The following is a 47,789-nucleotide window of genomic DNA, read 5'->3' as shown; positions in this document are numbered from 1 at the left end:
TTTGTTATTATCTTTTGTTAAAAATGATATTTCGTTTGATAGACGTAATGAGTTCATGATATTTTGATAGATTATATAGATTGCAATGTTTGCTAAGCGTATCGTCAATCAGAGATAGAGAGGATTCATCCATCAACTCTTGCCAATGTTCGGTTAACAAGTGATGGAAAATCTCTAAGTCAGAACCCTCAATGCGCAAATCATTTTTTTGATTCAAAGATTGCAATTCATCGAAGGTCAATTTCATTAAGGTTGCTTTAATGTTATCATACATCATGCGTCCCCCCTTAAGTATAAATGATGTAAGCTTTCATTTATACTATGCAGTTTATTGCAAAAGGTTCTAAAAAATGACGTTTTTTTTTTGAGATAACGGTTACGTCATTGATGAAAGGGTTTTAAATAGAGAAATTATATATTAATAGAGAGACGCTTTGGATATAATGAATTTAATATAAATGGCTTTAGGGGGAGGAGTTAAATGTTTACACGAATCAATAGGGAATGACATCAATTACAAGAACAAGTCGCGACTTATCAACGAAATGAAGATTGTTTAAAATGATTAAAGCAGCGTCAACGGAAATTAGAAGGTCAAATGCGTGAGTTAGAATCAAAATTAAGAGCTGAGCAATTAGACGTTGAAAATTTGACACATCACAAGGTTATCAAGACGTTTTATCAATTGCTTGGAAATTATCAAGCAAAAATTAAAAAAGAAGAAAATGAGGTTTTAGAAGCAAAATTAAAATATGCTCAGGCAAAGCGTCAGTTAGAAGAGTGCTAAGAGTTTTGGTGTATTTGACATGGTTGGCGGCGGGGTGGTTGCTGATATTGCCAAACATTCATCTCTTCATCAAGCGCGAGATAATGCTAGCAAAACTCAGTCCTTAATGAATCGATTCAAAAGAGAGCTCACAGAGGTTAAATTGAAGACGAATTTTCAAATTGAGATGGACGGCTTTACGAAGGTTGCTGATTTCTTTTTTAATGGATTCTTGATGGGCTTTTTAGTTCAATCCAAAATTAATGCTTCCTATGATGACATTTCTTCAGTTAAAAGACAGGTGAGCCAAGTTTTATCGCAACTATCATCGATGAAGAATAAGGTTGAATCTGATATCATTAGTAAACAAGTTGAACTTGAAACGTTCATTCATCAAGCCTAATAAAAAAACGCTGAAATAATCTGCGTGTTGATATGGGGAGGTAAGCAAAAAAGCGAAACGTTTCTTTTTTAGCAAGGCAGGAGAGCGTATCTTTCTTGTTGTCCAATTCTCCCATTAATAAAAAGGTGATATCAAGAGATATCACCTTTCATTTTTAAGCTAAGCTTTCGCGTTCTTTAATTAAAATTTGAATTTCTTCAACTAAGGTATCAAACATTTCAGCTTCCGGAACTTTACGAACGATTTCTCCATTTTTGATAAGAAGTCCTTCACCGCGTCCACCTGCAATTCCAATATCAGCATTTTTAGCTTCACCAGGCCCGTTTACCGCGCATCCCATGACAGCAACTTTGATATCATGAGGAACCGTTGTTAAATAATCTTCAACGCGTTGTGCAAGGGGAATTAAATTATATTGGATACGACCACATGTTGGGCAAGAAATTAAGGTTGCCATATTTTTAATTAAGCCGAAATTCTTTAAAATTTCGCGTGCGACTTTAATTTCTTCCACCGGATCTGCACTTAATGACACACGCATCGTATTTCCAATCCCTTGATTTAATAAAATTCCAAGTCCAATAGCACTTTTAATGGTTCCAGAGAAGACCGTTCCGGCTTCTGTGATTCCTAAATGCAATGGATATGGGAATGTTTTAGCGGCTAACTCATAAGCTTCAATCGCTAAGTCAGTATCTGAGGCTTTAAGTGAAATAATAATATCTTCAAACCCTAGTTTTTCTAAAATTTCAACGTGGAATTTGGCACTTTCAACCATTCCTTCCGCCGTTGGTTTCCCATATTTTTTTAAGATTTCTTTTTCTAATGAACCGGCATTCACACCGATACGAATCGCAACTTTTTTCGCTTTAGCTGCTTCAACAATTTGGCGCACACGGTCTTCATTTCCAATATTACCTGGATTGATGCGAATTTTATCAACGCCACCTTCAATTGCGATTAACGCCAAGCGATAGTCAAAATGAATATCAACAACTAAAGGAATGCTAATACGTTCTTTAATCGCTTTGACTGCTTTTGCATCTTCTTCATCTAAACAAGCGACGCGGACGAGTTGACATCCTGCGGCAGCTAATCGGTTGATTTGTTCAACCGTTGCTTCAATATCGTGCGTTTTAGTGGTGGTCATACTTTGAATAATGACTTCATTTGCACCACCGATAAAGAGATTACCTACTTGAACTTTTTTTGTATTTTGACGATGTGTTATTAAAGACATCGGGCTCACCCCACATTTTATCTCTTTTTTGGATAAATTATCGAAAAACTAACGCTATCCATCAATCATTATATAATAATTCTGAAGTCTTTCAAACCATAATACTTAAATTTAGGGGAGTTGATTTTTGATGGCTGATTTTATGTTACCACCATTGCCTTATTCTTATAATGCACTAGAACCTTATTTAGATGCACAAACGATGGAAATTCATTACACGAAACATCATCAAACGTATACGAATAATTTAAATGCCTTAGTTAAAGGACATGAAGAATTTTTTGATGGAAAAACAATTGAAGAAATTCTAAGTGATGTTGAGGCAATTCCAGCTGATATTCGTCAAGGCGTGATTAATCAAGGTGGCGGATACGCAAATCATAACATGTATTGGAGCGTTCTTTCACCAAATGGTGGGGGTGAACCATTTGGAAAATTAGCTAAACACGTAAAACAGACGTTTGGTAGTTGCGATAAGATGAAAAAATTAATTTCACAGGCAGCTATCAGTCAATTTGGATCAGGATGGGGATGGCTTGTTTTAACTGAAAACAAAGAGTTAGAGGTGATGAATACATTAAATCAAAACTCACCTTTGAGTATCGGAAAAACGCCTCTTTTACTGATTGATGTATGGGAACATGCGTATTATTTAAAATATCAAAATCGCCGAGCTGAATTTGTGGAAGCCATATGGAACGTTATTAACTGGGATGAAGTGGAAAGACGCTATGAAGAAGCATTGAAAAAGTAAGGAAAATTAGGAAACTGCCACACTTAGAGGCAGTTTTTTATTATACGCAGATAAAGTCAAAATTAGTTTTATTTTTACATAAAAAATGCAAATGGCTTTTTGTGAGTGTGATATAATAATGAGGAAGTTTAGATTTGGAGTTTAGAAAGGTGCGTCATATGGTAGATAAGATTTTAAAGCTAATCAAGTCATTAGTTTTTCGAATACATATTTTAAAGATTGTCAGTATTGTTTTGTTTTTAGTGATTTGTTTTCGACTATATTCAATTCAAGTTACGTATTCACCGGATTACACGAATTATATTGAACGCTCGACGACGGTTGAGCTCCAAAAAAATGTCCCACGTGGGGTTATTTATGATCGTAACTTTGATGTTTTAGTGGATAATGAGGCCGTTAATACCATTACGTATCAACTTTACTCAGATGTTTCTAAGTCACAAATGAAAGACATTGCGAGTCAATTAGCGAATTTAATCGAGGTTGATTTCTCAAAACTAACCTCTCGTGATTTAAAAGACTTATATCTTGAGGTTTTCAAAGAGGAAGCGAATGAATTAGTGACTGCTAAAGAAATCAAAGAGTTAGATGATAATGAAATTTATCAACTACAATTAAGTCGTATTACAGATGAGATGCTTGAAAAGTTAAGTGATCATGATAAAGAGACGCAAGCCATTTATATTAATATGAATAAGGGGACGAATTTAACGTCTAATATCATTAAAAAAGGAGCCACTCAAGATGAAATTGCCATTGTAAGTGAGCATCTAGAATCACTACCAGGTGTGAATACAGATGTCGATTGGGATCGCACTTATCCAAGTGTCGCGGGAATAAGTCCAATTTATGGACGTGTTTCATCGTATGAGCAAGGGTTACCAGCCAATTTGTCAGGCTATTATAAAGCGCATGATTATCAATCAAATGACCGCGTTGGGCTCTCACAATTAGAGCTTTATTACGAAGCTTTATTACGTGGAAGCAAATCTCAATATGTACTCAAAAATGAGAATGAGGTTTCAAACTATCAAGAAATTTATGAGGGACAACGTGGTTATGAGCTAGTTTTATCACTTGATGCCGAGCTTCAAGCAGCGCTCAATAAAATTGTTGAAGATGAGTTGATAGCGGCTAAAACGAATCGCCCGGTTGCCACACAGTATTTACGTGAAGCATATGTGGTCATGTTAAATCCAAATACAGGTGAAGTTTTATCGATGACGGGAAAAGTCATTGAATATAACGAAGAAACAAAACAATATGAGATATATGATAATTCTCTTGGAACTATTCAAAATGCCTTTACAATGGGATCAGTTGTCAAAGGGGCAAGTTTATTAGCAGGTTATCATTACGGAGTAACGGATATCAATCAATATATTACAGACGGTCCATTATCATTTAAAGGTGGATTGATTAAAAAGTCATGGAAAACACTCGGCTATATTAATGATTCAGACGCCTTAAAGTTCTCAAGTAACGTTTATTTCATGTTACAAACAATTCGTCTTGGAGGTGGAACTTACGTCCCAGGAGGACCATTAGTGTTAGACGTTAGTGCTTTTGATCAGTATCGCGAGTTCTTTAATCAATTTGGTCTTGGAGTCAGTACAGGAATTGATTTGCCAAATGAATCAATTGGGTTAATTGAAACGAATAAGACATCAGGGAAATTGCTTGACTTTTCAATTGGACAGGCGGATATTTATACGACGATGCAATTAGCACAATATGTCTCAACTATTGCGACAAGTGGCCGTCGTTATGCACCTCAAATTGTCAAAGATGTGTATTTACCTTCAAATGAGGAAGTAGATGGAAAGCAATTGGTGAAGTCGTTTGAACCGAAACTATTAAATATCGTTCAAATGGATCAAAAATATTACGATCGTGTTCATGAAGGATTTAAACGCGCCTTACAAGAATCAGGCGGGACAGGTTACTCGGTCTTTTATAAAGCAGACTTTAATCCAGCCGGAAAAACCGGGACAGCTCAGGAATATCTTCGCGATACTGAAACAGGGCGTTATGTAAAAGATGAAAATGGCGATTTTATTGAGGTCTACAATCGTACCTTAATTGCCTATGCACCTGCTGACAATCCGGAAGTAGCGATTGCAGTGGTCATTCCACAGGCAGAATTACCGACTCAATCGGATGCAGCGTCACTTAACATTGGATATGAAGCATTAAAGGCTTATTTTGACTTAAATAAGCAACGGATTCAAACAACTCCGACACCGCAAAATCAAGACTCAATTCCAGTTGGAGAAACAGAAGGAGGAGCTGAAACTGATCAAGTAGAGGAAACACCAACGCAAGATCAGCCTAGCACACCAAATATTTCAGAAGATTGAATATCAGAACTAGAAAATACCGTTTTAGATGAATAAATCATGAAAAATGGTTAAAAATGAAAAGAGAGCATAGATGCTCTTTTTTTATTTTGGAATTAAGATGCATTTTAGTAAAAATTACAGAAAAATAATGCTTGAGTCATCTACAAGCATTTGTTATAATTTTTACACACGAGTAAAAAAAACATAATTCGCCTTATAGTGTGAAAAAACTAAAAAATACTTTGTGTTTTTTCGTGGTGCATGCTATAATGTAGAAGTTGTTATTAGATTGGAGGGATTTTAGTGCGAGTAAATCTTACATTAAAATGTACAGTTTGCGGTGAAGAAAACTACATTTCTAAAAAAAATAAACGTAATAACCCAGAACGTCTTGAGATGAATAAATATTGCCCACGTTGTAAAAAAGCAACTGCTCATCGCGAGAAAAAATAAGGAGCTATTCCTTTTTCAAAATCCTGTTTATACAGGATTTTTTTTTTTTTTGTCTCATTTTTTAGAAAAAGGCTTTATTTGAGATGAACGAGAATGTTATGGAGAAAATTGAAGCATAATAAAAAGAGAATGATTCAATAGAGAGGTTAAACTTCTTCGTATGAGATTCATTCTAAAACAGAAGGCTTAATAAGATATCGATATAAAATGAGCAGTATGCTGAATTTCGTTCCATGTAAAAGAAAATGGTTTCAAATTTAAAAGGTTATAATCTTTAAGAAGTCGATGAATCACTTTTAAACGAAATATGTTTTAGAAGAAAATGAAAAATGTCAAAATGTCAAAAAACGTATCGAAATAAGACGAAAACGTTTTAATGAAAAAAAGAGGTCATAATGTTTGTGAATAAATGAATTATAGGATATAATGGAATTAAATGAGGCATCGGTTACATCTTGAATTTTCAAATAAGGTGATTTCAAGTCATAAAAATAAATGATGCACTCAAATAACATAAATAGAGGTGACAGCCATGAAAACTGGAGTAAGACGTGTTGTCTTAGTAGGAACAGGATTTGTAGGAATGAGCTTTGCTTATTCAATGTTAAACCAAGGTGGATTAGAAGAATTCGTCTTAATCGATGTAAACAAAGACAAAGCTGAAGGGGAAGCAATGGACTTAAGCCACGGGTTACCTTTCGCACCACATAAAATGGATATTTGGGCAGGAACATATGAAGATTGCCGTACAGCTGATATCGTTGTAATCACAGCGGGAGCTGCACAGCAACCAGGTGAAACACGTTTAGATTTAGTTGAGAAAAATGCACGTATTATGCGTGGAATTGTTCGTGACATCATGAAATCAGGATTCAACGGAATCTTAGTCATTGCAAGTAACCCAGTTGACGTTTTAACTTATGTAGCTTGGCAAGAATCAGGATTACCACGCCACCGTGTAATCGGATCAGGAACAACTTTAGATACAGCTCGTTTACGTTATGAAATCGGTAAATACTTAAATGTTGACCCACGTAACGTTCACGGATATATCGTTGGAGAACACGGAGATACTGAGTTCCCATTATGGTCTCATACAACAGTTGGGGTAATGCCATTATTAGATATCATCAATGATAACCCACAATATAAATTTGAAGATTTAGAACAAATCTACGTTAATGTACGTGACGCAGCTTACCACATCATCGATCGTAAAAAAGCAACTTACTACGGAATCGGTATGGCATTAACTCGTATTGTTAAAGCTATTTTAAGTGATGAAAACAGTTCATTATCAGTATCTGTTTACTTAAATGGACAATATGGACAAAATGATGTATTCGTAGGGGTTCCTGCTATCATTAACCGTAACGGAGTACGTGAAGTATTTGAATTAAATATCACAGGATCTGAACGCGATAAATTAGCTAAATCAGTGGCTGTTTTAAAAGAAACGTTAGACTCTGTACGTTAATTTAACGTTACCTTAAACACACTACTTTTATGAAGTAGTGTGTTTTTTTTAATGATATGTAACGGGTTAGCTTTTGAGGATGGAAGGGTTTCATCTTTATATTTGAGAAGAGTTATGTTAAAATATTATTCGAAAATATTAAATCTCGATTCGACAGATATTGAATCATATTCATAAATGAACGTAAGATCATTCAAACTTAGAAGGAGGACAAAAGAGATGAAAAAATACGTATTCGGAATTGATGTTGGTGGGACAACAGTCAAGTGTGGATTATTCTCTTCTAAAGGTGAATTATTAGAAGCATGGGAAATTGTAACGAACAAAGATAATAATGGTGAAAATATTCTTTCAGATATTGCTAAAACAATTGACGCTAAATGCGCTGAAAAAGGAATTAACAAAGATGAAGTTGAAGGAGTAGGGGTGGGAGTACCTGGTCCTGTTAATAATGAAGGAATTGTAGTAGTCGCTGTTAACTTAGGTTGGTCGACAAAAAATGTTAAAGAAGAGTTAGAATCGTTAGTTAACTTACCGGTGGCTGTTGGAAATGATGCAAACGTTGCGGCTTTAGGAGAATTATGGTTAGGAGCAGCAGCAGGTGCTAAAGATGCTATCATGTTCACATTAGGAACAGGAGTGGGTGGTGGTGTCATCATCGACGGTAAAGTGATTGCAGGTGTTCACGGTGCTGGTGGAGAAATTGGACATATCGCAGTTGTTTTAGAAGATGGAAATCAATGTAACTGTGGAAAAAAAGGATGTTTAGAAACGGTTGCTTCAGCAACTGGAATTGTTCGTGAAACAGAAAAATATTTAGCAGCAACTGAAGAGGCATCAACGTTACGCGATTTAGAAAAAATCGAGGCAAAAGACGTTTTCGATGCAGCTAAAGCAGGAGATGTAGTTGGAATCAAAATGGTAGATCAATTAGGACGCTACATTGGATTAACAGCGGCTAACTTAGCAGCAACAACGGATCCTGAAAAAATCATTATTGGTGGTGGAGTTTCAAAAGCAGGAGATATCTTAATTGAAACGATTAAAAAACATTACCAAGCCTTCGCATTCAGTGCGGTTCGTGAAACAGAATTTGTATTAGCTGAACTTGGAAATGACGCTGGAATCGTCGGATCAGCTTATTTAGCAAAAACATTATAATCACTTCGGATTAAGCACCCTATTTATTAGGGTGCTTCCGTCGTCAATGAGGTGTTAAAAATGAAAGTTTTCCCACTTATTTTAGGGCCTGTTCAAACAGCCTGTTACCTTGTCTCAAATGGCAATAAAGCCGTCGTCATTGATCCGGCTGCGAATGCGCAAACGATTATTAGACACCTAAAAACGAAAGGATTAGAACTTGAAGCTATTTTACTGACACATGGTCATTTTGATCATATTGGAGCAGTCAATGAATTAGCAACTCATTACCAAGTTCCCATTTATGCGCATAAAAAAGAAAAAGAATATTTTGAAAATCCAGATGTTAATTTATCACCTATGATTTATGAACGTCTTGTGTTAAATCCTAATTTTGATTATCAATTTTTAGCAGATGGAGCCAAATTTGATTGCATCGATACAAACATTCAAGCTTTCCATGTGCCAGGACATACAACAGGAAGTTTGTGTTTTTATTTTAAAGAAGGTGACATGCTCTTTACAGGGGATACCTTATTCAAAGGATCCATTGGTCGCACCGACTTTATTTATGGAAATCATGATCAGTTAGTAACTGGTATTAAGAAAAAGCTGCTAACATTACCCAAAAATACCCTTGTTTATCCAGGGCATGGTGATTGTACAACGATTGAAGAAGAAACAAATCATAATCCATTTTTAAAATAAAAAGTCGCTCATATAGCGACTTTTTTTTAGTCTTCTAAATCTTTTGGAACGTCGATCAAGGGTTCTTTTAAATCATTTTCAATGAGATTGATTTGATTTCCTTGTAAAATATTATGGCTTTGTAAGTTATGATAGCCATTCATTAAGATTCCAATACTATTGTAATGAACCACAACGTTTTGAGAGATTTTATTGTGACTACCATTAAGATTTATACCTGTTTGATGGCCGCTTTGAATGGTATTTCCTGTAATCTCACTGTAGTCAGTATATAAATCAAGTCCGGTTTCATTCGCTTTTAAGGTATTTTGACAGATGGTGGCTTGATTGTGACCGATTAAAATCCCGCAAGCATGACAGTGGCTAATATTGTTTTTAACGAGCTGCGAACTTCCGTTTTGAACTAAAATTCCATATTTCGAATCATCAATTGTATTTTTGTAAAAAATATGATGTTTTGATCCATTTGAGACAATCCCAAGAGCATACGTTTCGATATGAGTTAAAAGATTTTTGATGAAATAATTATGGCAAGAAGGACCTAAGGCGACCACTCCACGAGAACAGTTTTGAACTCGATTCGCCTTGAAAATATTATGGTTTCCCGAAAATGAAATGGCGCTACTTTTATTATCCATGAGGTGACAGTGCAGAAGTTGGTTATGGTGTCCTATAAACGAAATACCACTTTGTTGATGATTAGCACACGTGATTTGGTAAAAGGTATTATAATTTCCAATTGAGACAATACCTGCTATAAAGTTAATGATTTGCACTCCTTGGATTTGGATGTGATGTGAGTCGATTTCAATGCCAATATTAGCTTGATTTTCTCCGTCAAGGATGACGCTTCCAGGGTGGGCCAGCAGATAGAGATGTTCTTTTTTTATGATTTGAAGTGATTCATGATAGATACCAGGTTTAATCCTAATGGTATCGCCACTATGAGCAGCGTTAATAGCGGCTTGTATGGTTTTGTAATGATGTGGGACGTTTAAAGTACTCATATTTTCACTCCCTGATTTAAGCTTGGTTATAGTATTAATTTATTCTAAGTGGGAGGTTTTGTGCCTAAATAAAAAGCAATGAACCGTCTGGACATTGCTTTTTTGGAGGTTAATAAAGTTTTAACGCAGATTTAATATAATCAACAGTTTCTAAAATTCCTAGTTCATCAATTTCAATCGTTAAATGAGCGCAAGACTCATACCATTGATGTCGTTTTTTATATAGGGTTTCAAGTTTTGTTTGAATGTCTTCATCTTGAAGCAGTGGACGATTTGTTGGATTAATGCGATGAATTAAGGTTTTAATTTCTGCTTTTAAATAGATGACGGTTGCCTCATTTTGAATCAGGTGACGATTAGCCTCAGTTACAATGATTCCACCACCCGTTGAAATGATATCAACATGTGATAGAAGCTCTGAAAGGGCATGAGTTTCACAATCTCTAAAGTAAGATTCACCGTGATGTTCAAATAAGTAAGAAATGCTTTGTTGTTCTTTTTCTTCAATGTATTGATCGGTATCGACCCAGGATTTAGATAAGTCAGCCGCTAATGCTTGACCAATTGTTGTCTTGCCACTGCCCATCATCCCAATTAAAATGATTGATTTCATGAATAATCACCCGTGTACTAGTGTATAGGTTTTACTTTTTTTATCGTAAGATACTTTTGCTTTACCTAAATACTCATTATAGTAGACCTGATAAGTGACATCAAGGCTTTGGGTATAATTTGAATATTTTAGCATCGCACTTGCCCCATTACTTAGGGTAATCGTTTTAGAAGATTCATATTTAGGAATTGTTTGCAAAGGATCTGTGATTTCATCAAGCACGAATTTCAGACATTCCTTTTCAAGTAAGGTCAACGTGAGATACTCTCTTCTTTTTTCAAACAGTAAGGTCTGGCTTTGAAGCTGTTGCGATAAGGTTAGCAAGAGGGTGGCCATAATCAAGGCAAGGGTAAGCGTAAGACAAAGAATGCTTCCCTTTTCATTATTAATCATCAGACATCAACTCCTCATTAATCATTTCATCTTCAACGATTAGATCATCATCTCTTTCTTCAAAGAACTCCTCATTTGGAAAGGGGACATCGAGACTGTCTTCAGAGAACCCTTTGTCTAGTAATGAATGATTATTATTTTCTTCTAGAGGGAATGAGAGATCATCTAGCTCTTCTAAAAGCTCCTCATCTTCAAGTAATTCAATAGTAGGAAGCGGAAGATTAAAGGTGTTTAAATATACAGTCATACTTTGAGAAGAGGTTTTTAAATGAATGGTGGCATAATTAGCTTGATGATCCTTTACATTTAAGGTTTTACAATGATACAAGGCAATCTCGCCGCCTTTTCCATTGACCTGACGCATCAATCGCTCATCGGAGATAAAGTAAGAAATAGTGTCTCCATTTGATTGGTGAAGATTAAGGATTTGATGATTAGGAGAAGAAAAATAAAGGGAAAGTCGAGCTTCAATTTGGATTTGTGTGGCGAGAGCTTCTAGTTCATTTAATAAAACAGCATCAGTATTCGAGGCATATAATTTTGTGACTTGAATAAGGCTAAGTAAGGTAATAAGTAATAGTGAGGTGATGATGAGTGCAATTAAATGTTCAAGCAATAGAAATCCTTTTGAATTAAGCTTACAAACAAAGTGTTTTTTCATAAGTTGCTCCTAAGGGATAATGGGCACAAACTTGATGGGGTGAAAAGGTTATTTTATAAGGAAGCGGGGAGTCAAAATATAGGGTGTCTGGAAATGTTTTTTGTTGATATAAAAGTTCATCTTTAAGTTGATAGATTTGATTGAAAATAAGTTGTTCTTGAGTGAGTTGATGACGGGCCATTAAAAGATTCGGAAGCATTTGAAGCAAGGTGCTCAACACGACACCCAAAATAATCAAACTGATTAAGCACTCATATAAAATAAATCCTGATTCACGCTTAAGTTTCATCTAATATCTACACCTCCTGCGCCGATTGAAAAGACAATCGATTTTTTGAAATGACGACTATTGACGACAATGGTTTGACCTTTATCAATATGACCAAAAATATTGAATGATAAGGTGATAATGGATTCAGAAGCATTAAGGCTGACACCTGGAGGCAAATAGCGACGAAAATAGAGCGTTTTCTCATCGGTGGAAGAAACATCATAGTAACCTTGTTGTCGATAAATTTTTAGTTGGATGAGCTGTGATGATTTTGGCATCATGTTCGCTTGACGAATATAAGCGAGATCCGCTTGGATGGTAGCTAACGTTTGATTCAGATTAATGTAATCATAGAGTTTCATGAAAGAGGTTGAAGTCGCTAAAATAAGGGCACTCGTAATAGAAAGCGCGATGAGTGCTTCAATTAAGGTGAAACCTTTTTGATTTTTGAGCATGGGTATTTATTTTACTTCTCCAGTAGCTTTATCATAAGAAAAATTAGTTGTACCACAAATTTTTGTCAGATTATTAGTAGCACTACTATCGATAGAATCTACTGTTTCGGGATACGCTCCATTTGTAAGTTTAATTGCCACAGCCTGTGATGTGAGTGAGTTTTTATAAGCTACACATCCATCTTCGTTAGCTTTAGTAATATAGTTAGCTGCATTTGGAATAATGAGTAGGGTTAGAATACTTACCACTATTAAAACAATCATCATTTCAATTAGGGTAAATCCTTTTTGGTTTAATTTTTTCATTGTTTGTTCCTCCTAGAGTTTTTTAGATGATGTCAATCATTTGAAAGACGGGTTGTAAGATACTTAAGTAGATCAAGATGATGATAATGCCAATGAGCATTAACAGACTGAATTGAAGAATTTTGAAGCTTTGACTTAGCAAAGCAGATAACTGTTTGAATTCTGAGTGAGAGTAGTAAGCAAGTTCAGCTTGAATACTTCCAAGGGTTAGGGCATGAGCCATCGTGAGCCTGAAGTAGGGGGTAAAATACGGAGATTGATGGAAGGCAAGTTCTAGTGGTGTTCCAGCTTCAAGGGTTTGATTGAATTCTTTGATGATGAGTTTGATAAAGGGGATGGTTTCAAATTTTAGCATCATCTCAAGACTTTCTTTTAAGGATAAGCCACAGGTTAAGAAGATAAGCCATTGACTGCTAAAATAGTAGCTAAAGATTTTTTGCATGAGCGAACGTAATAAGGGGAGTTTAAATAACCATTGTTTGACGTGGGCTTGAAAGGGGATAGACTGCCATTTCAAAATGAGGGTCATGAGGATGGTTAGTAAAGCGATGACTCCGATCAAGCATCCAATGATGATAAAGATCGTTTGCAAGAAGTCAGTATCGCCGGATAAATTGAAACTATCGTAAAAGCTTTGAATTTTTGGCATGAAGAGAATAAACACGGCGATTAAAATGAGACTCATGAGGCCAAATAAGGTGAGGGGATAGCGAATTTTTTTAGAGAGGTCTGACCGATTTTTAAGATGAAAGTCGCTATAATCAGCGGCCTTTTGTAAGCCTTGTAGTAAGGCTCCTGCTTGCTCACTACTACGAATCATGTAAATAATCCGATGTTCGAAGTGGCACTCTTCTAAGGTATCGGCAAAGTTTTGACCTTGTAAGCAGGCAATAATCATAGGATCAACGGCGTGTTTTTTAAATAGAGTTTTCATGATAGCAAGGGCATCGGCAATCGAGAAGCCATTTTCTAACAGTTGACTAAACCGGGATAAAAATTTTTGTTGCATGCTTAAGCTCCAATATGATTTTAGGCTCTTTGTTGTTGGCATTGTGAAAACTCCTCATCTAGTGTGAGATACGATGGTTGAACTGGACTTCCTTCATTTAAATGATGGAATAAGACGTCAAGATGATCATCAAAACAAAGTTCAAAAAGAGCCTTTTGTTCATCATCAAATTTAATGAGACGCTGATTCGCTACACCAATGACTCCTTGTTCTAGTTCTTGAAGAGTAATGCCTAAATCAAGTAGACGGTTAATCGTTCCGAGCACATTTTTAGCATGCACCGTGGAAATCACCAAATGACCCGTAAAAGCGGCACGTAGAGCCTGTCTCGCTGTTTGACTGTCTCGAATTTCACCAATGATAATAACATCGGGATCATGACGTAAAATCTCTTTAATCCCAACATCATACGTCATGCCCATTGTTTCATTCACTTGCATCTGAATGATGTCTGGCTGCTGATATTCGACTGGATCCTCAATGGTTACAATACTTTTTCCAAGCTCTTGCTTCAAATAATCAATTAGCGCATAAGTCGTTGTTGTTTTGCCAGAACCAGTCGGACCACTAATTAGCAAAAGTCCTGCTTGTTTCGTCGCCATCTGCTGAAGCGCGGCTACATTTCGATAAAAATACGGAATCTCATGAAGTTGCTTTTGGTGTGTGTGATTAATCAGCCGCAACACAAGGCTTTGATAGTGTTGAGTGGGAAGAATGGAGACCCGACAATAATAGGTAAGTTCTTGATTTTGAAGCCTCAAGAGACCTGATTGAGGTTGTTTGGGGTGCATGAGTGAGAGTGAGGCTTGGAATTTAATATAGGCTAATAGACTTTCATATTGAGTGATTAAAAGTTCTTCATATGGGACCATAAACGCTCCGACTCGAAATTCGATGCACATCTTTTCATTCTTCATGACAAAGTGAATGTCACTCGCTTTTAATTCGTGAGCACGTTCTAAGATAGCTAAAAGTTTGGATTGAATTGGCATTGATCTTCACCTCCTGACATATATTACGCTTGAAACTTTAGGTTTCTTTTTTTTGTTTGAAAAAGATGAACGGGGTAGATACCGTTTCACGCCAACGAAATGTGATTATACTATAGTAACGAAATTTTATTAAAATAGGTGAACAGATATGAACAATAAAATAACAGAAGATAAAATGTTACAGGTTTTAGATACTTGTTATGAAAAAGCTATTCAAGGGCTACCAGGTTTTGAAACTGCTCAAGAACTTGGAGATAAATATTTAGAAAAATATCAAGATGTTGAGAAAGCCATTGATAAATTTATCGCTTTTCAAGAAGCGAAATGTATGACAAGTGGATTTATAACTGGATTGGGAGGAGTGTTAACTTTGCCGGTTGCTATCCCTGCCAATGTAGCATCGGTTTTATATGTTCAAATTCGAATGATTGCTGCTATTGCCCATATGAGAGGATATGATGTGTTAGATGACCAAGTTAAAACATTTATTTATGTGGCGTTAACTGGGAATTCTGCAGGAGAAATTTTAAAACAAAGTGGCATTCAAATTGGTGTCAAAATGGGGACATCTTTAGTAAAAAAAATCCCAGGTAAAGTGTTAACTAAAATTAATCAAAAAGTCGGATTTCGATTATTGACCAAAATGGGGAAAACAGGTGCAATTAATTTAATTAAATTAGTTCCGATTACAGGTGGAATTGTGGGAGGAGGTTTTGATTTGATTAGTACAGCTACAATTGCTAAAACAGCTAAAAAAATTTTTGTCTAAAACTTCATCCGAACTTCATGGAAAAATATTGCATAATTGATTAGAAGTCAGTAGAATAGGATTATAATTGATGAAAGTGATGTGAGAGAATGTTTTGGACAATTCCCTTTTTTATAACTGGCGGTGTTCCGTTTATTTTAGTTTTAATTGCCTTATTTCAAAAGATAGAGTGGCGTGGTGAAATTAAACGACATGCACGTGCTCAATTTCAAAATAATTCATGGGCTAAATTTGCACTAATTTATGCTGGAATTTGGATTGTGATGGCGATTGTGTCTAATCTGATTTCCTTTATCCCGCTTTTAAATGTGTTACTGAATATGGCAGTGACTGGATTGGTTGGGTATGGGTCTGTTGATGTCCTAAGAAAAATTCGTCGTGGTGAAGATTTTACGATTCGTGACTTTTTCCCGACTGATGAGTTAGGGTCGGTGATGGCCTTAACGTTTGTAAAGGATATTTACCTCTTTTTATGGTCATTATTATTTGTCATTCCAGGCATCATTAAGGGCTATTCGTATTCACAAGTTTATTATATTGCGAATGAAAATCCAGGGATGTCAGTGGATGATATCATTACTGAAAGCCGTGAAATGATGGATGGACATAAATGGGAGTTATTTATTTTACAAGTTAGTTTTATTGGTTGGGGAATTTTAGCTGCCTTAACGTTAGGGTTAGTAGGACTTTACATTTTGCCACTATACTCAATGTCTCTTTATCTATTCCACGAGTATGTCAAAAAGGGCTATCTTCAATCAAACACTCATAAAAATGTGTACACAATTTATTAAGAAGGGACTGAAAAGTCCCTTTTTTATGACGTGAAATCTGATGAGAAGAGAGGGAGATGATGAATGAGATTGAGATAAAATGGGATAATCTTTAAACCTAAAAACATTAGAATTTAGACTAAAATAAGGATTGTTTTTATGTCAAATGGGTTTTTCTTTAATAAATGAATTCAAAGTAGAAATATTGATTTATTAAAGAAAGGTAAAACATGTTAAGAATTGACTGTTTTTGTTTTTTCATTAATATAATTGAAATTTGAGAGGATAATTTTGAGTATCTTAAAGGAGGAATCGATGATGTTATATCTTGTTTATATTTTCGCAGGAATAGGGGCAGGTGTTGTAACAGGACTTGCAGGTCTTTCGGCGGCAGTCATCATTACACCTTTACTAGTCAGTATTTGTGGATGGAAGAGTTATGATGCTGTAACAGTTGCGCTTGCAGCAGATGTTTTGGCTAGTTTATTGACGGCATATACTTACTATAAAAACAAAAATATTGATTTAAAGCATGGGATGCTAGTAGCAATGACTGCTTTTGTCGGAACGATTGTTGGGAGTTACAGTGGATTTCTTTTTTCTCAGTCGCAACCAGATGGACTTGGCTATATTTCAATGTTAACAACTATTTTTCTCGGGATCAAGTTTTTAGTCAAACCCATTGAGGAAGGGCATGATGCAGAAGCTGGACTAGAACAGATTAGTAAGAAAAAAATGATACAGGCCATGATTTTTGGATGTGGAATCGGTTGGATTTGTGGTTTTACTGGAAGTGGCGGAGGAATTTTAATGCTGACAGTGTTCACTTTACATCTGGGTTATAATTTAAAAGTAGCGGTCGGAACAAGTACGATGATTATGACACTAGTGGCTTTAATTGGAACGATTAGTCATTTTTCTATGGGGGCAAGCATACAGGTTATTCCGATGTTAGTCGTGATTATCTGTTGTGTAGTAGCGGCTTATGTGAGTGCTAAATTTGCGAACAAGTGTGAGATTAAAACGTTAAATAAAGTAGTAGGAATGTGCCTTGGTATTCTTGGAATCATCACGATTTTAATCAAATTAATATAATTGAGGTTGATCAGTTACCATTTAAAATAATGGCGATAACAAAAAGGATGTCTTGCTGACATCCTTTTTGTTAGTTCTATTAAGATAGCGTATTGATTAGAGCGGAAGAATAGATCTTGTAATATGATAATTGAGCTTATAATCTCCGAGTGCGTCTTCAACGGATAAGATAATGGCATAGTTTCCTGTTTTTTTGATTTTTAGATGGTTGTAATAAGAGGTCGAATCGGTTATTTCAAACTCATCGATAACGCCGGTTTCATTGATTAGATAGTAATGATAAACGCCACTAGAGGTTGGGATAACTTCAAATTCTAGAGTTAGCTTGCTACCACGTGTTAAATTTCCTTCGTGAACGAGATAAAGACTCGTTTGAGGTTCAACAATAGCTCCACCTATTGTATAATTCACTGGAATAAACGGTTTTTGTTTGGGATAAGAGAAACGAGTCTCTGTCTTTAAGTCACTTAATTCATAGGTTACACCTGTTTCAGTGGATGTAATTTGCTCAGCGATATGATCTAAGACGGCATCACAAACCGTTGAAGTGGTGATGGTTGAAAAGGCAAAAGGACCTAATAACAGTGCTCCACTCAATGTGATAAAAATTCCTGTTATGATGATGACGAGTAAATATTTTTTGATAATAGACATGCTACCCTCTCCCCCCTTAAAGTAACCGCTTACTAATAGTGTATCACATGTCTGTTTATGACGAAAGCCTTAATAGAAAAAGTTTTTTTATGGCTTAAGAAAAATAATTTCAAAAGGCATGAGAATCTCTGAAGCATTCATCTTTAGTGGCAATACTCTCTTACTTTACCGTTTACTAGATTAACTAGGGGACGGAATAGGCTCTGTGTTTTATTTGAATGATCATGTTACCTACTCTTTAAAACGTCTTATTTTAAGGGAGTTTTATCAGTGCGGAAACGTTAAATGAAATTTTTAAGTCGATTTGTGCTATAATAGGTTAGTTAAGAAAGTGAGTGATGATATGATCCGAGTATCGCAGATTAAAATTTCAATTGAGGATCCGATTGAAAAAGTAAAAGAATTAGTGTTAGCACAATTAAAGCTTCGTGAAGAAGATTTACTGGAATATAGAATTTATAAACAGTCAATTGATGCGCGTCGTCGCGGAAAAATGGAGTTCGTTTATACCGTCGATATTGCCCTTAAAAATGAAGACCAAATTTTGAAGTTAAATCGACCAAATATCGTTAAAACACCTGAATTAAATTATGCGTATCCCTCTATGGGAGAAAAACAGATGTCTCACCGTCCAGTAGTCGTTGGCTTTGGACCTGCTGGGATGTTTTCAGCATTAATTTTAGCGGAAATGGGGTATAAACCAATCGTTCTTGAGCGTGGTGGAAGTGTGGATGACCGTGTGAAATCGATTGAGGAATTTTGGAGCGAAGGAAAGTTAGATCCAAATTCAAATGTTCAATTTGGTGAAGGTGGAGCCGGAACGTTCTCAGATGGGAAGTTAACGACTCGTGTTAAAGATTTACGTGGACGTAAGGTGTTAGAAGCGTTAGTTGAAGCGGGAGCACCAGAAGATATTTTATATATGGCACATCCTCATGTTGGGACGGATTTATTACGTGGTGTCGTTAAAAATATTCGTGAAAAAATTATTTCGCTTGGTGGAGAAGTTCGCTTCAATACACAAGTGACAGATTTTATCGTTGAAAATAATCAAATCACAGGAGTTAAAGTAAAAGGTGGAGACGTCATTGAATCTAATCATGTGATTGTGGCAATTGGACATAGTGCACGTGATACGTTCTATCACATGTATGATCGTGGGGTTCAATTTACAGCTAAACCATTTGCAGTAGGAGTTCGTGTTGAACATCCTCAAACGCTAATTGATCAAGCTCAGTATAAAGAATTTGCAGGTCATGAGAAATTAGGAGCAGCAGAATATCGTTTAACACATACGGCATCAAATGGTCGAGGCGTTTATACGTTCTGTATGTGCCCAGGTGGTTTAGTCGTTCCATCAAGTTCTGAAAAAGGGCGTCTCGTAACGAATGGAATGAGTGAACATGCGCGTGATCAAGAAAATGCGAATAGTGCCTTATTAGTGCAAGTATTTCCAGAAGACTTTGGATCAGATCATCCATTAGCAGGGGTGGAGTTCCAACGTCGTTTAGAAGAAAAAGCTTTTGGTATGGGTGGAAGTAATTACACAGCCCCAGCTCAACTTGTTGGGGACTTCTTAAAAGGACAAGCGTCTAAAAAACTTGGAAGTGTGACCCCTTCTTATGCATTAGGTGTTAAATTAACGAATTTGAATAAATTATTACCAGATTATATTACAGATGCCATGCGTGAAGGCTTAATTGCATTTGATCGTAAACTAAAAGGATTTGGGATGCATGACGCTGTGATGACGGGAGTCGAGTCTCGTTCATCTTCTCCAGTACGTATTGATCGTGATAGCGAAAGTTTACAATCATTAACGGTTAAAGGGATTTATCCATCAGGTGAAGGAGCTGGATTTGCAGGTGGAATCGTCTCAGCGGGTATCGATGGAATTAAATGTGCTGAGGCATTGGTTCGTGAATTTCACAAAATGTAATTAAAATTAAATAATTAGATAAAACGCGTTATAAATTCATCGTATTTCATCATATTATGATAGGGATTAAAGAGCATTAAAATTATATTACGAGGTGAATTTATGGCGCGTCTTTTATATATAAAGGCTAATCCGAAAGCTAATGATCAGTCGTTAACCTTTACATTATCTGATTTTTTTATTAAACAATATCAATTATCACATCCAAATGACACGGTCGAAGTGTTAGATTTGTATCAAACGATTATGCCGATTATGGATTGTGAGCGATTAGCATTGTATAATCAAGGAAAAGAAACAGAAATTCGGCATTTAGCAGAGCAATTTAAATCTTTTGATAAGTGTGTGATTGCGGCCCCCGTTTGGAATCATAGTTTTCCAGCGATGCTAAAAATTTATTTAGATAATATCGTGTATCGTCATGTGACATTTGGTTATCAAGACGGAAAAGTAGCTGGTCTTTGTTCGGATATGAAAGTGATGTATATTTCAACATCCGGACAACCTTATAGCGGCAATCGTTCTTTTTTAAATCATCATGTTTCGCAAGTTGAAGCTGTGCTGAGTCTCGTTGGAATTACTGACGTGGATTCAATTACCCTTTGGGGACGTAACAGTTTTAACGAGGATCAACTCAAACAACAAATTTGTTTACTACAAAATCAAATGGTTCAAAAAGCCAAACAGTTTTAAAAAAAAGGTCACAAAGCCAAATGCTTCGTGACCTTTTTTTAAGGTTTCAATTTAATTACTTGACCAGGTGCTAATTGTAAATCTTCATTTAACATCAATAATTCTTCAGGTGTTAATTTAAACCGAATGAGTAGATCTTGAATCGTTTCATCTGATTTAACGACGTGTTGATTGAGATGTGGAAGTAGGGGAACTTTAATTTGACGGTTAGCTTTAATAATGAGGGGTTGATTTCCATTCAGTTGGATCAATACTTTTGGAGTAGTTTGAAACAGATTGGCAATCGTTTGAATTGAATCAGTCGATTTAATCATATAATTTGCTACTTCAATACGTTCATTTTCCATACGACTCACTTCCTTCCTTTTCTTCACGTCATGATGTAAGAAATCGCTTTATCTACTATAACGTATGCAAAGAGATTGGGCAATTGACCTATTTTAACTCATTATTTTAGTCATCAAATAAACACAATTTTGACTTTCACTCATACCATACAGTAAAAGAGTGAAAGGAGGAGTACAGATGAGTAATATTTTAATTGCTTGGGTAACCTATACGATTGTCTTACATCTTGAAATGAACAGTTCATTGCACGAAGAATTAGAAGCAGACATCAATCAGCTTATTATTTTAGGTTCATTACTTCATAGTAATGAAGTAAGTACGACTCTTCGTTCTCGACTTGAAAAAGGGGCTTTGCTTCTTCATGAAAATCCTCAGCTACGTGTCATTGTGACGGGAGGAAATGGAACAGATTTGAAACTTCCAGAGGCCCATATCATGAAAAACGTATTGATAGAAGAATTTGGGATTTCAGAAGATCGTATTATCGTTGAAGATTTAGCCAGAAATACATTTGAAAATTTATTGTTTTGTAAACCTTTAATTAAAGAAGAACGCGTTGCGATTGTAACCAGTGAATTTCACAGCATTAGAACGAGATTACTTGCTCACCGATTACATCTTAACTGTCAGCTTATTGGAGCGAAAACTGATTCAAGAAAACGATATAAGTGGGAATTAAGGGAACAGTTAGCACTTGTGAAATCTTTATTTTTAGATCGAGAAAAACGGTAAAATTTAATCATATTTGTTAGGAATTGATGTTTTTACAAGAAAGTATTGAACTTTCTATTCTGAAGGACTATAATCAACTCATCAGTCGAAACTATAAGTCCCGATAAGTTTTCTAGAGTTTTTGAAAACTTTAACAAGACTATAGTTTCTATTCGTACTAAAGTATTTGAATAATGATGACTGAAATCAGATCGTGACAGGATTAATCAGTCAGTATATAGAGGTGAGTTCGTGGAAGCATGTTGTGTTGATTCAATTCATAATGATGTCATTAAAAAAGTAAAAGATGTCATGCCAAGTGATGAAGAATTACTGAAATTATCAGATTTATATAAAGCGATGGGAGACTTGACTCGTATTCGAATCATCTCAGCCCTTGTTAACTCGGAAATGTGTGTGTGTGATTTAGCCTCCTTACTAGATATGACACACTCAGCGATTTCACATCAGTTACGTGTTTTAAGACAGGCTCATTTAGTCTCGTTTCGTAAAGAGGGAAAAGTCGTTTACTATTCTTTAGATGATAATCATATTAAAATGTTATATGAACAAGGATTAGTCCATGTTTTACATCAACATTAAAAAAGAAATCAGTGCGTACCGCTGATTTCTTTTTTGCTTTTTGCACACTAAATGAGAGAGAGGAAGATATTCATTAGAGAAAGGGGGATAAAAAATGATGAGAATATTAATGATTGTCGTCTTATTAGTCATTGTTGATTTTTTTACTGGCTATGTGAAGGCCTATTTGAAGTGTCAGTTAAATAGTTCAGTGGGATTAGATGGATTGATTCGTAAGGCCATGATTTTATTTTCGATGCTTGTGTTTAAATTACTCGATGAGATGCTTGGCTTTAATTTACTCAATTTATTACCAAGTGAGGGGATGTTATTTTTTTGTGAAATGGGAGTGGAGAACGTCGGATTAATGGAGATTTTAGGAGGTGGTGTAGTGTTGCAAGAGGGGACCTCGATTTTAGAAAATCTTCATGAACTCGGAGTACCTATTCCTACGGTTTTAGCGCGACGTATTGAACGAATTAAAGAGGTGTTTTTGGATGAAAGGGGAGATAAATACGAATCAACCGACGGATGATGGGATGATTGCAGCAAGGGTTAGGGCTTAAATTAAATTGGGATGAGAAATGAATGATGAGCTTTTCTTTTTAACGAATATATGAGACGACGGTTAAAGAGATATCACGAAATAGTTTTTTTGTCATAGGATGTAGTATAAACAGTGAGATAAATGAATAAATTGATACAAATGAGGGTTTGTATCCTGAAAAAGAGTAGCGTGTAACTACTCTTTTTTTGTACCAGGGGGAGTGAGAACATGATTGTGAATGAAGAAGGAATTTTAGAGTTTTTAAGTCAAACGAAAGACGCATTAGACTCTTATATCAATTTACGAAATACAAATATCTTAAGTGTTGCCTTTACAAAGGATGAATATGATGATTTTTTAAGTTTACTCTTTCATTTACAAATGTATGAACGCGAGTTAAACGAACTCATTGAAACGGAAGACTTAAAAGATGAACTTGTTCTGTGCTTAGCTGAGTTACTTATTTTCGATATTATTGAAGTTTGCCGTGAATTGCATGATGATTACGGCGAAGAAGCTCAATTAAAAGTTAGATATGGAGAACTTGATGAAGCTAAAATTGCGGTCATTCGATTGCTAAAAGGATTTCACCGGCCTTTAGTGGCAGATTGGCAGACACTTGATGAGGTCGCGACTGATGCTAAATTATTTATTACGATTGAAACTAAAGGAGACTATGCCTATTTTAAATCACATGAAACACAAAAAGACGCGTATTTGTATGCTATTAGTCATGGGATTGCAAAAGATCAGGTGTTTAATCGATTATTAATATGACCTCTTAGGAGGTCTTTTTTTGATAGGGATAACTGAAGATTCAACAAAGAAAAGGCTTTTGTCGCTATCTTTTATTAGAGGGGAATGTCAGGAAATATCTTCAATTAGCGTAATAAAATGAGGGGCGAGAAGCGTATAGTTTAATATAAAGTAAGGGGGGATCAGGGTGGGAATCAATCGCTTTAAACGATGGGTTTGGCAAGGTCGTTATCTTATTTTTTGTATCGTTACAATGATAATGGTTGTTTGTTTTTTACGTACTAAAGGAACAAATTCACAAGAAAGTGGGATAGCTCCGTATCAAGAAGAAAGTGTCCAAGTTTTGAAAAAATTAGAGGAAGTGAGTGTGAGTGAAGTACTAGACATGATTGCAAATAAACAAGCTAAAGAGCCCGATAGATTAGAAATAAATCAAGAAGAATGTGATTTTAAACAATACTTTGCGTCTTCTGTTTTTATGGGAGACTCGATTGTTGAGGCCTTTACCGCGTATGATTATTTAGATCCTTCTTCTGTTGTAGCGAAAGTTGGACTTCGACTTGCAACAGCAGAGGAAGAAGTTCAAAAAGTCATTCGTTTAAGTCCTGATGAAGTCTTTTTACTTTTCGGTGCGAATGATTTACTCGTCTATAAAACGGCGGATCAATACATTGAACGATATGAGGCCTTAATTCAAGAAATGAAACAGGCATTACCTCATTTAAAGGTTTATATTGTGTCTATTTTTCCGATTCGAGAAGATATCGCCAAAAATATACCTGAGTTAAGTTTAGAACGTGTCACAGTTTTTAATGAGGCATTAAAGACATTATGTGAGGTGTCAGATTATCGTTTTTTAGATGTGGCTTCTTATGTGAGGGAAGACATGTATGAACCGGATGGAATTCATGTAAAATCGACGTTTTATCCGATTTGGATGCAAGTGATTAAAGCGTATAAGGAGGCAGAGCCAAAGTGATGAAAAAGTTAAGCATCTTGGTTTTAGGAAGCTTTATTTTAATCAGTATGTTAACAGGATGCGAGAAAGCAACCAATGTCTCACTAGAGCAGATTAAAGAGGCGCTACTCGTCGATGAAACGCGGGTTAAAGAGGTGGGGAGTAAGGAGTTAAGACGGTTCATTGGAGTTAATCCAAATGAGATTTTGGGTTATGTTTATTACGTGTCGATTTCATCGATGGAAGTTGAAGAGATATTGGTTGTCGAGGTTAAAGATCGTTCGCAACTTGAGGACATCGAGTCAATGGTTGAGGCTCGCGTTGAAAGTCAAATCAATCGTTTTAGCGGCTATAAGCCAGAAAATTGTAGCTTACTAGATAACTATGAGCTAAAAGTTCGAGGGAGTTATTTGTTTTTTGCGGTATCAAACGAAGTCGACACATACTGTGATGCCTTTTTGAATGCATTTAGGAAGTAGGGTGAGAATCAATGGTTTTTAGTAGCTTGTTTTTCATGTTTGTCTTTTTTCCTATCGTGTTTCTGGCTTATTTTTTGATGCCAAGACGGGGACGAAATCTCGTTTTATTAATCGCAAGTTTAGTATTTTATGCGTGGGGAGAGCCAAAATATATCGTCTTGATGCTTTTATCCATTGTTGTTAATTACGTGTTGGTTCTTTTGATGGAAAAAAATCCGAATCAAAAAAAAATCTTATTTATGGTGGCACTTCTTTTTAATTTAGGGTTACTTGGATTTTTTAAATACTATGATTTTTTCATTGAAAATGTTAATTACCTCTTTCATTTAAGCTTAGAGGGTCAACATATCCCGCTTCCGATTGGAATTTCATTTTACACGTTTCAAATTTTATCGTATGTTATTGATGCATATACTGGAAAAACTAAAGCGCAACAAAATATTATTTCATTCGCCTTGTATGTCACGATGTTTCCACAACTTGTAGCGGGACCGATTGTCAAATACACTGACATCCAAATTCAATTAAGCGAACGTCAGGAGAGTTTTGAAAAGATTGGATTAGGTGCGGAGCGCTTTATCGCAGGTCTTGCTAAAAAGGTGTTGCTTGCGAATACTATTGGGTATTTATTTACAACGATTCAAGAGATGGAATTTGGTAGTTTGTCAGTCCTAACGGCATGGCTTGGTATGATTGCTTTTACATTACAAATTTACTTTGATTTTAGTGGATATTCAGATATGGCGATCGGTCTTGGAAAAATGTTTGGCTTCGATTTTTTAGAAAATTTTAATGATCCGTATATTTCAAAAAGTGTCACGGAGTTTTGGCGACGTTGGCACATGTCACTGGGAGGGTGGTTTCGAGAATATGTTTATATTCCACTTGGAGGAAATCGATTAGGAATAAAAAAACAAATCAGGAATTTACTGATTGTATGGTTATTAACTGGACTTTGGCATGGAGCGAGTTGGAATTTTGTGATATGGGGCGTTTATTATGGCGTCTTGCTTTTTATTGAAAAAATCATCTTAAAGCAATGGCTTGAAAAATGGCCTTCATGGTTAAGACATGCGTATACATTAATCCTTGTGATCATAGGTTGGACGTTTTTTAGTATTGAAAATCTAGGGGACGCCTTTTCTTATTTAAAGGTGATGTTTGGATTTTCAGGACACGCGTTGTATGATAAAACGTCGATGTATTATTTGATGAGTTATGGCCTCTTATTGATTCTAGGAGTTATTTGTTCGACGCCACTTTTAAAACAGATTCAAATGACCTTAAAAAGCACCAAGTGGGGTGGATTACTGCTAGTGGTGCAAGTCACGCTCCTTCTTTTAAGTACGGCTTATTTGGTGACAACGACGTATAATCCATTTCTATATTTCAGATTTTAGGAGATGAGCTCATGAGGAAAGGGATGTATTGGAGTAGTTTAGCGTGTGTGTGGGTGATTTTTATTTTTGTGTTTTTTACGTTGAATTTATTAAGTGATAATGTAGCATTTTCAGAAATGGAGAACCGGAGCTTAGCACAAAAACCAACGTTTAAATGGGATCGGGTGCTAGAAGGTCGTTATAGCAGTAAATATGAAAAATATGTAAACGATCAGTTTTTTGGGCGAGATGCTTGGGTCCAAATGAAGTCTCAAACCGATTTGTTACTTGGACAAAAGGAGAATAATGGTGTCTACTTTGGATCTGATGATTATTTAATAGAGGCTTTTCATCCCGCTTCAGAGGAGATTCTTAATCAAAATCTGATAGCGATTAATGATTTTTCTAAGGAGTTAAAAACGTCTTTTTTAATGGTTCCCAATGCGGTCTATGTGTTAAGTGACAAACTTCCAAGAGAGGCACCGGTTATCGATCAACAGGCGTCTATTTTAAATTTTGCGAGTCAGTTAAGAGAGGATATCTTATTTGTAAATGCTACTGAAGCATTGAAATCGCATAAAGAAGAAGCGATTTACTATAAGAATGATCACCACTGGTCAACTCTTGGTGCCTACTATACATTTTTACAGTTGGCAAAGAGTTTGGATTTAGAAGTGGATTTGGACTATCATGTTTTGACGGTCACGGAGTCATTTGATGGAACGTTGAGTGCGAAAAGTGGATTTGAAGCGAGAAGTTTAGATACGATTGAGGTGTATTTACCACAAACGGATGTTTTGTATGTCGTAACGTATGTAGAAGAACAGCAAAAAAGCACTACGGTTTATCAAACAGAGGCGTTAGAGGGAAGAGATAAATACACTGTTTTTTTAGGTGGCAATCATTCGCTAGTTAAAATTCAAACGACCTCTTCAAGTGAGAATCGGTTGCTAGTCCTTAAAGATTCTTATGCCAATGCCTTGATTCCTTTTTTGATTCCGTATTATGATGAGATTTTAGTGATGGATCCGCGTTATTATTTTGATGATTTAGAGGCACTCATTGAAAAGGAAAAGATTAATGAATTGTTATATGTCTATAATGCGAATACTTTTTTTAGCGATAATTCTTTGAATTTAGTCTTAAATAATGACTAAAAAAAGCAGAGCAAAAAAGAGACATTGGCAAAACGCCCATTCCTCTATTGTGCTTTTCGCATATATAAATAGTGGGCACTTATTAAAATAGAGGAGTGATAGAATGCCTTATATTGTAGTGGATGCAGGACATGGTGGACATGATAAAGGAGCTCATTATCATGGGTATAATGAAAAAGATATTACCTTAACAGTGGCAACCAAAGTAACAGCTCGCTTAAGAGAGCTTGGATTTAAGGTGACACAGTTACGAACAGATGATACATATGTTGGAAATGCCTCAGCCAGAGGACGCGTAATTGCTGAATTACAACCTAATTTAGCGATTAGTATTCATGTTAATAGCGCAGGTGGTGGAGGGGAATCAAGTGGAGCGGAGATCTATACCCCACTTAAAGAAGATAGTGCACGTTTTGAATATTATTTAAAACAAGAATTAAGTCGTTTAAATAATTTCCGTGCGATTTATTCAAAAGCCTATACAGGTGAGCTTTATGAACGATTTATTGATCCTGAAACCTTAAGATATACACAAACGTATAATTATACGGATTATTATGGAATTATCCGTGAATCTTGGCGTGGAGGTGTTTCAACGGATATTATTGAAATGTTTTATTTAGATAATGAAGCGGATTTATATACGTTCTTAAATCAAGAAGATACTTATGTTGAAGCAATTGTTGTCTCATTATGTAAAGCGTTTAATGTAGATTATGAACGTGGAGGACTACGAACAGAAGAATCAGACTTAGTGAAAGAAACGAAAAAAGAAACCTATTATCGTGTGATTTGTGGTTCTTATTCAAGCTTAAATGATGCGAAACAAGTTCAACAAAATTTAGTGAATCAAAATTATTCAGGGGTATGGATTCAACCGGTTGAAATGAAACGTTAACGAAATGAAAAGGTAAGATTCTCTTACCTTTTTTTTTATGTTATCATAAATTTAACGAGGTGAATCAGGAGCGTTTTACATGTGTTAAATGGAAGGATGCAGTTTAATGAATTTAAGTGAGCGAATCGGATGAAACCAGGAGAGGGATATGTTTTATTTAATCAAGCAATGTATGTGAAAGGGAAAAGCTATTATCTTTTCTGAATCATCTAGTTAAACTCGAATTAAAGCGTGAAAAATCACCTCAAAAGAATATTAAGCTATTGTCCTACAGTTGTTCATTCCATTAGTGATAAATTTATTTAGTCAAATCAGATTTTATTTTAAACACGATCTGTTTGGTCAACTGAATCAGTTGAGATTAATTGCTCTTTTAGAATAGATTAACTTTCAAGGAATGATTTCTCTAAAAGCTCAAGGCTAAAGGAAACGGGCGCTTTAATTTACTATCGTCAGTTCGTTTGTCAAAGGAAATGAAAAGTCTTTTTATCAAAAAGAAGCGGTGATTCAATGTTTGAGTTACGTTGAAGAAGGATAAAAAATTAAGACTTACATCAAGTTAAACCCCAATAAGAGCAAAGAGGACTTGATCTTGTCCTTGGTGAAACAAGGTGAAGCTGATGGACTGCGTTAATTGATGAAGGTCGAAAAAAAATAAAGAAAAGGTTAGCAAGGATGGGGAAGCAACATGAAATTACAATTCGAGACGTTTGAAGTTTTACTTGAACGTAAAAATATTAAAAATATGTACTTAAAAATTAGACCAAGTGGTGAAATTGTCGTGACGGCGAATTCGAAGATGGAACTTTCGTTTATTAAAGACTTTATTTTATCTAAAGAAACTTGGATCCATCAAAAGCTGCAGCAGATAGCGAATACTTCAACGGTTCTGTCAAAAGATGAGATTCGTTATTTGGGGAAGACATTAAAAAAGCGTCGATTGGCTTCTAATCACACGTGTTTTTCAATTGAGGCAGATAGTTTACGACAAGAAATGCCGCCAAGTGTCAGCGAAGAGAGGGCTGAACGGTTATGTGAGGCGTGGCTTCAAAAGCAGTTAGAAGCGTTAATTCATCAATATATGAGAAAGTATTGGCGATATTTTGAGCAGTCAGGAATTCGGCCTGTTGAAGTGAAATATCGTCAAATGACATCAACATGGGGTGTTTGCCGTCCTGTTAGAGGGAGTATTACGTTTAATAAGCGTTTGATCCATGAGAAAGAGACGTTTATTGAATATGTGGTGGTTCACGAATTATGCCATTTGATTCATCCTAATCATAGTACGAAGTTTTATGAGTTAGTCGCTTGTTTATTACCTCAGTGGAAAGTATATGCTAAAAAATAATTTTTCAAAAAAAACAGTAAACTTTTCCATAAAATGGTAATATAATGAGGTATAGACAAAGAGGTCTTAGATAAAAGATAAAAGGTGGACAAAGGCGTTCTCAAAAGAGGACGCCTTTTTGATTTTCTTCTGACGTCAAAGAACAATCGTAACTCACCCCATTTCGTTAAAGAAAACAGTTTTTTAAAAATTGAGGAGGGAATGAATATGACGATTGATTTAAGTGTAGTGATTGATACGCTATGGATGGTCATAGCATCCATTTTAGTGTTTTCGATGCAAGCTGGTTTTGCTTTAGTAGAAAGTGGATTTACACGGTCTAAAAATGCCGCCAACATTATGATGAAAAACTTTATGGATTATTCCATTGGAACGATTATTTTCTTTATTGTTGGGTTTTCACTTATGTTCCATGGTAGTGTTGCCGGTTTATTTGGTATTCCGGATCTATGTGTAAGTGGTGATTATACCTCTTTAGGATTGATAGTTCCGCTACTTGCTTTCGTCTTTTTCCAAAGTGTGTTTTGCTCAACTTCAGTGACGATTGTTTCAGGAGCCGTAGCTGAACGAATGAAATTTTCAAGCTATCTGATTTTTAGTTCCTTGATGACGGCTATTATTTATCCGATTAGTGGTCACTGGGTTTGGGGTGGCGGTTGGTTAGCACAACTTGGATTTCATGATTTCGCTGGTTCATCAGTTGTCCATGCGCTAGGTGGATTTGCCGCTCTTGCTGGTATTATATTGCTTGGAGCTCGGCGTGGAAAATTTAATCAAGATGGGAGTTCAAATACTATTCATGGTCATAGCCTAACAATGGCTGCTCTTGGTGTTTTTATTTTATGGATTGGATGGTTTGGATTTAATGCAGGTTCAACATTAACTGCGAGCGATCCATGGGCCATTGCTCATGTTGTCATGACCACCAATTTAGCACCAGCAGCGGCGGCTGTTACAACGTTGATGATGTCATGGTTCAAAGGCAAACCAAGTGTGGGAGCGGCATTAAATGGTTCATTGGCTGGATTAGTCGCTATCACGGCAGGTTGTGATTTAGTTTCACCACTAGGAGCGATTGCGATTGGGGTCATTGCCGGAATGGTTATGATGTTTGGAAATGATTTATTAGAGCGAAAATTTAAACTTGATGATGCAGTAGGGGCAATTCCTGTTCACGGTTTTTGTGGGGTTGTCGGAACAATTTTGACTGGACTATTTAGTACAAGCAACGGCTTGTTTTATACCGGAAGCTTTAGCTTTTTAGGAATTCAAATAATAGGTGCCTTCGTGATTGCTTTGTGGGGATTTGTCATGGGATATCTTCTACTAGCTCTTTTGAAAAAAATCAGTGGAATACGGGTAAGTGCAACAGAGGAAGAGAATGGATTGGATTTATCTGAACATGCTGAATCTGCTTACGGTGAATTTTTACTCAAAGAAGATGTCAAAACATCTGAAAACTAAAAAAACACCCTAGCTCTGAATTGAACTAGGGTGTTTAACTATCAAAAAGGAGGCCAATAGGCCTCATGAAAAGTAAATAAATTTGGGGTAAATTTATTGGTTCTCTGGAAAAGAGAGTAAACTAGATTGGTTCATCTAATTTTCAAAATATAGAAAAGAACAGCCATTCAAGTGGCTTGTTTCAATAATAACATATTTTTCCTTAAAACGAAAGTGTTTTTGGATAAAAATGTAATAAAAAGCCAATAAATGTAATAAAATGTTATCTAAAAGAGGTGCAATTCTTTCTAAACTCTAAAATAGAGGATTTAATTGAAAGGGGAGTGAAATTGTAAAGAAAGGAAGCAAGTGAAGATGAGATCAATGCGTTTAAATAGTGTTAGCTATCTTATTTTAGTTGGAACTCGTTTAGTTGTTTAATGAAAAAACTAAACGACCTAGCGTAAATAAATAATATGACTATTTATGAAACCTTGTTAAAGGATTAGAAAAAAGAAGTGTTCTCTCGGACACTTCTTTTTTTCGGAGTTTTAATGATATATTTTTTCACAATCCGAACAAAAGTTTAATTTTTATTGACAAAAAAGGTAAATCTTATGCTATACTATAACAAACAAATGTTCGAAAGAAGTGGTAAGAATGGAAACGAAAACTAGGTTTCGTTCTATTTTGTGTATTGATTTGAAAAGTTTTTATGCTAGTTGCGAGTGTGTCGCTAGAGGGTATGATCCCTTTCAGGTTTCCCTTGCCGTTGTTGGAAGAATGGGGGAATCAGGGAGCATCGTTCTCGCAGTTTCCCCCGCTTTAAAAAGACAAGGAGCCAAATCAAGGTGTCGAGTTTATGAGTTAGAAGGTTATCAAAATGTATGGTTTGTCCCATGTAGAATGAATCACTATTTGAAAGTATCACAAGATATTTTGAAAATATATTTGAGGTATGTTTCTTATGAGGACCTTCATATTTATTCAATTGATGAGGTATTCATCGACATCACGTCATATTTGCGTTTATACAAATGTGATGCATACACGTTAGCTAAGCAGATGATGTGCGATATTTTAAAAGAGACGGGAATTCCCTCAACTTGTGGAATTGGTCCGAATTTATTACTTGCTAAAGTTGCCCTTGATATAGAAGCAAAGAAGGCCGTTAATGGCATTGCACAGTGGAGTTATACAGATGTTAAGACAAAATTATGGCCATTGACCCCGTTATCTAAGATGTGGGGAATCGGTATTCAGCTTGAAAAACGTTTAAACCGGATGGGGATGTATTGTGTTGGAGATATTGCACAATATCCACTTGACTTTTTAAAACGTGAATTTGGTGTTTTAGGTGAACAATTATATCAGCATAGTCATGGAATTGACGAGAGTGATTTACATGACGTTTATCAAAGTAGGTATCCAACAATCGGAGGAGGTCAGGTTTTAATGCGAGATTATTATGCTTATGATATTAAAACAATCTTACTAGAGCAGGTTGAGGAAGTGATGTTCCGCTTACGAAAGAAAAATCTTTATTGTGAAGTGGTGCATCTGGCAATCGGCTATAGTAAATCCGTTAGAGGTGGATTTTCTAGACAAACAAAACTTTCTCAGGCAACTGATTTGACAGAATCCGTATTTGAAGCCTGCTTGAGACTATTCGAGGCCAATTACACAGGACAACCGATTCGAAAAGTGTCCATTTCACTTGGTGGATTAGTTGAGCGTGGGCAAACTCAACTTAGCTTATTTGAAGACGTGACGAAAAAACAGCAGTTGAGTTATGCGATGGATGAAATTAGAATAAAGCATGGTAAAAATGCCTTGTTACGAGCTATTTCTTATGAAAAGGGAGCAACAGGACGTTATCGTAATACGTTAATGGGTGGTCATCAGGCAGAATAAAGAGGAGGTGATAACGATGAAAGATCGAGGGATGATGAAATGGAAAGCCTTTGTCTCGATAGTAGAACAACAACAAGCTATTGAGGAGGTTCTAAACGAATTGTCAAAGATAGAAAAACCACTACTAGATGAGTGGCAACATGAGCAAAACTCTAATTTAGTTGTTGAAGGCTTTTTAAATCAAACAACCATTACGCTTGTTTACTTTGAGCGAGGACAGTTACTTAGGGTAAAGGGAAACGTTGAAAAAATCAATGAGGCCTATCGTTATTTTATCCTATCGGATGGTCACCAAAGAAAGAAGATTTCATTTAGTAGTGTCGTCGAAGTAAAAGGATAGAAAAGGTCATCTTTATATTTTTATGGTATAATGGGGAGAAGTTATGAATTAGGAGAGATTAGTTTGGAGCAGTTTTTAGTTGAGATTGATTATGTCCTTGAATTGTTAAATCAAGCCCATTGGACTGATTATTTAGTGATTACCCTTATGTATCTAATTTTAATTTTAATGATGATAGGAAAGTGGAAAAAAAGTAAGCGACAAATTTGGTATAACTATTTGTGGCTGATGTTATGTCCACCTGTTGGAATTTATTTAGTTAGCCAGAACCGTAAAATTAAAAAGAAAGAAAAAAAACAAGTCATTACCATTTCAGTAACAGGATGGGCCATTATATTATCCTCTATTTTCATTTATTTAGGATGGATGCCAAAACCACAGTATCAAGAAAGTCTAAATCAAAGTCATGTTGGACTTGAAGTTCGGCCTAGTCATCAAGAACTCCAGGTTCATTTTATTGATATTGGACAGGGGGATTCGACCCTGATTATTTATGATGATTTTCATATTTTAATTGATGGTGGAAATAATGGAGCAGAAGATATTTTATTAAATTATTTAGAAGCCGTTGGTGTTGATGATTTAGAAATTGTGGTGGCAACTCATCCCGATGCCGATCATATTGGAGGATTGGCAGAAGTGCTACAGACATACTCGGTTGATTTGATTATTGATTCGGGCGAAGCCCATACCTCTCAAACTTATAAAGCGTATTTAAAGCAAGTTGAAGAACAAAAACAACTAGGGGCTCAATACTTAGAAGATGATGATTTAGTATTTGAACTTGCAGATGGAGTGACGTTTGAAGTAATCGAAACGGGTGATGATAACGGTGATCGTAACAATAACTCAGTTGTAACGAAGTTAACATATAATGATGTTGCCTTCTTATTTACAGGAGATATGGAATCTGACGTTGAAAAGAAAATTTTATCTCGGGATTTAGATGTAGATATTTTAAAGGCAGGACATCACGGTTCAAAAACGTCGTCTTCGATGGCTTTTTTAGAGGTGGTAAAGCCTAAAACAGTCGTGATTAGTGCTGGAAAAAACAATACCTATGGGCATCCACATCCGGTTTTATTAAACCGCTTAAAAGCTTATACGGAGGATATTTATGTGACAGCTGATCTTGGACATATCGTGATTACGACGGATGGCCAAACATATGAGGTAGAGACTGTTAAATAGCACAATATTTTACAAGTATAGACGCTTTATTAAAGTGGGAAACTAAAAGTAGCAAAAAATGCTACTTTTTTTACTTTAATGAGGTGATGGTCTTGAAAAAATCGATAAGTTTCTTACTTATTGTGATGAGTTGGTTTGTAGTCTCACAAATCATTCAAGCTCATGCTGAATCGATAGATGAGACGGCTGTAAAAGTCATAGAACCTAAAAAAAATTATCAAGGATTTTATTCGATAGATCCGGAAACATTTGATTATTTATATACGTTCAAGCAAACAGACTCCAAGCACTTTGCCAATTTTATTGATGGATTGATTGAACATGATGCGTATGGGAATTTAGTTGGCGCTGTTGCTAGTCATTGGGAAAGTAATGAGGATGCAACGATTTGGACGTTTAAGTTGAAAGAAGGAATTAAATGGTATACAGATGAGGGGAGTGTTTACGATGAAGTCAGGGCGCATGATTTTGTGGCTGGACTTTGGCATGCTGCTGATTTTCAATCTCAAACCTTATATCTTGTCAAAGATGTTATCAAAAATTTAGAAGCCTATGTCAATGGAGAAGTAACATTTGATGAAGTGGGGGTAAAAGCGATTGATGATTATACGTTACAATATGAGCTAAATTCTCCGACTCCGTACTTTCCAAGCATGACGACATACTCGATTTTACTACCGGTGAATCAAAGTTTTCTAGAATCGAAGGGAAGTGGATGTCGTCTTGGAAGTCCAGACTTATCGAATTGTTCATTTGGAAATTTAAATCCAGAGTCTATCCTTTATAATGGCGCGTATCGTTTAACAAACTTTACTTCAAAATCTGTGATTGAGTATACCGCAAATGTTGATTATTGGGATGCAGAATCAGTTTATATTCCAAAAGTAAAACTCATTTATTCGGAAAGTTTGGATCCGACTAGTCTATTTTTAGCTTTTGAACGAGGAGAAATTACATCAGCTCCGATTGATGTTTATAATGCGGCTATTTATGCCTTTGCGAAGAAAAAGTATGGCGATTCTATTTTTGTGACGGAAACAAGTAGCGCAACCTCTTTTGCTTGTTTTGTGTTTAACCGTCAAGCGTATCACTCTCCGTTAGATCCCCGAATTGACATTTCGCCTAAAACAGCTAAGCAACGTGAGGATACGAAGTTAGCGATTTCAAATCAAGCTTTTCGCCAGGCCATTTTACATGGACTGGATGTATCAGCTGTTAATGCACAAAGTGTTGGTGAAGAACTGAAAGAGATTTCCGTTCGAAACTTAATTACCCAACCTGACTTTGTTCAAACCTCTTATCATCAAACATATGGTGAGCTAGTCGGCGATTCATTAAAACGACTCAATCCAATGTTATATCCCGAAAACTTTACGGTTGAAGATGGTCAAATGAGCTATTTTAATCCAGGACTTGCAAAAGAATTGATGCAAGTAGCTAAAGCGGAATTAATGGAACAAGGGGTAGATTTTCCAGTTTATCTCGATGTTTTAATCAATGGTGAGAGTGAAATGAGTTTTAGAAGTGCCCAAGCATTAAAGAATAGTCTTGAAACTGAGTTAAAAGGAGATGTGGTGATTAATTTAATCACGACTTCAAGAGAACATCTGGCCGCGACTAAGTCAGCTAGTCTAGTGAATACCGATCTTTATTTTGCAACCGCATGGTCACCTGATTATGGTGATCCTAAAAGTTATATGGATATTTTAGATCCTAAGCAGGGAGATATGTTGAAATATTTTGGATTGAATCAAGCCGTGATTGAAACCGAAGAAGATCGTCAAATTAAAGAACAAATTGGACTAAATAAATTTGGATATTTAAAACAAGCCGCATCTGATGTTGTAAATGACCCAGATTTACGGTATGAATTGTATGCGCAGGCTGAAGCTTTTGCGATTGATCAGGCGTATTTTATTCCTCTTTCAACCTCTGGTGGAAGTTATGCCGTCTCAAAAATTATTCCGTATACCAAACCCTATAGTTCTTATGGTTTATCGACGATGAAGTTTAAAGGAATGCAAATTAGTGATCATATCATTACCGTCGTGGAAAGAAACCAATATAAAGAACAGTGGATACAAAAACGTAATCAAATCGCTCCGTCTATCAATGTCGATAAAATTCTTCCTTAACTAAAATTAACAACTGAATTTTTGAAAATGTTCTTTTCATCTTTTCAAATCTTAGATATAATCGAATAAGGAAAATTTCAGTCGAAGGGCGCAACGTCGTCACTTGGGAAAGGAGAGTCACGATGAGTGTTTTAACTATTACCAACTTGAGTCATGGGTTTGGGGATCGTGCGATTTTTGAAAATGTATCATTCCGTTTATTAAAGGGTGAGCATGTCGGTTTAATCGGAGCAAATGGTGAAGGTAAATCAACATTTATGAATATTATTACTGGAAAATTAGTGCCAGATGAAGGGAAAGTAGAATGGTCACGTAATGTTCGTGTTGGATATTTAGATCAGCACGTGGCACTACAACCTGGTATGACCATTCGTGATGTGTTAAAAACAGCCTTTCAATATTTATTTGATATGGAAGCTAAAATTAACGATTTATATATGAAAATGGGAGAAGTTGATCCTGATGAGATGGATAAACTTCTTGAGGAAGTCGGGGTTTTACAAGATATTTTAACAAACAATGACTTCTATGTCATCGATGCAAAAGTAGAAGAGGTGGCTAAAGGATTAGGACTTCAAGATATTGGACTTGACCGCGATGTTTCAGAATTAAGTGGTGGACAACGTTCAAAAGTATTATTAGCGAAATTATTACTGGAGAAGCCAGATATCTTATTACTTGATGAGCCGACGAACCACTTAGACGAGGCGCACGTGACATGGTTAACTCGTTATTTACAAGAATATGAAAATGCTTTTATTTTAATCTCTCATGATATCCCATTCTTAAATAGTGTAATTAACTTAATCTATCACATGGGGAATCAAGAATTAAACCGCTATGTAGGAGATTACGATAACTTTGTTCGTATCTATGAAGCAAAAAAAGCACAATTAGAGTCTGCTTATAAAAAACAACAGCAAGAGATTGCTGATTTAAAAGATTTCGTTGCTCGAAATAAAGCCCGTGTTTCAACACGTAATATGGCGATGTCACGTCAAAAGAAATTAGATAAAATGGAAGTGATTGAGCTAGCTTCTGAGCGTCCAAAACCAGAGTTTAACTTTAAAGGGGCTCGTACAGCCGGTCGTTATATTTTCCAAACAAAAGATTTAGTGATTGGATATGGTGAGCCATTATCATCTCCATTAAACTTAACAATGGAACGTGGGCAAAAAATTGCGATTTGCGGAGCAAATGGAATTGGGAAAACAACGCTACTTCGTAGCCTTTTAGGTGAAATTCAACCGATTTCAGGGTCTGTTGAACGTGGAGAATTTTTACACATTGGTTACTTCGAACAAGAAATCAAAGGTGGAAAAGATAAAACATGTTTACAAGAGTTCTGGGATGAGTTTCCTCATTTAACACAAGGGGAAGCTCGTGCTGCGTTAGCGAAATGTGGATTAACAACGAAACACATTGAAAGTAAAGTCATGGTCTTAAGTGGAGGAGAACAAGCTAAAGTTCGCCTTGCTAAGTTAATTAATCGTGAATCAAATGTTTTAATTCTCGATGAGCCAACGAACCACTTAGATGTTGATGCGAAAGATGAGTTAAAACGTGCCATTAAAGAATATAAAGGAAGTGTGTTACTGATTTCCCATGAACCTGAATTCTATCGTGATGTGGTGACAGATATTTGGGATGGAGAAAAGTGGACCACTCGTTTAGTTTAGTTAAAAAAGCATGAAAGCCTGTTAAAGAGCTTTCATGCTTTTTCTTATTTTATGAAAGTGCCACCTTTTGATGAAGAGCTTGTTGTTGATTGGAAAGTGACATCCTTTAATGATGTTATTTTTCTTTATAAGGAGAAGTAAAAGATGATTTGGATCGTGGATTTCTGTCTGTTTTGTCATAAGAGAGGGTTAACGTTCATAAAGACTTAGATACTGAGAATGTAAACTAAGGATAAAAACAAGGAAAATTTCGTGGAATTGCTAAGTTTCTTGTATATTTGCACTTTTTCTCTCTTATAATGAAGTGAAATGCAAAATTTTTAGGTAGGGATGAACATGAAGCGTAAAAAAAAGGTGGAATATAACGAAATTTGGGTAAAATCAAGTGTTTGTGTTTTACTTGGGATTGGCGTCATTGGAGGAGTTTGGTTAAAACGTCGCGAAGAAAAAGCGGAACAGGATTTAAAGGAAATTGGGCAGGCATTGTTGAATGAGCATATCAATGAATTAAAACAAAAATTTGGATATGAAGAGATTGACTGTCAGTGTACATTAAATCAAATTGAAGTGGTTTCTAAAAAAAGAGATGAGTTTTTGTTAAGGCTTAACTATGATTTAGTGATTGCAAATGAGATTGAGCGAGATTATAGCACTCAGACCTGGATGATGAGAGTCAAACACGTCAATGCAAAAGGATATGAAGTTATTGAGCAAGGGGAACAGTTGAATGATTTATAAAAGGGTTTACAAAAAAAGAAAAAGGTGATAGTTATTCAACGGAAAATGTGATATAATGACAGATATTTACATATTCCGGAGGGGATAGAATGAAGCAGGGTGAGTTATTAGCGACAGATGGGATTAAAATTGACTTAGAGCGCGAGGACATGCTAGATGTCATTGAAAATGATTTAGAACATCACCATCACATTATGGCCTATTTTTACGAATTTCCCAAACATTCAGTTAACCATCAAGAGATTTATTTAAGTGTGGTTGTGCAGCCCGTTTTTTATGAGAACTTTGTTAAACATAAGCGTTCTTTGGTTGCAGCTTGGGGAAAAGTTTTATTTTATGAAGAGGATTACTATGATGTCACACGATTAGTGGTTCAATATGATAGCTTAGTGAAACTACATTTAAAGTTATATGAACCAAAAGATGTAAAGCCATCTGTGCATCATAAAAAAATTGAAGTGGCGTATGACCCATATGGTTTAATGAACTATGTGGCTGAAAAGTCTGAATGTAGCGCGTACCAGTTAAATTATGAAGCATTAGATAATTGGCGTAGTAAATTCTTCGCTAGTTACTATGAACTTTATCGAAGTATCAATGCCCGTGAATCGTATCAAACCTTACATAGCTTAGATAGGATGCGTTGGTTAATTTCAACGATGTGGATTCTTAAAGCTGGAAAAGTCCCGAATCATTATTTGAATTGGTCTAGAATGGAGGGTCCAGAGTCAATTTTAACTGCTGAAGAACAGGAGAAATTAATCAGCTGGCGTGTTGAGGGGACGCTAGAGGATTTAAAAGAAAAGGTCGACCTGATTCTAGAGGAATTCAAAACTTTACATAAAGAAATTTGTTGGAAATTAGATTTAATCGAAGATGAAGCATTCATCGAACGGATTCTGACGCGAATTCAAATTAAATAATGAAAAAGTCATCTTAGTTAAGCTAAGGTGACTTTTTTGATGAAGGTGGAACAATTTATTATCTAGGATAATGTCAAAAAAAATGATATGATGAATAATAAAAATGAAGTTTGGTGAGAAATATGGTGATTCAAAAAGGTGTTAAAGAGGTGGTGGGATATGTCTACCAACAAGGCGATTTAAACTTAGAATATTTTCAAGCTAATCGTGCACAGCATGGGACAAATGCTCATCAAGCAATTCAAAAAAAATATCTTGATGAGGAGTGCGAAGTTTATCTCGAAATGAGTGTAAAGCATCAAGAACACGATGTTATTTTAAGTGGTCGTATGGATCTATTACTTCATCGAGATGAACGCATCATTATTGGAGAAATAAAATCGACGACCCGACGATTAGAGCTCATTGAAGAAAATGACCGTCCGGTACACTATGCTCAGGCCAAAGTCTATGCTTATTTATATTTACTTAAACATCCCGAGCTAAATTCAGTCATCGTTCGGTTAATTTATTGTAATTTAGACGGGACAGAGGAGCGGGCTTTCGATCAAGAATATACACTTGATGAGTTAGAACCTTTCATGAATCACACATTAGAGGTTTACTTACAGTGGTATTTTATTTTATTAAAATCAATGCAGTTAAAATTAAAGACAGCCAAAACCCTTCAGTTTCCATTTGGGGAATTTCGTGAATATCAACGTGAACTCTCAGGTGCCGTGTATCAAACCATTAAGCAAAAAAAGAATTTATTATTAAGAGCGCCAACCGGCATCGGAAAAACAATGGGAACTATTTTTCCAAGTATTAAAGCGTTAAGTAACACAGAACAAAAAATTTTTTACTTGACCGCTAAAACGATTGGACGGGACGTGGCAGAGAAAGCATTTGACCGTTGCCATGCAAGTGGATGGCAAGCTAAAGTGACCACTATCACTGCTAAAGAAAGAATTTGTTTTATGGATGAAGTCAAATGTGATCCGAAATTTTGCCCTTATGCCGCAGGTTATTTTGATCGTATTAACGAGGCAACTAAAGATTTATTCGAATCAGAACAACTGTTTAATCGCTCAAGAATTGAAACCTATGCTAAAAAACATCAAGTTTGTCCATTTGAGTTTTCACTTGCCATGGCGTCAATTAGTGATGCGGTTATTGGTGACTATAATTATATGTTTGATCCTCGCGCTTTTTTAAGACGTTTCTTTGAGGAACCTTCGTCTCATATTGCGCTCATTGATGAGGCACATAACTTATATGATCGAGCCTGTGAGATGTATAGTGCGAGTTTGTCAAAAGAACCAATTCAAGAGCTTAAACGTTTATTTAAAGACCGTCATAAAGGCTTATCTAAGTCACTCGCTAATTTAAACATGAAATTTATTGAGTATCGTCATGAATTAGAAGAAAAGAAAGTATTTGATTTATTTAAAGAGAATATGGACTTATCCTTTTTAAATCGTGCCCAAGATTTACTTGACGTCCTAGAGAAGTATTTGTATCAGCATCAGGACACAGAATACAAACCACAATTGATGAATTTATACTTTGAATTGCATCAATTTTTAAGAATCTCAGACTATTTTAATGAAAGTTTTAGAGTCCGTTATGAACGGTTTGGCATTGAGGTCAAAGTAAGTATCGTTTGTTTAAATCCAAGTCTTTATTTGAGTGAGAAAATGGAGAAAGTTCGCTCGACCATTTTATTTTCAGCGACGCTACATCCACTAGATTATTATCAAACGGTGCTACTTCATGAAGAGGCGTGTGAAAAAATCTTTTTACCATCCCCGTTTAAACGTGAGCATCTTGATTTATATGTTCAGCACGGAATTTCGACAAAATATAAGCAACGTGAGCGTTCACTTGCTCATCTCATTCAGATGATTTATCATGTGACGAGACAACGAGTTGGTAATTATATGGTCTTTTTACCCTCCTATCAATATTTAGAAATGGTTTATGAGGCTTACCTTGCGTTAGTTCAGGATGAGCAAGAGTTACTTTTTCAGCAGCGGGATATGAGTGAAGAAGAGCGTGATGCCTTTTTAGAAAAGTTTAATGAAACGAATGTCACAACGTTAGTGGCTTTTTGTGTACTAGGAGGTATCTTTAGCGAAGGAATTGATTTGATTGGAGATCGTTTAATTGGGTCATTGATTGTAGGAGTAGGATTGCCTCAAATCAATCCGTTGACTGAGCAACGCCGTGATTACTTTGAAGAAAAGTTCCAAAAAGGTTACTTATACGCTTATGTTTACCCTGGATTTAATAAAGTCATGCAAGCAGTCGGGCGCGTGATTCGAACAGATGAAGACCGAGGAACGGTGATGTTAATTGATGAACGGTATTTAGAGCCGACTTATTTAGCTCTATTTCCTTACGAATGGCAGCACGCAAAGTTTATAAGATAAAAAAAACAGCAAGTTTATTTGCTGTTTTTTAAATATATTTGGGATTGATTGACAATCTAAATAGTCTATGTTATTAATTAGATAGCTAATAATTAGATATCTAATTATATAAAAGCGAAAGGAGAATCATACCTATGAATCCTCATCAATCTAAACATTTACATCATGTTTTGTTTAAAACATTAAAAGCTCATCGTACGATTTGTCATGAACAATTTACGAAGCTTGATTTGACGGTAGGTCAGCCCAAAATATTAGATTTCTTATGTGAACACAATGGTTGTTCTCAAAAAGAATTAGCGAAACACTGTCATATAGAACCTGCTACAGCTACAAGTTTACTGGGGCATTTAGAACGCAATGGCTTAATATATCGTCAAGCAAATGATAGAGATCGCCGTGTTTTAAATGTGTATTTAACAGATGAGGGAAAGAATCGTCAACACATGGTTCAAAAAGTATTTGAACAAATAGATGAAGATTCATTTAAGGGATTTACAGAAGAAGAAAAAGCAAAAACAGTCGAGTATTTAAATCGAATTTGTCAAAATTTAAAGGGAAGGGAGTCTCAACACGATGAGTAATTTATTAAAATACTTAAAAGGGCATGCTATTTTATGTGCTATCATAGCACCTCTTTTAATGCTTGTAGAAGTAGCGATGGACTTATCATTACCGACACTACTTTCAAACATTATTGATATCGGGATTGCAAATAATGACTATGCCTATGTCGTAGCAACAGGGATTAAAATGTTAATCTTTGCCATCATCGGTTTACTTGGTGGAGTTGGATGTGGGATTTTTGCCACGATTGCTGCCCTGAATTTAGGTCAAAATCTTCGTGAGGGATTATTTTCAAAAATTCAAAGTTTATCCTTTTTAGAGATTGACCATTTAAAAACATCTTCATTAATCACGCGTTTAACAAATGATATTACTCAAGTTCAAACGATGTTTTTAATGGCTTTAAAAATCTTAGTTCGTGCGCCATTTTTATGTATTGGGGGACTATTTATGGCTTATCGATTAAGTCATAAATTATCGATTATTTTAGTCGTTGCTATTCCAATCATTTTAATCTTTGTCGCTCTAATTATGTCAAAATCATTCCCGTTATTCAAAACCATGCAAGAAAAAATTGATAATGTAAATAATGTGATGCGTGAAAACTTACTTGGGGTACGTGTAATAAAAGCCTTTAATATGGAAGAAAAACAACATGAACGCTTTGATGAAACAAATGATGATTTAATGAACCAAAGTATTAAAGCGCAAAAACTCATGATTTTATTAAATCCAGTTGTGATGCTAGTCGTTAACTTTAGCGTGATTGCCGTCTTATGGTACGGAGGATATCTCGTGAACGATGGTTTGCTTGAAACAGGGAAAATTTTAGCGTTCATTAACTACTTAACTCAAATTATGATGTCGATGATGATGGTCATTATGATTTCGATGAACTTATCACGTGCAAAAGCATCAGCTGATCGTATCAATGAAGTTTTAAAAACTGAATCAAGCATTAAAGAATCGAATCACCCGCAACACTTAGATGCCTACGATATCGAATTTAAAAATGTTTCCTTTAAATATCATGATCACAGTGAAGAGGTTTTAAAAAATATTTCATTCCATATCAAACAAGGGCAACAAGTCGGAATTATTGGAGGAACAGGATCAGGGAAAAGTTCTTTAATTAGCTTAATTCCACGCCTTTATGATGTAACAGAAGGAGAAGTTTTAATTGGTGGGAAGAATGTTAAATCTCTTCGCCTCAAAGATTTACGTGATCAAATTGGGGTCGTACTACAAGAAAGCATCTTATTCTCAGGAACGATTGCTTCAAACTTCAAATTTGGATATCATGAGGCAACAGAGGAAGAATTAAATAAGGCTGCAATAGATGCTCAAGCTTTAGAGTTTATTCAGACAAAAGAAGATGGCTATGATACGGTGGTTGAACAACGTGGGAAAAATTTATCAGGTGGTCAAAAGCAACGTGTCTCAATTGCCAGAACGTTAATTAGAAATCCTAAAATTTTAATTTTAGATGATGCTTCGAGCGCTTTAGATATGGCGACTGAAAGTAAATTACAACGTGCGATTAAAGAGCGTATGAAAGATAGTACCGTCATTTTAATTGCTCAACGTATTTCAGCAGTTATGGATGCAGATCAAATTATCGTCCTTGATCATGGTCAAGTCTCAGGGATTGGAACCCACGAAGAATTATTAAAAACGAATGAGATTTATCGTAGCATTGCCATTTCACAATTAGGAGAGGAGGCGGTTATGAATGAGTAGACCACAACCATCATTTGGACCTCGCCCAGGTGGCCCTGGAGGCGGACCTGGTGCTCGATTTGGACATCAAAAAGAAAACTTAAAAATCCTAAGCATACCATTAGACGTTTGCTTGGCTATATTGGGAATCAAAAACTTGCAATTATCATTGTTTTTATTTTATGTATTATTACAACACTCATCAGTGTCTTAGCGACTCGTCTATATGGAGATATTATTGATGATTATATTATTCCAGGTGACTTATCAGGCCTTCAAAGAATCTGTTTAATGCTTGGGGGAATGTATGTTATTAGTGTCTTAGCAACCTACATTCAAAACTTAATCATGTTAACTTTATCGCAAAAAACAACGGCAAAAATTCGCCGTCATCTATTTAGTAGTTTACAAAAGTTACCACTCCGTTTCTTTGATACGCATTCAAGTGGAGATTTGATGAGTCGTTTAACAAATGATGTTGATAACATTAACATGACCTTATCTCAAAGCATTACCCAATTATTCTCAGGTATTATCATGATTCTTGGAATGTTAGTGGCTATGATATTATTGAGCCCAGCGTTAACCATCGTTGGCTTATTAACGACACCGTTGATGTTTTTAGTTTCACGCTTTTTAGTCAAGAAAACTCAACCTTTCTTTGTGAAGCAACAGCAAGATTTAGGGGAGTTAAATGGCTATGTGGAGGAAATGGTTTCAGGTCAAAAGGCAGTCTTCTTATTTTCTCAAGAAGAATTTGCTGAGGAAAACTTTGCAACGATTAACCGAAAACTAACGAAAAGTGCAGTGATGGCCCAAGCTTTATCAGGATTTATGGGACCTGTCAACAACTTTATTAATAATATTACCTTCTTAATTGTTGCTGTTTTTGGTGGAATTTTTATTTTATCAGGAATGAATATGACGGTTGGAATTGTGTTTACGTTTATTTTATACATGCGAAACTTTACAAGACCAATCAATGAAATTTTAAACTTAGCGAATACGATTCAGTCTGCATTAGCTGGAGCAGAGCGAGTCTTTGATATTATGGATGAAGCGCCTGAAGAAGATTTAGCTGATGCTAAGGACGTTGAAAATTTAGATGGTGATGTCATCTTAAACCGTGTTAAGTTCTCTTATGATACCGGTAAAACGATTTTAAAAGATGCTTCAATCCATGCTCGCCGTGGTGAAACGGTGGCCATTGTAGGACCAACTGGAGCGGGTAAAACGACAATTATTAATTTACTAACGAAGTTTTATGATATTGAGAGTGGTGAGATTTTAATTGATGGTGAAAACATCAATGGGATGACTCGTAAGAGTTTACGCCAAAGTATCTCGATGGTTTTACAGGATACCTACTTATTCTCTGAAACGGTTCGTGAGAACATTCGTTATGGTCGTTTAAGTGCAAATGATGATGAGGTGATTCATGCGGCAAAGATGGCCAATGCTCATCAGTTTATTATGCAATTACCAGACGGTTACGACACCATCTTAGCCGATAATGGAAGTAATCTCTCTCAAGGACAACGTCAGTTACTCGCGATTGCTCGTGCGATTTTAGCACAGTCTTCTATTCTCATTTTAGATGAAGCCACGTCATCCATTGATACGAAAACAGAAGTTGAAATTCAAAAAGCGATGTTACATTTAATGGAAGGTAAAACGACGTTTGTGATTGCTCATCGTTTAAGTACGATTCGAAATGCCGATCAAATTCTGGTGTTAAATCAAGGTGAAATCATTGAACGTGGAAATCATGATACTTTATTAGCTGCAAATGGTTTCTATGCTAATCTATATAACAGTCAATTCCGTGAATAATGAAAAAAGATGTTAAGGACTTAGTCTTTAACATCTTTTTAAGTTTGAATGAGAATATCTTGTTATGAGATCATATCAGGTCCTTTACTTGAAATTCTAATCACCTATTGCAAAGTAGCTAGGTAATAAGTCGTCAAAAAAGAAAGAATTTTGCATAAAGTAATAATATAAACAGAAAAAATATGGCAAAAATTATGAAAACGTTTATAATTAAATTAGGAAGAAAAACTAATCGTTAAAAGGGGAGGCGGTTAAGTTGAAACGTTTATTTGATATTGAAATCTCATTATTGTTAATGGTATTACTTTCACCACTTTATCTCATCCTTTCCGTGATTGTTCTATGTGATTTAGGTTGGCCGATCATTTACAAACATCGTTATCCAGGATTAAATGAACAACTATTTACGATGTATCGCTTCAGAACCATGACAAATGAAACAGATGAACGAGGGCATCTGTTAAAGCCAACGCAACGATTAACACGCATTGGAGCTTTTTTGAAAAAATATAGTTTAGACGATTTGCCAGAACTTTTCAATGTCTTAAAAGGTGACATGAGTTTGGTAGGGCCACGTCCGGTATTAATTCGAGCAATTCCCTCAAAAAATCAAATTCGCATCAAAAGACATGCCGTCCGTCCTGGGATGACAGGATGGAGTCAGATTCATGGACACAAACAGTTAACATGGGAAGAAAAATTTAAACTAGATTTATATTATATCGAGCATCAAAGTTTAGCTTTTGATTTGAAAATTATCGGAATTACGATTCTTCAACTGTTCGGAGTTCATCGAATATAAAAAAAGTCATCTTAA

At 35.7% G+C, this 47,789-nt stretch carries 50 protein-coding genes; 37 read left to right on the top strand and 13 right to left on the bottom strand.

The features are described from left to right. Positions 1-7: 7 nt before the first annotated feature. Entirely contained in the window at positions 8-274 is a 267-nt protein-coding gene (locus HMPREF9402_RS00865; protein WP_039930614.1) for a hypothetical protein, read from the bottom strand. A gap of 324 nt (positions 275-598) precedes the next feature. On the opposite strand from HMPREF9402_RS00865, the gene HMPREF9402_RS00860 reads away from it, so the two are divergent. Further along, a complete protein-coding gene (locus tag HMPREF9402_RS00860) occupies positions 599-787 on the top strand; it encodes a hypothetical protein (RefSeq protein WP_009606182.1) in 189 nt (62 codons plus the stop codon). 19 nt (positions 788-806) lie between these two features. Then, positions 807-1,169, top strand: a complete 363-nt coding sequence (locus HMPREF9402_RS00855) for a hypothetical protein (RefSeq protein WP_006785797.1) — start codon at positions 807-809, stop codon at positions 1,167-1,169. A 154-nt stretch (positions 1,170-1,323) separates the two neighbouring features. Here the strand turns inward: HMPREF9402_RS00855 and ispG are convergent, their stop codons facing one another. Beyond that, positions 1,324-2,409 (bottom strand): flavodoxin-dependent (E)-4-hydroxy-3-methylbut-2-enyl-diphosphate synthase, encoded by a 1,086-nt coding sequence (gene ispG, locus HMPREF9402_RS00850; RefSeq protein WP_006785798.1) that lies wholly within the window; start codon positions 2,407-2,409, stop codon positions 1,324-1,326. 130 nt (positions 2,410-2,539) lie between these two features. Between ispG and HMPREF9402_RS00845 the strand changes: the two genes are divergently transcribed. The 6 genes from HMPREF9402_RS00845 to HMPREF9402_RS00820 all read left to right on the top strand — a co-directional run bounded on the left by HMPREF9402_RS00845 (position 2,540) and on the right by HMPREF9402_RS00820 (position 9,283). After that, positions 2,540-3,163, top strand: a complete 624-nt coding sequence (locus HMPREF9402_RS00845; protein WP_006785799.1) for a superoxide dismutase — start codon at positions 2,540-2,542, stop codon at positions 3,161-3,163. Positions 3,164-3,321: 158 nt separating this feature from the next. Continuing rightward, entirely contained in the window at positions 3,322-5,523 is a 2,202-nt protein-coding gene (locus tag HMPREF9402_RS00840) for a peptidoglycan D,D-transpeptidase FtsI family protein (protein WP_229040102.1), read from the top strand. A gap of 285 nt (positions 5,524-5,808) precedes the next feature. Then, the gene (gene rpmG / locus HMPREF9402_RS00835) at positions 5,809-5,958 is read left to right on the top strand and encodes a 50S ribosomal protein L33 (RefSeq protein ID WP_006785801.1); all 150 of its coding nucleotides are present in this window, start codon (positions 5,809-5,811) and stop codon (positions 5,956-5,958) included. Positions 5,959-6,490: 532 nt separating this feature from the next. Continuing rightward, positions 6,491-7,435 (top strand): L-lactate dehydrogenase, encoded by a 945-nt coding sequence (locus HMPREF9402_RS00830; protein WP_009606176.1) that lies wholly within the window; start codon positions 6,491-6,493, stop codon positions 7,433-7,435. Positions 7,436-7,654: 219 nt separating this feature from the next. Next, positions 7,655-8,596, top strand: a complete 942-nt coding sequence (locus HMPREF9402_RS00825) for an ROK family glucokinase (protein WP_006785804.1) — start codon at positions 7,655-7,657, stop codon at positions 8,594-8,596. 60 nt (positions 8,597-8,656) lie between these two features. Continuing rightward, entirely contained in the window at positions 8,657-9,283 is a 627-nt protein-coding gene (locus HMPREF9402_RS00820) for an MBL fold metallo-hydrolase (protein WP_009606177.1), read from the top strand. A 26-nt stretch (positions 9,284-9,309) separates the two neighbouring features. Here the strand turns inward: HMPREF9402_RS00820 and HMPREF9402_RS00815 are convergent, their stop codons facing one another. The 9 genes from HMPREF9402_RS00815 to comGA form a co-directional block, all read right to left on the bottom strand. Then, entirely contained in the window at positions 9,310-10,290 is a 981-nt protein-coding gene (locus HMPREF9402_RS00815) for a right-handed parallel beta-helix repeat-containing protein (RefSeq protein ID WP_009606186.1), read from the bottom strand. Between the two features lie 109 nt (positions 10,291-10,399). Next, complete coding sequence (locus tag HMPREF9402_RS00810; protein ID WP_009606180.1) at positions 10,400-10,903, bottom strand: shikimate kinase; 504 nt, start codon at positions 10,901-10,903, stop codon at positions 10,400-10,402. A 6-nt stretch (positions 10,904-10,909) separates the two neighbouring features. Next, a complete protein-coding gene (locus HMPREF9402_RS00805; protein WP_006785808.1) occupies positions 10,910-11,296 on the bottom strand; it encodes a hypothetical protein in 387 nt (128 codons plus the stop codon). After that, on the bottom strand, positions 11,289-11,957 hold the full coding sequence (locus HMPREF9402_RS00800; protein WP_009606171.1) for a competence type IV pilus minor pilin ComGF: 669 nt from the start codon (positions 11,955-11,957) through the stop codon (positions 11,289-11,291). Before HMPREF9402_RS00800 ends, HMPREF9402_RS00805 begins: the two co-directional genes overlap by 8 nt. Beyond that, on the bottom strand, positions 11,935-12,246 hold the full coding sequence (locus HMPREF9402_RS00795; protein WP_006785810.1) for a type II secretion system protein: 312 nt from the start codon (positions 12,244-12,246) through the stop codon (positions 11,935-11,937). Before HMPREF9402_RS00795 ends, HMPREF9402_RS00800 begins: the two co-directional genes overlap by 23 nt. Continuing rightward, a complete protein-coding gene (locus tag HMPREF9402_RS00790) occupies positions 12,243-12,683 on the bottom strand; it encodes a type II secretion system protein (protein ID WP_009606181.1) in 441 nt (146 codons plus the stop codon). Before HMPREF9402_RS00790 ends, HMPREF9402_RS00795 begins: the two co-directional genes overlap by 4 nt. A gap of 6 nt (positions 12,684-12,689) precedes the next feature. Beyond that, positions 12,690-12,989 (bottom strand): competence type IV pilus major pilin ComGC, encoded by a 300-nt coding sequence (locus HMPREF9402_RS00785; RefSeq protein WP_009606173.1) that lies wholly within the window; start codon positions 12,987-12,989, stop codon positions 12,690-12,692. A 22-nt stretch (positions 12,990-13,011) separates the two neighbouring features. Next, entirely contained in the window at positions 13,012-14,040 is a 1,029-nt protein-coding gene (locus HMPREF9402_RS00780) for a type II secretion system F family protein (protein WP_229098566.1), read from the bottom strand. Beyond that, positions 14,019-14,990 (bottom strand): competence type IV pilus ATPase ComGA, encoded by a 972-nt coding sequence (gene comGA, locus HMPREF9402_RS00775; RefSeq protein ID WP_006785814.1) that lies wholly within the window; start codon positions 14,988-14,990, stop codon positions 14,019-14,021. Before comGA ends, HMPREF9402_RS00780 begins: the two co-directional genes overlap by 22 nt. A 148-nt stretch (positions 14,991-15,138) precedes the next feature. Between comGA and HMPREF9402_RS00770 the strand changes: the two genes are divergently transcribed. The 3 genes from HMPREF9402_RS00770 to HMPREF9402_RS00760 all read left to right on the top strand — a co-directional run bounded on the left by HMPREF9402_RS00770 (position 15,139) and on the right by HMPREF9402_RS00760 (position 17,627). Then, positions 15,139-15,759: an EcsC family protein gene (locus HMPREF9402_RS00770; protein WP_006785815.1), complete on the top strand. Its 621-nt coding sequence runs from the start codon at positions 15,139-15,141 to the stop codon at positions 15,757-15,759. An 89-nt stretch (positions 15,760-15,848) separates the two neighbouring features. Beyond that, complete coding sequence (locus HMPREF9402_RS00765; protein WP_006785816.1) at positions 15,849-16,553, top strand: DUF975 family protein; 705 nt, start codon at positions 15,849-15,851, stop codon at positions 16,551-16,553. Positions 16,554-16,847: 294 nt separating this feature from the next. Then, complete coding sequence (locus HMPREF9402_RS00760) at positions 16,848-17,627, top strand: sulfite exporter TauE/SafE family protein (RefSeq protein ID WP_006785817.1); 780 nt, start codon at positions 16,848-16,850, stop codon at positions 17,625-17,627. Between the two features lie 96 nt (positions 17,628-17,723). Here the strand turns inward: HMPREF9402_RS00760 and HMPREF9402_RS00755 are convergent, their stop codons facing one another. Then, positions 17,724-18,281 (bottom strand): hypothetical protein, encoded by a 558-nt coding sequence (locus tag HMPREF9402_RS00755; RefSeq protein WP_009606178.1) that lies wholly within the window; start codon positions 18,279-18,281, stop codon positions 17,724-17,726. 343 nt (positions 18,282-18,624) lie between these two features. On the opposite strand from HMPREF9402_RS00755, the gene HMPREF9402_RS00750 reads away from it, so the two are divergent. Together HMPREF9402_RS00750 and HMPREF9402_RS00745 are read left to right on the top strand one after the other, a co-directional pair. Further along, entirely contained in the window at positions 18,625-20,220 is a 1,596-nt protein-coding gene (locus HMPREF9402_RS00750) for an NAD(P)/FAD-dependent oxidoreductase (protein WP_009606189.1), read from the top strand. 102 nt (positions 20,221-20,322) lie between these two features. Then, complete coding sequence (locus HMPREF9402_RS00745; protein WP_006785820.1) at positions 20,323-20,913, top strand: FMN-dependent NADH-azoreductase; 591 nt, start codon at positions 20,323-20,325, stop codon at positions 20,911-20,913. A gap of 38 nt (positions 20,914-20,951) precedes the next feature. On the opposite strand, the gene HMPREF9402_RS00740 is transcribed toward HMPREF9402_RS00745, so the two are convergent. Then, positions 20,952-21,260 (bottom strand): LysM peptidoglycan-binding domain-containing protein, encoded by a 309-nt coding sequence (locus HMPREF9402_RS00740; protein ID WP_006785821.1) that lies wholly within the window; start codon positions 21,258-21,260, stop codon positions 20,952-20,954. Positions 21,261-21,438: 178 nt separating this feature from the next. Between HMPREF9402_RS00740 and HMPREF9402_RS00735 the strand changes: the two genes are divergently transcribed. The 24 genes from HMPREF9402_RS00735 to HMPREF9402_RS00625 all read left to right on the top strand — a co-directional run bounded on the left by HMPREF9402_RS00735 (position 21,439) and on the right by HMPREF9402_RS00625 (position 47,774). Next, positions 21,439-21,993, top strand: coding sequence for a YdcF family protein (locus HMPREF9402_RS00735; protein ID WP_006785822.1), 555 nt, complete (start codon positions 21,439-21,441; stop codon positions 21,991-21,993). Positions 21,994-22,224: 231 nt separating this feature from the next. After that, positions 22,225-22,575 (top strand): ArsR/SmtB family transcription factor, encoded by a 351-nt coding sequence (locus tag HMPREF9402_RS00730; protein WP_006785823.1) that lies wholly within the window; start codon positions 22,225-22,227, stop codon positions 22,573-22,575. 94 nt (positions 22,576-22,669) lie between these two features. Next, positions 22,670-23,089: a phage holin family protein gene (locus HMPREF9402_RS00725; RefSeq protein WP_009606169.1), complete on the top strand. Its 420-nt coding sequence runs from the start codon at positions 22,670-22,672 to the stop codon at positions 23,087-23,089. Positions 23,090-23,329: 240 nt separating this feature from the next. Continuing rightward, positions 23,330-23,878 (top strand): hypothetical protein, encoded by a 549-nt coding sequence (locus HMPREF9402_RS00720; protein ID WP_006785825.1) that lies wholly within the window; start codon positions 23,330-23,332, stop codon positions 23,876-23,878. Positions 23,879-24,044: 166 nt separating this feature from the next. Beyond that, a complete protein-coding gene (locus HMPREF9402_RS00715; RefSeq protein WP_006785826.1) occupies positions 24,045-24,836 on the top strand; it encodes an SGNH/GDSL hydrolase family protein in 792 nt (263 codons plus the stop codon). Further along, positions 24,836-25,294, top strand: coding sequence for a DUF4358 domain-containing protein (locus tag HMPREF9402_RS00710; protein ID WP_155061897.1), 459 nt, complete (start codon positions 24,836-24,838; stop codon positions 25,292-25,294). The genes HMPREF9402_RS00715 and HMPREF9402_RS00710 overlap by 1 nt, the downstream gene beginning before the upstream one ends. Positions 25,295-25,305: 11 nt before the next feature. Continuing rightward, a complete protein-coding gene (locus HMPREF9402_RS00705; RefSeq protein WP_006785828.1) occupies positions 25,306-26,694 on the top strand; it encodes an MBOAT family O-acyltransferase in 1,389 nt (462 codons plus the stop codon). A gap of 11 nt (positions 26,695-26,705) precedes the next feature. Further along, on the top strand, positions 26,706-27,830 hold the full coding sequence (locus tag HMPREF9402_RS00700) for a DHHW family protein (RefSeq protein WP_009606183.1): 1,125 nt from the start codon (positions 26,706-26,708) through the stop codon (positions 27,828-27,830). 103 nt (positions 27,831-27,933) lie between these two features. Further along, positions 27,934-28,728: an N-acetylmuramoyl-L-alanine amidase gene (locus HMPREF9402_RS00695; protein ID WP_009606172.1), complete on the top strand. Its 795-nt coding sequence runs from the start codon at positions 27,934-27,936 to the stop codon at positions 28,726-28,728. Between the two features lie 688 nt (positions 28,729-29,416). Continuing rightward, a complete protein-coding gene (locus HMPREF9402_RS00690; protein WP_009606187.1) occupies positions 29,417-30,076 on the top strand; it encodes a M48 family metallopeptidase in 660 nt (219 codons plus the stop codon). Positions 30,077-30,283: 207 nt separating this feature from the next. Beyond that, entirely contained in the window at positions 30,284-31,540 is a 1,257-nt protein-coding gene (locus HMPREF9402_RS00685) for an ammonium transporter (protein ID WP_006785832.1), read from the top strand. A 639-nt stretch (positions 31,541-32,179) separates the two neighbouring features. Then, positions 32,180-33,433, top strand: a complete 1,254-nt coding sequence (locus tag HMPREF9402_RS00680; protein WP_009606174.1) for a Y-family DNA polymerase — start codon at positions 32,180-32,182, stop codon at positions 33,431-33,433. A 16-nt stretch (positions 33,434-33,449) separates the two neighbouring features. Further along, entirely contained in the window at positions 33,450-33,773 is a 324-nt protein-coding gene (locus HMPREF9402_RS00675; protein ID WP_006785834.1) for a YolD-like family protein, read from the top strand. 63 nt (positions 33,774-33,836) lie between these two features. After that, on the top strand, positions 33,837-34,964 hold the full coding sequence (locus HMPREF9402_RS00670; RefSeq protein ID WP_006785835.1) for a ComEC/Rec2 family competence protein: 1,128 nt from the start codon (positions 33,837-33,839) through the stop codon (positions 34,962-34,964). Between the two features lie 92 nt (positions 34,965-35,056). Continuing rightward, a complete protein-coding gene (locus HMPREF9402_RS00665; RefSeq protein WP_009606175.1) occupies positions 35,057-37,099 on the top strand; it encodes a peptide ABC transporter substrate-binding protein in 2,043 nt (680 codons plus the stop codon). A 122-nt stretch (positions 37,100-37,221) separates the two neighbouring features. Further along, complete coding sequence (locus tag HMPREF9402_RS00660) at positions 37,222-38,778, top strand: ABC-F family ATP-binding cassette domain-containing protein (RefSeq protein WP_009606170.1); 1,557 nt, start codon at positions 37,222-37,224, stop codon at positions 38,776-38,778. Between the two features lie 336 nt (positions 38,779-39,114). Continuing rightward, on the top strand, positions 39,115-39,516 hold the full coding sequence (locus HMPREF9402_RS00655) for a hypothetical protein (RefSeq protein ID WP_006785838.1): 402 nt from the start codon (positions 39,115-39,117) through the stop codon (positions 39,514-39,516). A gap of 89 nt (positions 39,517-39,605) precedes the next feature. Beyond that, positions 39,606-40,439: a hypothetical protein gene (locus HMPREF9402_RS00650; protein ID WP_006785839.1), complete on the top strand. Its 834-nt coding sequence runs from the start codon at positions 39,606-39,608 to the stop codon at positions 40,437-40,439. 122 nt (positions 40,440-40,561) lie between these two features. Beyond that, on the top strand, positions 40,562-42,853 hold the full coding sequence (locus HMPREF9402_RS00645) for an ATP-dependent DNA helicase (protein WP_009606185.1): 2,292 nt from the start codon (positions 40,562-40,564) through the stop codon (positions 42,851-42,853). A 134-nt stretch (positions 42,854-42,987) separates the two neighbouring features. Beyond that, entirely contained in the window at positions 42,988-43,437 is a 450-nt protein-coding gene (locus HMPREF9402_RS00640; RefSeq protein WP_006785841.1) for a MarR family winged helix-turn-helix transcriptional regulator, read from the top strand. Further along, entirely contained in the window at positions 43,430-45,160 is a 1,731-nt protein-coding gene (locus tag HMPREF9402_RS00635; RefSeq protein ID WP_009606184.1) for an ABC transporter ATP-binding protein, read from the top strand. Before HMPREF9402_RS00640 ends, HMPREF9402_RS00635 begins: the two co-directional genes overlap by 8 nt. Next, complete coding sequence (locus HMPREF9402_RS14665; protein WP_202944057.1) at positions 45,153-45,353, top strand: hypothetical protein; 201 nt, start codon at positions 45,153-45,155, stop codon at positions 45,351-45,353. Before HMPREF9402_RS00635 ends, HMPREF9402_RS14665 begins: the two co-directional genes overlap by 8 nt. Continuing rightward, positions 45,269-46,972, top strand: coding sequence for an ABC transporter ATP-binding protein (locus HMPREF9402_RS00630; RefSeq protein WP_009606188.1), 1,704 nt, complete (start codon positions 45,269-45,271; stop codon positions 46,970-46,972). Before HMPREF9402_RS14665 ends, HMPREF9402_RS00630 begins: the two co-directional genes overlap by 85 nt. 256 nt (positions 46,973-47,228) lie before the next feature. Beyond that, on the top strand, positions 47,229-47,774 hold the full coding sequence (locus tag HMPREF9402_RS00625) for a sugar transferase (RefSeq protein ID WP_006785844.1): 546 nt from the start codon (positions 47,229-47,231) through the stop codon (positions 47,772-47,774). Positions 47,775-47,789 lie beyond the last annotated feature (15 nt).

This window comes from Turicibacter sp. HGF1, from assembly GCF_000191865.1.
Classification (GTDB): Bacteria; Bacillota_I; Bacilli_A; order MOL361; family Turicibacteraceae; genus Turicibacter; species Turicibacter sanguinis.
The sequence above is the reverse complement of the archived record's forward strand: the minus strand, read 5'-3'. Positions and strand labels throughout refer to the sequence as shown.

Excerpts from the sequence above, each read along its gene's own strand:
- HMPREF9402_RS00865 (WP_039930614.1), bottom strand. The coding sequence starts at position 274 with ATGTATGATAACATTAAAGCAACCTTAATGAAATTGACCTTCGATGAA.
- HMPREF9402_RS00860 (WP_009606182.1), top strand. The coding sequence starts at position 599 with ATGCGTGAGTTAGAATCAAAATTAAGAGCTGAGCAATTAGACGTTGAA.
- HMPREF9402_RS00855 (WP_006785797.1), top strand. The coding sequence starts at position 807 with ATGGTTGGCGGCGGGGTGGTTGCTGATATTGCCAAACATTCATCTCTT.
- ispG (WP_006785798.1), bottom strand. The coding sequence starts at position 2,409 with ATGTCTTTAATAACACATCGTCAAAATACAAAAAAAGTTCAAGTAGGT.
- HMPREF9402_RS00845 (WP_006785799.1), top strand. The coding sequence starts at position 2,540 with ATGGCTGATTTTATGTTACCACCATTGCCTTATTCTTATAATGCACTA.
- HMPREF9402_RS00840 (WP_229040102.1), top strand. The coding sequence starts at position 3,322 with ATGGTAGATAAGATTTTAAAGCTAATCAAGTCATTAGTTTTTCGAATA.
- HMPREF9402_RS00830 (WP_009606176.1), top strand. The coding sequence starts at position 6,491 with ATGAAAACTGGAGTAAGACGTGTTGTCTTAGTAGGAACAGGATTTGTA.
- HMPREF9402_RS00825 (WP_006785804.1), top strand. The coding sequence starts at position 7,655 with ATGAAAAAATACGTATTCGGAATTGATGTTGGTGGGACAACAGTCAAG.
- HMPREF9402_RS00820 (WP_009606177.1), top strand. The coding sequence starts at position 8,657 with ATGAAAGTTTTCCCACTTATTTTAGGGCCTGTTCAAACAGCCTGTTAC.
- HMPREF9402_RS00815 (WP_009606186.1), bottom strand. The coding sequence starts at position 10,290 with ATGAGTACTTTAAACGTCCCACATCATTACAAAACCATACAAGCCGCT.
- HMPREF9402_RS00810 (WP_009606180.1), bottom strand. The coding sequence starts at position 10,903 with ATGAAATCAATCATTTTAATTGGGATGATGGGCAGTGGCAAGACAACA.
- HMPREF9402_RS00805 (WP_006785808.1), bottom strand. The coding sequence starts at position 11,296 with ATGATTAATAATGAAAAGGGAAGCATTCTTTGTCTTACGCTTACCCTT.
- HMPREF9402_RS00800 (WP_009606171.1), bottom strand. The coding sequence starts at position 11,957 with ATGAAAAAACACTTTGTTTGTAAGCTTAATTCAAAAGGATTTCTATTG.
- HMPREF9402_RS00795 (WP_006785810.1), bottom strand. The coding sequence starts at position 12,246 with ATGAAACTTAAGCGTGAATCAGGATTTATTTTATATGAGTGCTTAATC.
- HMPREF9402_RS00790 (WP_009606181.1), bottom strand. The coding sequence starts at position 12,683 with ATGCTCAAAAATCAAAAAGGTTTCACCTTAATTGAAGCACTCATCGCG.
- HMPREF9402_RS00785 (WP_009606173.1), bottom strand. The coding sequence starts at position 12,989 with ATGAAAAAATTAAACCAAAAAGGATTTACCCTAATTGAAATGATGATT.
- HMPREF9402_RS00780 (WP_229098566.1), bottom strand. The coding sequence starts at position 14,040 with ATGCCAACAACAAAGAGCCTAAAATCATATTGGAGCTTAAGCATGCAA.
- comGA (WP_006785814.1), bottom strand. The coding sequence starts at position 14,990 with ATGCCAATTCAATCCAAACTTTTAGCTATCTTAGAACGTGCTCACGAA.
- HMPREF9402_RS00770 (WP_006785815.1), top strand. The coding sequence starts at position 15,139 with ATGAACAATAAAATAACAGAAGATAAAATGTTACAGGTTTTAGATACT.
- HMPREF9402_RS00765 (WP_006785816.1), top strand. The coding sequence starts at position 15,849 with ATGTTTTGGACAATTCCCTTTTTTATAACTGGCGGTGTTCCGTTTATT.
- HMPREF9402_RS00760 (WP_006785817.1), top strand. The coding sequence starts at position 16,848 with ATGATGTTATATCTTGTTTATATTTTCGCAGGAATAGGGGCAGGTGTT.
- HMPREF9402_RS00755 (WP_009606178.1), bottom strand. The coding sequence starts at position 18,281 with ATGTCTATTATCAAAAAATATTTACTCGTCATCATCATAACAGGAATT.
- HMPREF9402_RS00750 (WP_009606189.1), top strand. The coding sequence starts at position 18,625 with ATGATCCGAGTATCGCAGATTAAAATTTCAATTGAGGATCCGATTGAA.
- HMPREF9402_RS00745 (WP_006785820.1), top strand. The coding sequence starts at position 20,323 with ATGGCGCGTCTTTTATATATAAAGGCTAATCCGAAAGCTAATGATCAG.
- HMPREF9402_RS00740 (WP_006785821.1), bottom strand. The coding sequence starts at position 21,260 with ATGGAAAATGAACGTATTGAAGTAGCAAATTATATGATTAAATCGACT.
- HMPREF9402_RS00735 (WP_006785822.1), top strand. The coding sequence starts at position 21,439 with ATGAGTAATATTTTAATTGCTTGGGTAACCTATACGATTGTCTTACAT.
- HMPREF9402_RS00725 (WP_009606169.1), top strand. The coding sequence starts at position 22,670 with ATGATGAGAATATTAATGATTGTCGTCTTATTAGTCATTGTTGATTTT.
- HMPREF9402_RS00720 (WP_006785825.1), top strand. The coding sequence starts at position 23,330 with ATGATTGTGAATGAAGAAGGAATTTTAGAGTTTTTAAGTCAAACGAAA.
- HMPREF9402_RS00710 (WP_155061897.1), top strand. The coding sequence starts at position 24,836 with ATGAAAAAGTTAAGCATCTTGGTTTTAGGAAGCTTTATTTTAATCAGT.
- HMPREF9402_RS00705 (WP_006785828.1), top strand. The coding sequence starts at position 25,306 with ATGGTTTTTAGTAGCTTGTTTTTCATGTTTGTCTTTTTTCCTATCGTG.
- HMPREF9402_RS00700 (WP_009606183.1), top strand. The coding sequence starts at position 26,706 with ATGAGGAAAGGGATGTATTGGAGTAGTTTAGCGTGTGTGTGGGTGATT.
- HMPREF9402_RS00695 (WP_009606172.1), top strand. The coding sequence starts at position 27,934 with ATGCCTTATATTGTAGTGGATGCAGGACATGGTGGACATGATAAAGGA.
- HMPREF9402_RS00690 (WP_009606187.1), top strand. The coding sequence starts at position 29,417 with ATGAAATTACAATTCGAGACGTTTGAAGTTTTACTTGAACGTAAAAAT.
- HMPREF9402_RS00685 (WP_006785832.1), top strand. The coding sequence starts at position 30,284 with ATGACGATTGATTTAAGTGTAGTGATTGATACGCTATGGATGGTCATA.
- HMPREF9402_RS00680 (WP_009606174.1), top strand. The coding sequence starts at position 32,180 with ATGGAAACGAAAACTAGGTTTCGTTCTATTTTGTGTATTGATTTGAAA.
- HMPREF9402_RS00675 (WP_006785834.1), top strand. The coding sequence starts at position 33,450 with ATGAAAGATCGAGGGATGATGAAATGGAAAGCCTTTGTCTCGATAGTA.
- HMPREF9402_RS00660 (WP_009606170.1), top strand. The coding sequence starts at position 37,222 with ATGAGTGTTTTAACTATTACCAACTTGAGTCATGGGTTTGGGGATCGT.
- HMPREF9402_RS00655 (WP_006785838.1), top strand. The coding sequence starts at position 39,115 with ATGAAGCGTAAAAAAAAGGTGGAATATAACGAAATTTGGGTAAAATCA.
- HMPREF9402_RS00650 (WP_006785839.1), top strand. The coding sequence starts at position 39,606 with ATGAAGCAGGGTGAGTTATTAGCGACAGATGGGATTAAAATTGACTTA.
- HMPREF9402_RS00645 (WP_009606185.1), top strand. The coding sequence starts at position 40,562 with ATGGTGATTCAAAAAGGTGTTAAAGAGGTGGTGGGATATGTCTACCAA.
- HMPREF9402_RS00640 (WP_006785841.1), top strand. The coding sequence starts at position 42,988 with ATGAATCCTCATCAATCTAAACATTTACATCATGTTTTGTTTAAAACA.
- HMPREF9402_RS00635 (WP_009606184.1), top strand. The coding sequence starts at position 43,430 with ATGAGTAATTTATTAAAATACTTAAAAGGGCATGCTATTTTATGTGCT.
- HMPREF9402_RS14665 (WP_202944057.1), top strand. The coding sequence starts at position 45,153 with ATGAGTAGACCACAACCATCATTTGGACCTCGCCCAGGTGGCCCTGGA.